Origin of the sequence: Cognatishimia activa, assembly GCF_001458335.1 — a bacterium.
GTDB lineage: Bacteria > Pseudomonadota > Alphaproteobacteria > Rhodobacterales > Rhodobacteraceae > Cognatishimia > Cognatishimia activa.
Window position 1 is genome coordinate 1 of sequence record NZ_CYTO01000002.1, and the last position, 57,671, is coordinate 57,671.

Genomic DNA, 57,671 nt, shown 5'->3' on the forward strand with positions numbered 1-57,671 from the left:
CAGAACAGGGTCAGCCCAATTACGCATGCTTACCGCCCGAAGTGCCGAATGGCCATGTCTGCTTTGGGCTGCCTGCCGTCATCTGTGATGGCGTCAGCTCATAAGAATCTGGCAAAGTCTGGCGCTGCATCGCCGCAAGGCAGCTTTGAGCCCATGACGGTCATCGTGATTTCTCGCTGCGATTGCCCGAAAATTTGTGCCGCGCGGCGATGTGAATAGGAGCCGTTAATGCGCTGCGTCGCAAGCCGAGGGCGTCAATTCACAGATCGCGGGACAAGTTTGCTATCGCTGCGCCTGCAGCAATGTCCACTCCCTCAGAGCGGTTGAGCTGTGTCTAGAACTCCTCGTCGTTCTGATATTTGGAACAGAATTCGTATATGTAGAAAATGTTGACAGACCACCAGCGTTCCGGTAATATGAATGCCATTCTAAATAGTGGAACAGAGACATGGACAAGACCGTTGCCAAAGCCTTTGCCCTCCTTGAGGAACTTGCTCAAAGTGACCGGCCTCTCGGGGTATCAGAACTGTCCGAAAGACTTGGTCTTGGGAAAAGCAACGTTCACAGGCTGCTGCAGACTCTGATTTCACTGAAGTACGCTCGCCAAACCCCGGATTCGTCTTATGTAGCCTCTCTTCGGATGTGGGAGATGGGTCACCAAATTTTCTCAAACTTTTCATTCCGCGACATTGTGAAGCCCTACATGCGGCGACTTGCGGAGCTGACCAACGAAACCGTTCATCTTTCTGAAATGGATGGGTTTGAAGTCGTCTATGTTGACAAGATCGAGAGCAAGGAACCGGTTCGAACCTATACTCAGCTGGGCGGGCGAGCGCCTGCCTACTGCGTTGCAACCGGAAAAATTCAGATGGCATATCTGCCTCAGGAGGATATCCGCCGCTGTTATGAAACGGTCAATCAATTCACGCCGCACACAATAACGGATGTCGAGGCATTCTGCCGCCAAGCCGCGGAAAACCGAGAGCGTGGTTATGCCGTAAACCGGGGCGAATGGCGATCAGACGTCATCGGGTTGGCCGCACCCATTGCTGACAGCTCTGGTGATGTTGTTGCGGCAATTGGTTTGTCAGCACCGGCCAGCCGAGTCGATGTCAAGAAAATGGAACGTTACGCAGAAACCGTCACCGGTTTTGCTCGCGACATTTCACAGGAACTAGGGTGCCCTCGGTCATTTTTTTTGACTCAGCAGGCTCACAATGAAACCGGCGGCGCAAGTCAGAGCCTATAGCTCCTGGCCTCCAAATCTCTGAAAGGAAATCGAATGAGTTCGCTTAGTGGAATAAGAATTATTGAATTCTGCGAAATCGCTGCAGGCCCGTATTGCGGCATGCTTTTGGCGGATATGGGTGCCGACGTGATCAAAGTTGAGCGTGCTTCTGGAGACGCCATGCGCACCTGGCCGCCAGTGAATGATGGCTACAGCGAGAACTTTGCGTCAATCAACCGTGGCAAACGATCAGTCGTGCTGGATCTGAAATCTCCTGAAGGTGTTGCAAATGCACGCCGCCTTATCCTGAGCGCCGATGCTGTCATCGAGAACTTCCGACCGGGTGTGATGAAGCGCAACGGCCTGGATTACCAGAGCTTGAGCGCAGAAAAACCCGATCTGATTTATTGTTCCATTTCGGCCTTCGGGCAAAGCGGCCCAAGAACCAGCGAAGGTGGTTTTGACCTGACAATGCAGGCTATGTCGGGCGTCATGAGTATCACTGGTGAGCCTGGAAGTGCCCCTGTGAAATGTGGCGTTCCATTGTGTGATTTTGTGTCTGGTCTCTACGGTGCCATGGGCGTCGTGTCTGCCTTGGTTCAGAAAAACAACACCGGGAAAGGCCAGCATATCGATGTGTCGATGCTTGGAGCGACACTGGGTGTTGCCGCATTGCAGACCAGCGAATATTTCGGAACAGGAAAAGCGCCTCAGAAACTGGGGTCTGCCCACCCTCGAAACGCTCCTTATCAGGCATTCAAGGCCAAAGATGACTACTTTGGCATGGCGGCTGGCAACAACAGCTTGTGGCACCACGTCTGCGATGTCGTCGGAAAGCCCGATCTCAAAGATGTAGAGCGTTTTTCAACGCCCACTTTGCGTGCTGCCAATCAGGTCGAGTTAAAAGGCATGCTTGAAGAAGTTTTTGCGACGCAACCGGTCTCTCACTGGCTCGACGCCTTCGCCGAAAAAGGCGTGCCTTGCAGCCCAATCAACAGTTTCGCTGATGCACTGAAGGACAAGCAGGTTGAACACATGGGATGGGTGCAGCCAATCACGTTGCCCAATGGCGTCGAGACCCAAACATTTGGGCCGGTTCTTAGGATCAACGATGAGTGCCAGCCAATTCCGAGTGGCCCACCTGCTCTTGGAGAGCACACCGAGGCTGTTTTGGCCAGTTTAGCCGGCGATGCCGTTAAGGCGTAAGGAGGAGGCCCTGTAATGTCATCAGATGAAACAGACCTGATCTGCACCCGAGATGGCGACGTGCTTACCCTGACTTTGAACCGTGGTTCTAAAGCCAATTCTTTAGCGCCTGCATTGGTTGAAGATTTGATCAATGCACTGGAACAAGCTGGTGATGTTCGGATGGCGATCATTCAAGGCGACGGCAAACACTTCTGCGCCGGCTTTGATCTGTCGGATATTGCCGAATTATCTGACGGCGATCTGCTGTGGCGCTTTGTCCGGATTGAACTGTTGTTGCAGAAGATCCATCTGAGCCCATTCCCAATTGTCGCCCTGGCACATGGACAGATCGTAGGCGCTGGCGCGGACCTCTTTGCAGCCTGCTGGCGCCGCGTCGCGGCGCCGGGCTCCAAGCTCAAGATGCCGGGTTGGAATTTCGAACTGGCCCTTGGAACGGGGCGGTTGGCGGCCCTCATTGGGCAAGATGCCGCGCGGGATATGCTGATCGACACCAAAACCATCTCAGCCGAGCAAGCGCTGGAGCTGGGTCTGGCCACCGATCTTGTAGAGAAGGTGGACTGGAGTGATTTTGCCTCAGATCTCGCCGCCCGCGCAGGGGCTATCCCACAGAATGCAACGTCAAGAATGATGGGGCTGACCCGCGCTTCCGACAGCGCTGAATATGATCTGGCAGCCTTGGTTCGGTCCGCCGCTCGGCCGGGCTTGAAGGCTCGAATTGAGAATTATCGGAGCCGCGTTATGCGCTCCCAAAAAGGAGCTTCGACTAACTAACTAAACCAACAGAATCGTGTAAATGGAGGAGACCAACATGAAGAAGTTTAGCAATACTGCACTGGCTGGCCTAATGGCCGCAATTGTGGGCACGGCATCATATGCCGGATCCCATATTCCGGAAAAGCCTGCGGGCTTTGGCAATCGCCCGTTGACCATGATCGTGCCTTACGGCGCGGGTGGCGGTTCAGACCAACTCTCTCGTGCCATGGCCAAGGCAATTGAGGAAGAAACCGGCCTTAGTTTTCAGGTTGTGAACAAGCCAGGTGGCGGTGGCACGGCAGCTATCCCTGATTTCATGATTTCGCCTCCTGACGGATTCACCGTTATGGAGCACATCGACACAGCGGTTGCCGCCTACGCTAAAGGAGATATCCGGGAAAATCCTGCAAAGGACTGGATCCCGATCTGTATTGCGCAGATCACCTTTTCGCAGATTTACATCCGTCCTGATGAAACCCGTTACACGGACTGGGAAAGCCTTGTCGCCTACATTGACGAGCATCCGGACGAGTTGTCGATCGGCATTCTTGGCAAGGTCGGGTCAATGGAACTGGTGACCATGCAACAGATCTCTGACGCGCTGGGACTGAAAGTCCGTCAGGTTACCTATGACAAGCCAGCCGAGACTTACGGTTCACTGATCGGCGGACATGTCGATATTCTCTTTGAGCAGCCTGGCGACGTAAGAAGCTTCCTTGATGGCGGTCAAATGAAACCGATCCTGACGTTCCTGAATGAACGCCCAGGTGTTTTTGCTGACGTGCCAACACACCGCGAAGTCGGCGCGGACTTTGAAGCTCTGACGCGTTTCCGTGGCTTCTTTGTCAAGAAAGGTGTGGCGCCGGATCGCGTCGAGTACTTGGAAGCCGCTTGTGCAGCAGGGTTTGAAAACCCAGGTTTCGCGGAGTTCAACGAGGCCAAGTACATGAACTTGGTTCAAAGCTTCCGGGATCGTGATGGAGCTGTCGAGCTCATCAGCGACACGATCGACGTCTATCGTGACGTCTATGAACAACTAGGCATCGGCAAATAACGCCTGTCGTGACGGGGGCGGTCAGTTGACTGCTCCCGTTTCGGAAATCGGGACTACCCATGTGATTGCGGAGGAGGAATCATGTCAAAGTCAGCATCTACAAGGGGGTCGTCAGCAGACACCACCCTGTTCATCCGCCCGGTCCTAGAGTGGGTGTTCTGGATTGCGCTGGTCGGGCTCTACGTCCAGCAAACATCCTATTTCGACGAGACTCTTCAGAACTATAGACTAGGTGCAACAGGTTGGCCTCGTGCCTTGTGCCTCGTCGCGGTGGTTGGCGCTACCGGACAGCTCATAACCAGATTGTTGGAAATTCATCGTGGCTCTCCGGAGGAGCTTGGCCTCAATGAGGAACCGGTCGAGCGAAACTGGCGACAAATGGCTCTACATCTTTCCATTTTCGGCTTCCCGTTTTGCTTTCTCTATGTAGTGCCTGCGATTGGCTTTTACGTGGCCGCCCCACTGTTTGTTTTGGGATTGCTGCTGCTCTTAGGTGTACGGAAACCGCTGACGATTGCGTTGGTTGTGGCCATTGTCTTCGGCCTCTTCCTCGTTGCTTTTACTCGGTTTTTCTACGTTGCGCTCCCGGTCGGCAGCATACCCTTCTTCTATGATGTGAATGTCGCCGTAATCGAATTCACCAGATATGGAAAGTAGATCCAATGGACCTATTTATTCAAGGCACGCTGAGCCTTTTCAGCGACAGCACTTCGATCATGATTTTCTTTCTCGGCCTCTTCGGAGGGATGCTTTTCGGAGCGATCCCGGGAGTAAACATGCTAACGCTCGGCGCAGTTTTGCTGCCGTTTACGATCACGATGGATCCGAAAAACGCGGTGATGCTGTTTTCTGTGATCTACTGCGCGGGTGTGTTTGGTGGCGCGATCACAGCCATCCTCTTTAACATTCCCGGCGCGCCGGAAAACGCGCCAACCTGTCTCGATGGTTATCCTATGACCTTGAAAGGTGAGGCAGGCAAAGCAATTGGCGCTGCTGTCAGTTGTTCTGCCCTGGGCGGCACAATCTCTACAATCGTTATGATGTCTGCAACAGGAATTGTGGCCAGCTTCGCCGTTCGCGCCTTTGGCCCACCAGAAATATTTGCGCTCATTTTATTCGGGCTTGCGGTGTCAGCCTCGATTGGTGCGTCAACACTTTGGAAGGGGTGGCTATCTGTACTCGTAGGTTTGATGATCGCGACGATCGGCTCTGACCCAGTCGGCGGCATTCCTCGGTTTAGCCAAGGATCGTTTCTTGGCCTAGAATACCAGTCATACTACATGTCAGCCGGCATTCACTTCATTCCGATGATCCTTGGGTTCTTTGCGGTTTCCGAAGTGTTGGCACAGGCTGTCAACATTGCGAAAGGCACACGTAGTCGCCCTCAGGCTTCTATCGAGTTCCCGACGATCGCTGAGTTCATAGCTGTAAGGTGGACAATTGTAAGATCCATTTTCGTTGGCTTCTTTTCCGGTATCCTACCGGGAATTGGCGCAACACTTGCCGCGTTCCTTGGCTATAGTCAGGCAGAGCGTTGGTCCAAAAACCGCGATAACTTCGGCAAAGGCGAGCTCGAAGGCGTTGTGGCTTGCGAAACAGCAAACAATGCCGCAACGGGTGCAGCGATGATCCCGCTTTTGGCGTTGGGTCTGCCTGGTGGCGCATTGACTGCGATGATTATGGGTATTTTCCAAATCCACGGTATGGAACCTGGTCCACTGATCTTTATCAATTCCGGGGATCTGGTTTGGATCACCTTCGCCGCAATGTTCTGGGCTAACCTTCTGATCATTTTCCTCGGCTGGGTACAGACGAAAACTGTGGTTCACATCTTGCGCGTTCCATTTCGCTGGCTCGCACCTGGCATTCTTATCCTGGCGATCGTAGGTGCATTTGCTTTGCGCAACCTGTTCATTGATGTCTGGATCATGTTCATCGCTGGCATCGCAGGCTACCTGCTTCGCTCAACCGGATACTCCGCAGCAGGCGTCGTACTTGGCTTGATCCTTGGCAAACTGGGTGAAGCAGCATTTGCCAAATCAATGCAGCTCATGGATTACAATCTGCTGGGTTTCCTGCAAAGGCCGATCTCTGCAGTTCTGATTATTGTGGCTGCGGTCATCATTATCACGAGCATCATCAGTGAGGTTCGGGGCGGGCATCTGAAAAGAGCCCTGATCGACTAAAACGGCAACCCTTTTGTGAAGCGACGCCGTCCCCTAGCCTTTGGCGTCGCATCATACTTCGGGTGACACTTCTCCCAATCACCCGAACGATCCTTCCGGGCGGTCTTGCGCCCGGAAGCCGCCCCAAAGCTTCAGATGGAGGTTTCCTGCATGGATATTCTTGTTTCAGTATTCGAGGTTGCACACCCATTCTCAACTCAGCTTCTTCTCTCAGAAGGCGAGGAGCTAGCGGTCCCGACGGCGGCCGAATTGGCGGAAAATGACGGGCCAGCACGAATGTTCGACATTGCCAAAGCGTTTTCCAATCCTGTCGAAGGTGCCGATTTAAGTTTGAAACCACAACCGATTGAAGAGGATCTGTTGCGGGGATGCGGTGCTGAGAGCATTTTCCAAGCGATTACGATCACGGCGTCTCAAGCTGCCGTACAAAAAAACTCAGAGGTAGTCGAATATGGCGCATAAACAACCCATTCTAGACACGTCACCGAAGGTATCCGACGAGATCCGCCAGACGACCTGTTACATGTGCGCCTGCCGTTGTGGGATCAACGTGCATCTACGTGATGGTAAGGTGAACTACATCGAGGGGAACCGGGACCATCCCATCAACAAGGGCGTGATTTGCGGCAAGGGTGCATCGGGCATCATGCAGCACTATTCGCCTGCACGGTTGCGCGCGCCGATGAAACGGGTCGGGCCTCGGGGCTCTGGCCAGTTTGAAGAGATTTCCTGGGACGAGGCGCTGGAACTGGCGACCGAATGGCTCGGCAACGTGCGCAAGACTGATCCCAAGAAGCTGGCGTTCTTTACTGGCCGCGACCAAAGCCAGTCTCTGACAGGGCTCTGGGCGATGAAGTACGGGACACCGAACTTTGCCGCGCATGGCGGGTTCTGCTCAGTCAATATGGCCGCTGGCGGGTTGTACACCTTTGGCGGTGGCTTCTGGGAATTTGGTGACCCGGATTGGGACTACACGAAGTACTTTATGCTTTTCGGTGTAGCCGAGGATCACGCCTCAAACCCGATCAAAAAGGGCATTGGCAAGATCAAGAAACGCGGCGCAAAGTTTGTGTCGGTGAACCCGGTACGCACTGGCTACAACGCTGTGGCGGACGAGTGGGTTGGCATTCGCCCGGGTACGGACGCTCTGTTTGTCGGCGCTCTGATCCACGAGTTGTTCCGCGCGCAACAAATCGACCTAGATTACCTGATCCGCTACACGAATTCGCCCTGGCTGGTCATCCAGGACCCCGGCGCCGCCGATCATGGGTTGTTCGCCCGGGACGCAGACGGCAATCCGCTGGTCTGGTCGAACGAGGCTGGCGATTTTGGCAGCGGCAAGGTCAGCGACCTGTCCGCATCCCTCACTGGGACGCGCACGCTGCCGGACGGACGCACGGGACGGACCGTGTTCGAGCTGATGGCGGAACGTTATCTTGATGATGAATATGCCCCCGAAGCTGTGGAAGAGCGTACCGGGGTTCCGGCCACTCAGATCCGCAAGATCGCGGCCGAACTGGCCCATGTCGCCTTCAAGGAAGAGGTCATCATCGAGCGTGAGTGGACCGACGCTTGGGGACGAAAGCACGACAAGCTAATCGGTCGCCCGATCTCGATGCACGCGATGCGCGGGATCTCGGCCCATTCGAACGGGTTCCAGACCTGCCGGATGATACATATTCTGCAGATCCTTCTGGGTTCGATCGATTGCCCCGGTGGCTTCCGCTACAAACCGCCGTACCCCAAGCAGACCCCGCCCAACCTGATACCACATGGCGCAGCGGGCGACATCAAACCTGAGATGCCTCTTGGTGGTCCACATCTGGGCTTCCCTCACGGGCCGCATCATTTGCTGCTCGACGAAGATGGCGGGCCGAACCGACTGGACAAAGGCTTTAGCTGGGACGCGCCGATGTCGGCGCACGGGCTGATGCACATGGTCATCAACAACGCGGCGAACAAAGATCCTTACGGCATCGATGTGCTGTTCATGTACATGGCCAATATGGCCTGGAACAGCTCTATGAACACGCCGGGAACCATCGACGCGCTGACCAAAACCGATGAAAACGGCGACTATGTGATCCCCAAGATCATCTATTCGGACGCCTATTATTCCGAAACGGTTCCCTTTGCGGATCTGATCCTGCCAGACACGACCTATCTGGAGCGGTACGACTGTATCTCGCTGCTGGATCGCCCGATTTCAGAACCAGAGATCCTGGCGGATTCCATCCGTTATCCGGTGGTGGAACCCGATCGCGACGTGCGTGGATTCCAGACAGTGCTGATCGATCTTGGCGCTCGCTTGGGCCTGCCTGGGTTTGTCGATGATGCGGGCGCTCCGCTGTATCCCGGAGGATATCCAGACTACATCGTCAACCACGAGCGCAAACCGGGTATCGGCCCGTTGGCTGGATTCCGCGGCAAGGATGGCAGTGAATATGGCGTGGGTGAGAAGAACCCCGACCAATTGAAACAGTACATTGAGAACGGGTCTTTCTGGCAGCAAAAACTCGACCCGGAACACGCCTATTTCCGCCACGCCAACCGGGGCTATCTGGATTGGGGGATTGAAAAGGGTATTCGCTTGACCCCTGATGCCACGATTTTCCAGCTTTATTCAGAGCCGGTGCAACGGTTCCGACTGGCCGCAGAAGGGCACGGAGACCGTCAGCCGCCTGAACGGGCGCGAGACCGGATCCAGACGTATTTTGACCCGCTGCCGTTCTGGTATGAACCGATGGAAGAGAGCATGGTCGATACCGACAAGTTCTCGCTGCATGCGATCACGCAGAGGCCCATGCATATGTACCACTCGTGGGGTTCGCAGAACGCGTGGCTGCGCCAGATCACGGCGCAGAACCGGCTGTATATTCACACCTCAGTGGGCAAGCAGATTGGAGCCAAGGATGACGACTGGGTCTGGCTTAGCTCACATCAGGGGCGTGTCAAATGTCAGGTCAAGCTGATGGACGGCGTAAACCCGCACACGGTCTGGACTTGGAACGCGATTGGCAAACGTCGCGGCGCGTGGGGACTGAGCGATGACGCTCCTGAAAGCAATCAAGGCTTCTTGTTGAACCACCTGATCTCGGAGCTGCTGCCGTCGGGCGGCGGTGGCTACCGATACTCCAACTCGGACCCGATCACCGGACAGGCCGCTTGGTTTGACCTACGCGTATCGATCGAAAAGGCGGATGGCGACGAGAAAACTGAACCGTTTTTTGAACCGTTGGGCACCGGCAATCAGAAACCCTCGCCCTTGAAAGTCGCTTTCGGCGCTGAGTTCCGGAGGAAAGCTCGATGACCTGCCTACCTAAAAAGACCGACAAAAAACTTGGTCTAGTGATTGATCTAGATATCTGTGTTGGGTGCCAGGCCTGCGCGACCAGCTGCAAAGAATGGAACACCAGCGGATACAGCGCGCCATTGTCGGATCATGACCCGTATGGCGCTGACCCTTCGGGCGCTTGGCTGAACCGGATCCACTCTTTCGAGGCGACCTCAGCCGAAGGCCTGGCCAAAACGGTTCACTTCCCGCGGTCTTGCCTGCATTGCGAAGAGCCCGATTGCGTGACCGTCTGCCCGACCGGCGCGTCCTACAAACGCGAGGAAGACGGGATCGTCCTGGTGAACCCGGACACGTGTATTGGGTGCAAGCTGTGCTCTTGGGCGTGTCCTTATGGCGCACGTGAATACGATTATGATGATGGGGTGATGAAGAAATGCACCCTATGCGTGGACCGGATTTACAACGAAAACATCCCCGAAGAGGACCGCGTCCCTTCCTGCGTCCGCGCCTGCCCAACCGGCGCTCGAGCATTCGGAGACCTTGGAGATCCAAACAGCGAGGTCTCTCAATCCGTGGCCGAGCGGGACGGTTTCAACCTGCTAGATGAATTCGGCTACAAACCTGTCAACAAATATCTACCCCCGCGCATCAACAGTGTTCAGGCCGCCCCGGCGGTTGAAGAGCCCGCCGCCCCGGATGGGTCGCGGCTCGAGAAATTGTTTGCATGGGCTGACAAAGCCCTGTCGCGGTAGGAGGTCCCAAGATGCATCCAGCATATTCCGTTATCGTTTTCACCACGTCCTCTGGCGCAGGTTACGGCCTGCTGTTCTGGCTGTCATTGGCCCACATGGCTGGGCGGTTGCCGGGTGGGGTCATGGCCTTTGTTGCCATCACTTTGGCCTTGGCGCTGATCACAGCGGGGCTCGTGTCATCAACCCTCCACCTAGGCCATCCAGAGCGGGCCATTGGGGCGTTTTCGCAATGGCGCTCTTCCTGGCTGTCGCGCGAGGGCGTGGCCGCTGTCGCGACCTACATTCCTGCCGGGCTTTTGGGGTTGATTTGGCTGGTCGGAGCCGAGGTCGGGTTTACCAATATTTTAGCCATGCTGTCAGCCATAGGGGCGGTTGCGACCGTCTATTGTACAGGCATGATCTATGGCTCTCTGCGGACCATTCGTCAGTGGAACAAGGGGCTCACACCAGTGGTTTATCTGGCTTTGGCGGGGGCGACCGGCTCGCTGTTGCTTGCGCTATTGATGTCGTTCTTTGGCGCAGCCGCTGCTTGGCTCGGGGCTCTCACTTTGGTGTCTTTAGTGGTCGCCGGTGCGATAAAGCTCGCTTATTGGCGTCAGATTGACGCCGACCCAGGGCAATACACCGCCGAAATGGCGACGGGACTTGGGGGGCAGGGTGGCTCTGTCGTGCCGTTGGACCCGCCCCATACGAAGCCAAACTTTGTGATGCGCGAAATGGGCTATCAGGTCGCGCGCAAACATGCAGCGCGTTTGCGCCGTCTGTCGATAATCACCCTTTTTGTAGTCCCAATCGGTGCTGTGACGATGGTCATCCTGGCTCCAGGAGCAGCGTCCATGCTGTATCTCATCGCAACTCTAGCCGCAGCATGGGGTGTGGCCACCGAACGCTGGCTTTTCTTTGCTGACGCCGACCATGTCAGCCAGCTATTTTACGGCGCGACCCGGGCGTAAAGGCAATTAGAAGTCATGGAAGCCTTTGGCCTAACGACCGAAATGGTAATTGTGTTGGCGGTCCTTGCTTTGACCGTTGGGCTGTTCGTGACAGAAATCGTGCGGGTCGATGTCGCGGCCATCGGCATCATGGTGCTATTGGGTTGTATTGCGTCGCTGCCAGGGTTGGAAAGCGTCGTGGATGTCTCCACGCTGTTTTACGGCTTTGGGAGCAACGCGGTGATTTCTATCATCGCTGTGATGATCATCGGCGCGGGTCTGGACAAAACCGGTGTTATGTCGGCGGTTTCGGTTTGGATCACGCGGGTTGGTGGTTCCACGGAATCCCGCATTGTTGTGCTGATTTCGTCAGTCGTGGGAGTCATTTCGTCCTTCATGCAAAATGTCGGAGCGGCAGCCCTTTTCCTTCCTGTTGTCTCAAGGATTTCGGTCCGAACTGGCCTGCCTATGTCGCGGCTGTTGATGCCGATGGGCTTTTGCGCAATTTTGGGTGGCACCATGACAATGGTGGGCTCGTCCCCGCTTATCCTGCTCAACGACCTGATCCTTAGTGTCAATAATTCCCTGCCGGCGGACCAGCAGATGAACGCATTCGGGTTGTTCGATGCAACACCGATTGGCGTCGCTCTGGTCATTACTGGAATCTTGTATTTTGTTGTTCTCGGGCGATTTGTGCTTCCCACCGTCTCGACCAAGGTCGGGGCCAAGTCACAGAGTCTGCTGGATTACTTTAATAAGGTCTACAATCTCGACGGAGAGATTCACGAAATCGACATTCGTGACGGAACGGCTTTGGCGGGAAAGTCGATTGATGAGCTAGAGACCGCTTACAAGATCCTCATTGTCGCAACGCACTACAACAAAAAGACCTTCATGGCGCCGCCACGCGATGTTCTGATTGAAACGCCAGCGCGCCTTGCTGTGATCGGAGCACGCCACGATGTCGAAGCATTCCGCGCTGACTTTGGGCTGGTCGAATTGCCCGAGTTGGAGAAGTTCTCGGAATCTCTCGGTGCATCGAAAGGCGGCATTGCCGAAGTCGTCATTCCACCAAATTCGTCGTTGATCGGAAAGACCGGCCGCGAAATCGTGATGCGTAGGGTCTATGGTTTGTCGCCGCTTGTGCTCTACCGGGCCGGTGACGTGTTCACCCGCGGCAAGGAAAATATGCTGGGCAATATGCCCTATCAGGCGGGTGACACACTGGTTTGCCACACATCGTGGGAGTCGCTGGCGCGGCTTGAGAAAGACCGGGATTTTGTTGTCGTGACAACCGACTACCCCAAAGAAGAGCTGCGCCCCCAGAAAGTCACCCATGCCATGGTGTTCTTTCTTATAGCGCTGGCGCTTATCCTCGGGACAGATCTGCGATTGTCGCTATGTCTGCTGGTCGGGGCACTGGGCATGATTGGCAGCCGCGTTCTGAGCATTCAGGAAGCTTATGACGCGGTGGGCTGGAATACTGTGTTCCTGCTGGCCAGCCTGATCCCCCTGGGTCAGGCGGTTCAGAATACCGGCACAGCACAGTGGATTGCCGATCTCGTGCTCGGAGTTCTCGATGGTATGCCGATCTGGACGATCCAGTCCGCGGTCGCTGTTCTCGCCACTATGTTCACGCTGGTGATGTCGAACGTGGGCGCTACAGTTCTTTTGGTTCCACTAGCGGTGAATATCGCTCTGGGCGTTGGGGCTGATCCGGCACTTTTTGCTCTGACCGTTGCGATTTCCACATCCAATTCATTCCTGATCCCGACACATCAGGTCAATGCGCTGACAATGGGACCCGGGGGGTATTCCGTTGCAGATTTCATGCGGGCGGGCAGCGTGATGACGGTGCTGTTTCTCGTCGTGTCGATCACGATGTTGAACTGGGTTTTCTAGCGGTCTTGGCTGACTGAATTCAGCACCTACCAGGCGAAGACCAGAACCACACAAATAAATAGGGCGATCAGTGCCCTGTATTCTGGAAAGGAATTCTAAGATGACTGCACAGGATGACATTGCCCAGGTCGCTGCAATCGTAGCCCGGGCGCGCGCCGCCCAGAAAGCTTTCGAGGCCGATGCCGATCAAGCCCGCTATGACCGCGCGGCCGATGCTGCTGCTTGGGCGATCATGGAGCCGTCGCGCAACAAGGCCTTGGCCGAGCTTGCGGTCGAGACGACCGGGCTGGGCAATGTGCCTGACAAGATCATCAAGAACCGTCGCAAGACACTTGGCCTGATGCGCGACATCAAGGGTGTTAAAACGCATGGCGTGATCAGCGATGATCCAACCACCGGCATCACTGAAATCGCCCGGCCGATCGGGGTGATTGGTGCCGTGGTGCCTTCGACCAACCCGGCGGCGACGCCTGCCAACAACATTATCAACGCCCTGAAATGCGGCAACGCGGTTGTGGTTGCTCCGTCCCCCAAGGGGGTAGCAAGCTGCGAGCTGCTTTTGTCCTATATTCATGCGGAGTTCGACAAGCTGGGGGTGGATCATGATTTGGTCCAGATGATCCCCGCGCCAGGCTCTAAGGCCAAGACGCAGGCGATGATGGAGTTAAGCGACCGTGTGATCTGCACCGGCAGCCAGAACAACGTCCACCGTGCGCAAACTTGTGGTACGCCTGCTGTGGCGGTTGGTGCGGGCAATGTCACCGTAATCGTAGACGAAACCGCCGACCTGACCGGCGCAGCCGAGAAAATCACCGCGTCCAAGACCTTTGATAACGCGACCTCCTGTTCTTCTGAGAATTCGATCATCGTCGTTGATGCGATCTATGACGCGTTTATCGCCGCATTGGCCCAAGAAGGTGGCGCGCTGGTAAAGGACGAAGCACAAATCGTCGCCAAGCTTTGGCCCGACGGTCATCTGAACCGCGAGGTCATCGCGCAGGATGCTGACAAGATGATCGAGGCGCTGGGGCTTTCCGGTCAAGTGCCGGAAGACACCAAATTCCTTGCCGTCGAAACCCAAGGGATCGGCGCTGACCATCCTTTGTCGGGTGAAAAGCTTAGCCGTGTTGCTGCCCTTTATCGTGCGAAGGATTACGACGACGCGCAAGCCATCGCGACCCGAATTCTGAACTATCAGGGGGCCGGGCACTCTATCGGCATTCATACCGCAGACGATGGGCGCGCCGTGGCGCTGGGCGCATCGCTGCCGACCTGCCGTGTCATCGTAAATCAGGCGCACACCTTTGCCACCGGCGGGTCCTTTAACAACGGTATGCCTTTCTCGCTTTCCATGGGATGCGGCAGCTGGGGAAGGAACGCGATCGACGACAACCTGCATTGGAAGCACTTCATCCAAAGCACCAAGATCGTTCGCGAAATCCCACCCGTCGAGCCAGCGCTCGACGATATTTTTGCAGATTACTGGAAGGAGACAGACCAATGAAAATGAACGATCTTACACCTCCCGAAGGCACCGTTCGCGACTGGTTGGATGACCGGGCTAGTGCTGTTGGGGATCGCGATGCGTACGTGTTCTTCGACGGAGAGCCCGCGCTGACTTGGTCGGATTTACAAAGCAAAGCAATGCAGTTGGCACAGCAGCTTACAGCGCAAGGCGTGGAAAAGGGGGCCAGTGTTGCAATCCTCCAACCAAACGGGCGGAATGCGATCGAGTGCCTTTACGGTGTGCTATATGGCGGATTTCGCGCGACGGTGATCAACCTTGTCGCGGGCGATGAGGCGATTGGCTACGCTCTTGACCATTGTGAGGCGAAAACCGCTCTTGTAGGTGACGCACAGGCAGATATGTTCGAAAGAGTGCGTCCAGCCGGCATATCTAGGTTCTCTGCTTCACACCTTGCCGAAGCCACTGCGCTGCACGCGCTTTCTCCCGATGATGACGCGCTTCTGATGTACACGTCCGGAACGACGGGGCGACCCAAGGGTGTCGTCCACAGCCATGCGAGCTTGCTGGCTGGCGGTTGGACTCCAACCCTGGCCCATAAATTATCGCCAGAAGATCGCGGTCTGTGTGTCCTTCCGATCTATCACATCAACGGGCTGTGTGTGACCGTGCTCAGCACGCTGATTTCTGGCGGGTCGCTGGCCGTTGTAGAAAAATTCTCGGCAAGAAGATTCTGGGGCCAGTGCGAAAGCGCGAATGTAACCTGGTTTTCGGTCGTCCCAACGATCATTTCCCACTTGCTGCATTCGGACATCGAACCAACGGCCGAAACCAAAGCTCGATTGCGCTTCGGTCGTTCAGCCTCATCTCCGCTCGCGCCGGATCTACAGACCGCATTCGAAACACGTTTCGAAGTCCCAATTGTTGAAACAATGGGTTTGACGGAAACGGCAGCACAAATGCTATCCAACCCGTTGCCACCGGGCGTGCGCAAAATCGGGTCGCCGGGCAAGGCATGTGGGAATGAAACCTGTATACTGTCGGCCGATCTCAAACCCTTGCCACCCAATACCAGGGGTGAAATTGCAGTTCGCGGCCCAAATGTAATGCGCGAATACCTGAAAAACGAAGAAGCCACGCGAGAGGCAATCACATCAGATGGCTGGCTGCGGACCGGTGACCTTGGGTATGTCGACGAAGACGGGTATTTCTTTGTGACAGGCCGCCTGAAAGAGCTTATCATCAAAGGTGGTGAAAACATCGCCCCTCGTGAAATCGACGAGGCACTCTATTCGCATCCTGATGTCATTGAAGCAGCTGCGTTTTCGGTTCCGTGCAAGTCCTATGGAGAACGCGTCGAGGCTGCTGTTAAGCTACGTGACGGGTCCAGCTTGTCGTCAGAACGTCTCGCCGAAATCTGTACTGAGAGGCTCGGATCATTTAAATCACCGGATAAGGTGCATATTCTGGATGACCTTCCAAAAGGCCCTTCTGGAAAGATCCAAAGGATCAAAATTCAAGACCTGATCAAGTGAAAATTTCCCGTGACGGTTATGAAAAAAAGTCGTGCTGGTATCATCGCTGATCAGATTGAGAAGCGGAATTTTGATGGAACCTATGTCACCGGAGATCGCCTTGACGAAGTCCGCGTTGCCGAGCATTTCGGAGTCTCCAGGACTCCGTTGAGTGCGGCATTGCAAGTGCTTGCGCGCTCTGGGTTGGTGGCATTGATCGCCTCGGCGAGGAGCTTTTGTTCGTCAGCCCGGTCCGGTAGAACTCATGGAAATGATTGAAGTCATGGCAGAAGTCGAAGCTGTGTGTGGAGGTCTTTCTGCGATGCGCATTTCTGACGAAGCTCTGGAAGATCTGCATGATGCAAATGACAAGTGCCAGGAAGCCATTGAGGCACAAGACCCCGATTCCTACTACAGCGAGAACGAACGATTCCACAAAACCATTTATCGGGAGTCGGGCAACGGAATCCTGGAGGCTGAGACCAGAATACCGTACCGGCGCCTCCAGCCATTCCGACGTCAACAGCTGAGATTTAGAGGTCGCATGGCGCAATACATGAACGAACACAAAACCATCCTGGAGGCCCTCGAACGAGGAGATTCCGAGGCTGCGGCTAACGTTCTACGTGGGCATGTGGCGATTCAGGGAGAAAAGCTCCACAGCCTGATGAGAACCCTCAAGAACATTGCTGAATGAAGGTTTGATTGTTGCAGATACAGAAAAGTCGGCTTGGTCTCGCGTCTGAGTTGTCGGATCAAGCAGCAGCGAAAACACAGAATCGGATTGGACAAAATCTACATCCGTGAATGACCGGATTGGCAACTAGCGCTTCAACGCAGCGATGAACGTGCCGCACATGCAAGCAAATGCTGCGTCTGCAATAGCGGCATGAGCAAAAGGCCGGCTTGTCCGCATTGCAGTCATCCGTTCAGCCCTAAACGCTGCGCCCGGTTCGAACGGTAGCTTTCGGGAAGGCGGATTGTTGAATTTTGCTAAGCTCGAATGTCCGATTGGGGCCGTTCGCCAAACTTTGCAAAGTCCGCTTACCTGCGCTTCGCTGCCGTCGGGGCGGGACGCAGCATCACATCAGGCAGCATGAAACCGCTGAGTGTCTGCTTTCGGGAAACTGACCTTCAAATCTCGCAGATGCAGCGCTGAGCGCGAAGCACGCCATGTGACGGACCGCTTTGGGCTGAGAGCGGCAAACTCCATGGTTTCGGCTGCCATTTCGTATTCGATCAGCATTGCCGCGTTGGCCATGTAGTTGTCACACCACGCGTCCACAGCGTCCAGATAGGCGATATCTTCGACAGCTTTGACCGCCTCCTGTGCGGTGAATTCCTGTGCTGCGAAAGGTGTGGCCGCGATGGTCAGGGCGATTGCGAGTTGTTTAATCATTGCTGTGTCTCTCGTTACATTTCGATCCGAGATTTCTATTAGCGGATTGCGACGGATTTTCCACAGGTTTACCAGAATCGCAGTCTATGAAACGGCTGTCGAAGCTGTGTTCGCAAGTGTTTGTTTTTAAGAGAGGATATTGGAGGCGAGTACCACGGCCATCCGTTGTCATCTTTATTGATCTTAAAGACTTTCTTCGGTTTTGTGACGATTTACCTTTCATCTCTACTCCTCTCAAGTTATCTTTCGAACTGTATAATAGGGGGGTAAATAGGAGTGAATTTTGCCGCGACGTACTCTCAAAGAACTGACTGCCTTTCAAGTCGATAAGCTGAACAAGCCGGGATACCACAGAGTTGGTGGTGTCAGTGGATTGTGCTTGCAAGTAAAGGCCTCAGGCTCTCGTTCTTGGGTACTTCGCATGACATTTGGCGGTAAGCGTCGCGACTTGGGGCTTGGTAGTTACCCCTCTGTGACTTTGAGCATGGCCCGCGAGCGGGCAAGGATTTCACTTGATCGTGCGTGGGCGGGTTTTGATCCGGTCGAGGAGAGGCGGTCGCAGCGTGTACAGGCAAAACCGCCAACCGAAGAAAAAGCTGCAAAGACATTCAAACAATGCGTTTTGGAGTTCTGCCAAGACAAAATTGTGCATCAGAAAAACGCCTACCGTGCACGGCAGCAATTTGAAAACTCTTTGGAAGCTTATGCGTTTCCAATAATGGGCGATTTGCCTGTCAACAAGATTGAACTGGATCACATCCTTCAAATTCTGCGCCCAATCTGGAAAGAAAAGCCAGATACAGCGTCAAGGGTGCGTAGCAGAGTGGAGCGCGTTTTGAATTGGGCCACCGTCAGCGGTCATCGGGCAGGCGAGAATCCAGCTAGATGGCGGGGCCACTTGGATCAGATTCTGGCTCCTCCGAGCAAGCTCCATAAGCAAGCTCACCACCCAGCTTTGCCTGTAAAAGATATTCCAGATTTCATGCGGTCGCTAAAAAAGCGAAAAGTATCCAACTCTGCGCTTGCTCTCGAATTTCTTATTCTTACGGCTAGCCGTTCTGGTGAAGTGCGAAACGCAGAGTGGGAAGAAATCGACTTTGAGCAACAGGTTTGGAACGTACCTGCTGGACGGACGAAAACTGGGAAGAGCCATCGTGTCCCGCTGTCGAAGCAGACTTTTATGGTTTTGGATGCCACGCCGCGTATTGCTGGTGGAAAACTTATCTGGAGTGGAGTTTCTGGCAAGCCAATGAGTGACATGACTATCGCGTCGATTGTTAAAAAGATGAATGCTGCAGAAGAGGCTGCTGAGGGTGACGGTTGGAGGGATGCCGAGTCAAACCGTGTTGCAACGCCGCACGGATTTCGTTCGACCTTTCGCGATTGGGCCGCTGAGGAAACTGAATGGCCCCGAGAAATGGCTGAAATCGCACTTGCACATAATATGGGCTCGGCAGTTGAACGTGCCTATCGCCGCTCAGACATGCTTGAAAGGCGCAGGGAAATGATGCAAGACTGGGCTGATTTTGTTCATAGAAAACAGAATAATAGCTCTCGGATGGTATAGACGATTGACAATTTGAGTTTAAAAATATAGCGCTACAGTAAGGCCGCTAAACTGTTTTGGGGTATAGCGGGGCACCATGTGTCTAATATCGAGAGAAGCATAGGCTTGATACGCCGATGACCACCGGGCCTTTGACAAGGCTGCGACTGACCCAAAACTAGTTCGCGAACCGCGTAGACGTCCCACACAGTTAATCACTGCTGGGAATCCGTGGATCATACAAATCAACCACACGTCTCAGCACCTGAATCAAAATTGAAGGTGTAACTATGAATACTTTCGACCAAACAGTCGGGGCAGGCGCACCGTTGTCACAAATTGACTATGCGACGTTGCCTGATCAAGCCTTATTAAATGCAAAGCAAGTGCGAGCATTATGCTCAATGTCCCCTGCGGTTCTCGACCGCAGAATCGCACAGGATCGCTTCCCATCTCCATGTTTCCATGGCCGCAATCGTGTCTGGCCGTGGGCCAAGATTCGCTTTTGGTTAGAGCTGGCAGCACAACAAGAAACCCCACTGGAAAACTAAAGCGAGCGGCCCGTGCGCCTTTCATGGTTCGTTCGGGCCAATTCGGCTTCACATTACTGCCTGACGCCATCTTTTCAGAACGATTGGATTGGAGCGGAATTGCAGGAATTAGAACGTAAGGAACATAATTTGGATCATCAGGCTCCACTTTCACAGGAAGACTTCAACCTTCTTTCATCGGCTACGTATGGAATCGTACACCATGCCGGACAACCTAAAAGCCGCGCTGAAAGCCACTTCATGATCTCGACTTTGGGCATCGTAGTAATGAAACTCGCAATGGAGATTAATTGCCGCCGCGTTGTTGGTAACTGGCGTATACGCAACAATTTGAGCGGAGGAACTTATGGTATTGGCAGTTTGAAATCGTCCATCGGGAATACAGAGGACGATGATTTTCATACTTGGATTGAAACTGAAACGCATTGCATCGATTTAATGTCGCCGATGTACCCTGATGTGTTTGCGGGCACCGAGCACTCGTCAAAGGTCCCCAGCGCAATGGTTCAAATCCCAAAGGAAATGGACGCCAAGACAATTAAACAATTCGAGCAGGGCGCCGTTTTATTCACAGAGCCCGATCCAAGCTTAACCAAATCTCTAATCGCTCAGTTCGCGGAAAACGATGAATTAGATGATCTGGCTCAGGCCCTGCTGCACTGGTGGCCAAAGTTGAAACAAGATAGCGGATCACAGCTGCGTTTCGTTCATAAGGATGGTCGGGGATTGTTAATTAAGCCAGCGGACTACGAGGCGTCACAATCTTGGGTAAACGAAACAGTTACAGCATAAGTATCTAAATTAAGCACCAAGAGGGTTTATAATCACAGTCCTTTTGGTGAAAATTAACTTTCAGGTAGGTGACCCGCCCCCATGACCGGGAGAGGGTGACACAACGGTTCCCTCGCCACCGGTTCAGATGGAATCCCCGAACACTTTTCGAAACTACATACTCGGAGATCGCCAGATATATTTAACTGATGGTCTCGCGGGCCCTGCTTCGTGCGCGCGCGAAATTTGGTTTAATTAATTGAAAAATATGAAAAAATGCTGATTTGTACTTGAGCGGAAACCGGTGTGTGCTAAACTGACAGTGCCTACAAGAGATTTGTCCCAAGAGCGTAACGACAAGCGCAGGGCCGGTGAGAGGCCGGTAGTAGGACGGCGGGGCCGAGACGGTTGGGAGGCCCCTTAAAGAAACGTATGACCCACGGACCGTAGTCACCCACTCAACACCTTGTTGCAAGTGCAACAGGGTTGTTCAGCTCGGAGATGACTATGGCTGATTGCTATCAAATTAATCCATGTGTTGCATATGCAAACGCTAAGTTCGAAAATGCAAAACTTGCCCACGTGGCGCACACAAATTTACCCTCACATAGTAGGTACACATCGAAGACTAACCCGAAGTTCATTTTTCAGTTCATGAGTAGTCAGCTGGAGGTGCCGTGTCATGCCGGTTAGTTTAATGCCAGACCCGCTGAAGGCTGTTGAATTTGCCAATTGGCTCAATCCTAGTGCTCCGCTTTATTTGGAGCGTATGAACAGCCAGGGCAGTGCCTATCCCAAACATGAGTTGTTCAAAGGGAATGACGGGGTGTCTGCGATCCGCTTCGTCCAAAGCTTTAATGATGACCTCCAGCGCAACAATATCTATTTTGTTTCAAATGCTGAGTTCCTCGATGGCAAACGGAGCAAAGAAAACATAAGCGCGGTGCGATTTCTACATGTCGATCTTGATAGCAAGGACTATCCGGGCACCGAGGTTGAGCAAGAAGACAGAATCCTGTCGATGTTGTTGGATGAGCCAAAGCGCCCCCGAGGGGTTCCTCATCCGACTGCTATTTGGTTCACAGGCGGTGGCTTCCAGGCAGTTTGGCGATTGAATGAGCCAATGGAGCCTTACCAAGCAGAGGATTTGAATTACTCCCTTTTGTTAGCTTTTCAAGGTGGCGCTGGGACACATGATGTTAGTCGTTTGCTGCGCCTGCCATGGACCACAAACTGGCTAAACGACAAAAAGCGTGCGGATGGTCGGGTTCCGAAGCTAGCCCATCCATTGCACCCAGTGAATCTCAAAGAGTCACCCGTTTCGTTTTCGGACGACGAATTTAAAATGCGCCGTGTTAAACACATTTCACAACAAAATACGGCGGCTTTAGAAGCAACTAAGAGTTTGCCAGAATTTGATAAAATCCCGCTGCCTGATGACATTAATTCGATAATTCCACCGGACCATAAATGGGCTGAAGTCATCATGACCGGTAATAACCCAGATGGCGGTAACTACCAATCCCGTTCTGAGTTGGTAATTGCAGCAACAATTTGGATGCTTGGTAACGATGTGGCTCCGGGGCATGTTTTAGCGATCTTAACCGATCCCGCCTTTGGTATCAGCGCCCACGTATTGGAAAACTCAAATCCAGAGAAATATGGCTATCGTCAAATTGAACGCGCTTATGCTTTGCTTGAATTACAACGCGAGGGCTGGCCCGTCAAATCCGATCAGGGCAGCCCAATTTCAAACGCGCCAGACAATATCCGTTTTGCATTTGTACAGTATGGTATCGCTGCCCGTCGCAACTTGTTTAACCAAACAGACGAAGTGACTGGCTATCAACTCGACGGACGTGATCTGAACGATATTGTCGAGATATTATGCAGCACGTTCGCACGGGAGAAGGGCTTTACTGCCACTCCTGCGGCAATACGTAGAGAACTTCTATCGCTAGCACATGAGAATAAATACCACCCGGTTATAAACTATTTCAACGAGCTAGTTTGGGATGGCACACCGCGCATTGATGACTGGTTGGTCCGCTATTGCGGCGCAGAAAACTCAGAGCTTAATCGGGAGTTTGGAAGTAAATTTTTTATCGCCGGTGTTCGTCGTATCAAGCAACCGGGGGTGAAGTTTGACACAATGTTGGTTTTTGAAGGTGCTCAAGGTGCTGGTAAGTCACAAATTGCTGCATTGCTTGCGGTTCAAAGCGAGTGGTTTTGTGCAAGTTTGGACTTGCGGAGCGATGACAAAACTAAGGCAGAATTGTTGTCTCGTGCTTGGATCGTTGAGTGTCAAGAAATGGATGGTTTGAACATGACAACCAGCCAGAATCTTAAAAAGTTTTTGAGCACGTCCGCTGATGCTTATCGACCCGCCTATGCTCGGAATGCCGTATCGTTCAAACGCCATTGTGTAATTATCGGTACGACCAACGAGGAGTCTTATCTGAGAGACCTAACGGGCAACCGGCGCATTTGGCCTGTACGACTTGGTGAGATCGACCTGGCTGGATTTGCATCTGACGTTGATCAGCTTTGGGCAGAAGCCGTGGTTCGAGAGCAGAAAGGTGAGTCTATTTCGCTGTCTGAGCATTTATGGGATAGCGCAGGGGTGCTCCAAAATAAACGTATGGTTGAGGATCAGATTGCAGAGGTTCTAAGCGACCATTTCGCAGAACGTACCGGTTCAGTTTCGATGGATAGCATTAAACTGTTACTCAATCTCCCAACCGCGAAAGTATCATCAAATATCGCTAGTCGCATTCACGCTGCGATGACAGCCTTGGGGTGGCAAGCGCAAAGCTTTCGACTTCACGATCTTTCTGGTGCTGACAAGCGCACAAGAAATGGTTTTACGAATGGAGACTCAGCTGAGAAAAAATCTGAAATTCGGGCTATCCGACTACCAAGCGGGGTAGTTATCCTAGAGCAGCCTATTGGTTCTTATCAGCAGGGTCAAATCACCCCGCAGGACATACCATTCTAGGTACATTGGGGTACGGGAAACGTATTTTGTAACCCGCACCCTTTGTAAAACTTCCTGCCTAGTGGCTTGCTTGCTTGGTACGCACAGCCTTTTCTTTTTACCTATAAATACAGTTATAAGTTACAAATCTCTGGTGGGCTTGGTTAATCTTGCGATATGAAAAATAGAGCGAGTTACTGGAAGACTTCGCCTGAAGTGGCGTCCAGATCTAGCGATGGGTAATAGTCACACCGCCGCAGTACATATAGTAGACGGGGCACGTTTCAAACTTGCGCGATCTGACCCAACCGCCGTTTTTCGATGAAGTCAGTTTCAGTGCATATCCCGTCGTCCATTAGTCTAGTTGCCGCTTGCATGAATGTGTCGCGGTACTGTTCAAGATCTTCAAAGAGGGCCAAAAATCGTTCTGTGTTCGAGGCGGTTCAGGAGAGCCTACAAAATCATTTGGTTCTAACAACTCAAAGGGCTCTGACAAGTTGAGTTCGGCTGCTTCGGACCAGTCCAATCGTCATCGATGAGTACCGCTGGCCCGCGGAATGTGCATCAGCTCGGCTTCCTTTGATTAAATTGATGTCGAGTTGATCTTTGTTCAATGATGTTTTCGCGATGTCGAGACTCATGCCTTGGCCGCCAGACTTCTTAGAATATGGGTGCGGGTGGTGTTACTTGCTATCCGTGCCCAACAACGCAATCATTTTGCCAGTGCAGGCGGGGCATAATTACCCCTATTTTGCTGCTGTTCAACCACGGTTACAGTTACAGGTAATAATTTTTGGCCTACGTTCGATACAGTTTTAAGCCGCGCTGGGCGATGTTGGGTATTAGGTTGGCCAACACAATAGTATGCATCATGGGTGACGCCAGCGGATGCTTGCGGACATGTGGCGGTGCCTTTTGGGTTTACCCCCGCACATCCAAGGTCAGTGTCTGCCAACTACCGCTCTCGGGGAAATACTCAGTCGTGCCGGTGAATGTACCTCGTATTATCGCGCCAAACCCATTCTGGGCATCGAAATGGCCGACAACCTGATAGATGCAATTGCCTAAGTGTCTTGTTCCAATTCCATATCTCCCGGGAAATTCAGCCGTTGATGGTGAGCGCAGCGATCTTCGCACGTCGCTTTGGATCATGACGTAGGCTCGGGAGATTTTCTGATCGGTGCATTCGGCAAGCCGATTGGCTTCGGCGTCAGATATGTGGGTGTTGGGATCCACAGTTTGCGTGACCTCCGTTCCGCGAAAAATCGCGCCGGTTGCAGCGTCCAAATATTGGCGGTTCGCAACAGTCGATCCCCCGCAATACATGAAATAGATTGGCCTTGAGCCAAAAGACGTTGATCTTACCCAGCCGCCATTTTCGATAAATTCCGCGTCGGTGCAGGTGCGATTGTCGACAAGTGTTATCGCTGCGCGCGTAAATGCTGTGCGATGTTGGTCGAGATCGTCGGAACTGGCGATCAAACGCTCCGCTTTCTTCACAGCAAGGGCCTCAGCCGCTCGCAACTCTGCTGCTTCCGCTTTTGCACGTCGCGCGGCTTCCTGCTGTTGCGCTTCCGCTTCTGCCTCGCGCCGTGCGATCTCGTCCTCAAATTCGCTTGGCCGAAGTTCGCGCAGCTCCTCCATCCAGCGGTTTTCGTCTACAGATGCCAGTTCTGCCAAGAACGCATCAGGATCAGTTTGCCGTAGCAACGTCCAGCGGGCTTCTCGCTGCTCGTCAAAAACCACCGCGCCTTGTGCTAAGAAAAAACAAGCTACCATCAGAAACAGAAGGGCTTTGCCGCGATGGCGAAAGTGTGGGAATCCTCTGCCTGTAATCAGAGTGAAGGTGAAAACACCCAGTAATGCCGTTGCAATGAGGATTTGCGCACTGACATTCATCTGCTGGAGCAGATACAGGACAAAACCAAAGGCGATGAGTTCCAAAATCAATATCTGGGAACGCACAAATGCACCGAATACGGTTGTTCCCTGTTTCTTCAAATCTGCGTTGCTCATAATGGCTCCTCAACTAACGAAATCGGCCACCAGAGTTACCTCTGGCAGCCGGGGAGTTAGTAAGTCGCCGCAAGACGACCGCGCTGGCCTTTAGGCCGGAGCCCTGGACATACGCCAGTGCCTCCCCGACCATAGGGTTCGAGGAGGTGTCATTACGGTCGACACCGACCGCTTGCGGTGAGGTTACTACGCCCCGAGATTGGCTCTGTTTGCCAATCCTGAGCGCAACCTAGCCCGGATACTGGGAGATCGAAAGCGTTTAAAGCTACCATGTGTGTTTTCGAAGCTGTTGATTTGACGGGCAGATTCTGTGAAAATGGGGGTAGACAGGCCGAAAATTTTGAACCCCAAATCCTGTTCATTGCATCCGAATGACATTCACAAACGGATCGACCCGAACGGGAGGTTGTGTGATTGAATACAATGGCGATTTGAGCACTTTTGGTGAAAAGAGCGCAATTATTGAAGTTTAGCGGCGCAAAGGCCGTATTGAAGGCGAAAAATGACAAACGAAGAAGAACAACAATTCCTTTCCAGCCTAGAGAAAAAGCTATGGAACGCCGCCGATAAGCTCCGCTCCACCTTGGATGCTGCACAGTACAAGCACACCGTTCTAGGCCTCGTTTTTCTCAAATACGTCTCGGATTCCTTCAAAATTCGCCAAGATGAGCTGATCGCGCAATTTACTGACGCTGAGAATGACTATTACCTAGATCCAGCGGATTATGGTGGAGCTGACTCCGACGAATACGCAACGGAGATTGCAGGAGAGCTCGAACAGCGCGACTACTATGCGGAAGTGAACGTTTTCTGGGTTCCCGCTGCCGCCCGGTGGAAATTCCTACAGGACAACAATAAAGCCGTCATTGGTGGTGCGGAACTTACGCTCCCTGATGGCAATACGAAAAAGTTTAGCTCTGTTGGCCATCTCATCGACAACGCCCTGGAGAAGATCGAAGCGGACACCCCAAAGCTTAAAGGCGTTCTCAATAAGCTCTACACCCGCCTGCAAATCGACCAAGTCAAGCTGGGCGAACTGATCGACCTTGTCGCGACAATCCCCTTCAAACACGCCAGCTTGAATTCGCAGGATATTCTCGGCCATGTCTACGAATATATGCTGGGGCAATTCGCCTTGGCAGAAGGCAAGAAAGGCGGACAGTTCTATACGCCTAAATCCATCGTTACCCTGATCGTGCAAATGTTAGAGCCCTTCAAAGGCCGTGTTTACGATCCCGCCATGGGGTCGGGCGGTTTCTTCGTTCAGTCAGAGCATTTCATTAATGCCCACAAAGGCCGCATTGGTGATGTTTCGATTTACGGGCAGGAATATAACCACACCACATGGCAACTCGCTGCGATGAACATGGCCATTCGCGGGATTGATTTTAACTTCGGTAAAGAACCCGCCAGCACATACACCAACAACCAACACCCCGATCTGCGCGCTGATTACGTTATGGCCAATCCGCCCTTCAACATGAAGGAATGGGACACAGGCGTCAGCGAGAATGACCCGCGTTGGAAATACGGGACGCCGCCCTCAGGCAATGCCAACTTCGCTTGGCTGCAACATATGCTCTACCACCTCGCGCCTAATGGTTCGATGGGCTTGTTGCTGGCCAATGGCTCGATGAGCTCTAACACCAATAATGAAGGGGCCATTCGCAAAAAGCTGATCGAAGAAGACCTGGTCGAATGCATGGTCGCCCTGCCGGGGCAGCTGTTCACCAACACGCAAATTCCAGCCTGCATATGGTTCCTGACCAAGAACAAAGGCACACGCACGACAGCCGCTGGCCGCAAACTGCGGGATCGCAAGGGCGAGGTTCTGTTTATTGATGCGCGAAACCTAGGCTACATGAAAGACCGCGTTCTGCGGGATTTTTCCACGGATGACCTAAGCCAAGTAACCGACGCCTTTCACTATTGGCAAATGGGCGAAGGCTACACTGATGTCGCAGGCCTTGTGAAATCAGTTGAGCTGGCGGAAATCCAAAAACACGATCACGTCCTCACCCCCGGTCGCTATGTCGGCGCGGCAGGCGTTGAAGAAGACAGCGAACCCTTTGCCGAGAAAATGGCGCGGCTGACCGCACAGTTAAAAGGGCAGCTTGAGGAAAGCGACCGCCTGGAAGCGGAGATCAAACAGAATTTGGCGGGGTTGGGTTATGAGTGCTGATTGGCCAGTAAGATCTCTATCAGAAATTGTCGATTTCCAAACTGGTCGGCTAGATTCAAACGCGGCAGAAGAACATGGTAAATACCCCTTTTTTACGTGCTCTCCGACGACTTTAGCTATCAATACATTTGCCTTTGACGATGAAGCTGTCTTATTGGCGGGCAACAACGCAAATGGTGTATTTCCGATCAAGTATTACCAAGGCAAGTTCAATGCATACCAGAGAACGTATGTTCTTACGCCAAAAGATAAAACTAAAGTAAGTGTTCGGTGGCTCTATTTTAGAATTAAACATGTCACCTCTGAGCTTCAACAAATGTCTGTAGGAACAGCTACAAAATTTCTGACAAAGAAAATTTTAGACGCGTACGAGGTGCAGCTTCCATCTTTTCAAGAGCAAGAAAAGTGCGCGCATATCCTTTGGTCGCTGCAGGATAAGATTGAACTCAACCGCCAAACCAACCAAACGTTGGAGGAGATGGCGCAGGCGGTGTTTAAGAGCTGGTTTGTGGATTTTGAACCCACCCGTGCGAAGATCAAAGCCCGCGAGAACGGCCAAGACCCCACCCGCGCCGCCATGGCCGCCATCGCAGGCAAAACTGTCGACCAACTCGACACGCTCTCTCCCGAACAGATCAATTCCCTAACCACAACCGCCGATCTTTTCCCTGATACTCTCGTTGCGGCCGAACTTGGCGAAATACCGGAAGGGTGGCAGTTGAGTGAGATTGGCAACGAAGTCTCGATTGCTGGCGGTGGGACGCCGAGCACCAAGAACGAGGAGTTTTGGGAGGGGGGGCATATTCATTGGACATCTCCCAAGGACATGTCGAATCTTACAGACAAGATTTTGTTAGAGACAGCACGGAAAATCACACAGGCAGGACTTGACAAAATCAGCTCGGGATTATTACCAGCAGACACAGTGCTAATGTCTTCTCGCGCTCCTGTTGGCTATCTGGCAATTTCTAAAATTCCTGTCGCGATCAATCAAGGCTACATCGCGATGACTTGTGAAGGGGCCTTGTCACCTGAATTTGTTGTCCAATGGGCCGAGTCTATAATGGACGATATTAAGCAACGTGCCAGCGGCACCACATTTGCTGAAATCAGCAAGAAGAACTTTAAAATCATCCCAGTGATTGTGCCTGATGCTGACTTGATTAGCGAGTACACGCAGGTAGTCAGATATTTCTACAATCAGATCACCGAAAATTTGCGTGAAACGAAAACGCTGTCTGAAATACGCGATACCTTGCTGCCAAGACTGCTTTCCGGTGAAATTACTTTGAGTGAGGCAGTTTGAGACTATGAGCGATACAGCTTTTATTTTGCAAAATTGCACCAAGGCAATTGGAGGGGCTGAAAACGCAATCCACCTGCTGGAGCAAAAGAGCCGCCTCGAGCAAGCAGTGGGTTCCAATGATCCCGCGCTGACTTTGGATACTGCGAAATCTCTACTAGAGAGCATTTTCAAAACGATTTTGACAGATAGGCAGGCTGAACCAAATTTTTCAGGTACGTTTTCCGCTCTCTATAGTGAAGTGCGTAAAGAAATCACCCTGAACAATGAGGGTGCCGCCAACGAAATCCTCAAGAGGCTCACCAGCTCTATTGTTCACAATGTAGGTGAATTGAGGAACGCTTACGGGGCGGCATCGCACGGGGATGATGGGTACTATGAGAACCCAATACAAATGCCGGAAGCTGAAATGATCGCCCATATTGTTGATGGAATGGGAGGATTCTTGTTCCGGAAACATAAGAACCTTAACGATCCTGAAGTGGCGCATAGAATCTTCTACACCGACTACGCTGTCTTTAACGATTGGTTAGATAGTCAAAACGATCCGATAGAAATTCCCGTGAACCGGGCTGAAGATATACCATTTAGTGTTTTCCTCTTTACCTATGATGTCGATACCTATCGAGCAATGTTGTTGCAGTATGTGCAAACTGAAGAAGAAGACGCTGGCGTAGAAATGGCTTTGGTGGCGGAACAGGAGTCAGAGATTAACGATGCCGAGCTACCGGTAGAGGAATTAGCCGCCGAACCCGTAGTGGATCCAGTTTCGGATATCGCCGCAGCATTGGTCATAAATGAAGAGGTTGGGAATGCGATTTCAGATGATGACAGGATCAAAATTGCTGAGTTCGCTCAAGATTATGCTGTGAACCGAGCGGGGGTAGATTGGCAGAGCCGGGATTCATTGATCGCGAAGTTTAGAATTCAGCTGAAACGCACGCTCATAAAAAAAGCATTTACTGAACATTATATCGATGAAGCAATCGACATAATCATCGGAAAAGCCAGAAAACATTTTCCGAGTGAGGGGGCGTATTAGTGATAACTGAAGATCAACTAGAACAGCTTTGCCTCGATTGGTTCCAATCCATTGGATACGACTATATCTGTGGGTACGACATTGCCCCAGACGGACCTACTCCAGAGCGCACTGACTATCGACAGATAGTCCTGCATGATCGATTGTTGAACCGTCTTGAGGTCATCAATCCGCAAATTCCGCCGGAGACATTGGAGCAAGTCGTGCTACAGGTTGAAAAACCTGAAACGCCGATTTTGATCAAGAACAACAAGGCATTTCATCAGTCGCTGCTCGAAGGGGTAAAGGTCACCTTTAAGGACGCTTCCGGTGACGAGAAAACCGACTATGTGCGTTTGATCGATTTTGACAGGGTGGGGAACAATCAGTTCCTTGTGGTCAATCAGTATACGATCGTGGGCACGAAGGGGAACCGCCGCCCGGATGTGATCGTGTTTATCAATGGTTTGCCGATCTCAGTGTTGGAGTTGAAAAATCCTGCTGACAGCAACGCAGATATTTGGTCTGCATACCAACAACTGAGGACCTACAAAGAAGAAATCCCTGATCTATTCACCTTTAACGAGGCTTTGGTGATTAGCGATGGTTTGCATGCACGTGTTGGGTCGTTGACGGCGAACAAAGAGCGTTTCATGGCGTGGCGCACGGTCGCCCATGAAAAAGATAGACCACCGTTTGAATATGCGTTGGAAACGCTTTTGAAAGGGTTTTTCCAACCTGAATTGCTGCTGGATTACATTCGCCACTTTGTTCTGTTTGAGCAAGACAATGGCGTTACGATCAAGAAAATCGCCGGATATCATCAGTTCCACGCCGTCCGCGCGGCGGTTGATGCCACTGTTTCGGCAACCAAGGCTCAGGGCGAAATGGCTGGTAAGGCCGGGGTGGTTTGGCACACTCAGGGATCGGGTAAATCGATTTCTATGGTGTGCTACGCGGGGAAGCTGCTGGCGCAGCCGAGCATGAATAACCCGACGATTGTCGTGGTGACAGATCGCAATGATCTGGACGGACAGCTTCATGATACTTTTGGCATGGCGGCCGAGACGCTGAAGCAATCTCCCGTGCAAGCTGGTGACCGCGATGAGTTACGAGAAATGCTTGCTTCGCGCCAGTCTGGGGGGATCATTTTTACGACCGTTCAAAAGTTTGCGTTGGAAAACAGCGAAACAGCGCACCCGATATTAAGCGAGCGAAAGAACATTGTCATAGTGAGTGATGAAGCTCACCGTAGTCAATACGGAGATAAAGCCAAGTTTAACCCTAAGACAGGCAAGTATACGTTTGGATATTCGAAGTATATGCGAGACGCATTGCCGAGGGCTTCTTTCATTGGGTTTACAGGGACGCCGATTGACACAGGGGACAAAGACACGCGTGCAGTCTTTGGCGATTATGTCTCCGTTTATGATATTCAGGATGCTGTCGATGATGGCGCAACAGTTCCTATCTTCTATGAATCACGTTTGGCCAAGTTGAATATTAATGAGGCGGAGATTGAGGCACTTAACGATGACGTGGACGAGGTCATCGAAGATGAGGAAGACGTTTCGACGCGTGAAAAGACAAAATCACAGTGGTCTGCTCTGGAAAAACTTGTTGGTAGCGAACCAAGAGTTGCGGAAGTCGGAAAAGACCTAGTCCAACATTTCGAAGAACGCATAGCGAGCATGCCCGGAAAAGGCATGATTGTTTGTATGAGCCGCGAAATTTGCGTGGAGATGTACGATGAAATCGTTGCCCTTAAGCCAGATTGGCATGATGAGGATCCGACAAGGGGAGCCATCAAAATTGTAATGACAGGTTCCGCATCCGACAAAGACAAGCTGCGCCCACATATTTACAGCAAAGAAACAAAGAAGCTGTTTGAGAAACGCTTTAAGGATGTGAATGACCCCCTGCAGCTAGTGATCGTGCGGGATATGTGGTTAACAGGCTTTGACGCGCCAAACTGTCATACGATGTATATTGATAAGCCGATGAAGGGGCATAATTTGATGCAAGCTATTGCTCGCGTCAATCGAGTGTTCAAAGACAAACCCGGCGGGCTCGTAGTCGACTATATTGGCATTGCCAACGAACTAAAGCAGGCTTTGAAAACCTATACTGGGTCAAACGGTAAAGGCAGGCCTACCCATGACACGCACGAAGCCTGTTCTGTTTTGTTAGAGAAGATGGATGTTGTTCGAGGCATTTTGCACGGCTTTGACTACAGCGGGTTTGAACACAACGCCTTGCAATTACTACCCGGAGCGATGAACCATATTTTGGGTGCGCAGGGAGACAATGAGAAACTTGATGGCAAGAAGCGTTTTCTCGATGTCATGGCGGCTATCAGCAAGGCATATACACTGTGTAGTACTATGGATGAGGTTGCCCCGCTCAAGAAGGAGATAGCTTTCCTTGGCGCGGTTAAGAATGCGATTACCAAATTTACGACGGTCGACAAGCGCCGAACAGATGAAGAGAAAAATTCTGCGCTGAAGCAGATAATTGACAACGCAATTGTAGCTGACGGTGTCGATGATGTTTTTAATTTGGTCGGGTTAGATAAGCCAAATATTGGACTGTTGTCTCCTGAGTTCATGGAAGATGTGGCGAATCTTGAGGAAAAGAATCTAGCCATCGACTTGCTGGAGCGTTTGCTGCGAGATGAAGTAAAGGCACGTATGAAAACCGATGTTGTGTCAGAGAAAAAATACTCTGACAGAATTCTGGAAACGCTTCGCAAGTATCACAACCGCGCAATTGAAACGGCCCAAGTGATCGAAGAGTTGATCCAGATGGCGAAAGACATGGCTGCGGATGCCGAATTAGCAGAAAAATCTGGTCTAAACTCTGATGAGGTGGCCTTTTACAGGGCGCTGATTCAAAATGAATCCGCTGTGAAGGAACTTGGAGACAATAGTCTTCGAGAACTGGCAAAGCATGTCACCGCACAACTGAAGAAAAGCACGACGGTAGATTGGCAAGTTAGAGACAGCGTAAGGGCGAAACTTCGAAATCTTGTTCGCCGAGCATTAAGAAAGTGGCGATATCCGCCTGACCGGGCAGATGAAGCAGTTGAGTTGTGTTTGAAGCAGGCAGAGGCATTGAGCGAAAGCTGGAGTAATTGAACGACTTCAGGCCGGTGCCGGTAGAGTCGCGGTGTAAATGTCTAAATACTGCAGCGACGACTTTGACGATTGTACCATTGATTGTTAAGAAATAGCCTCTGCCCCAAACCGGCAAGTCTCAGTAGCGCTTTCGGACTTCGGGAAATTCCTGTTGCTCCTTGTGGGACGAACGGTCCATCACTTTGCGCGCCAGATCGGAGGTCGCTAGCTTCGGCACCATTGTGACAGTTCCACATCAGGACTTAATCGCTCGCCAGCACCCCGCTCATTGCTATTTCCTCTTTAATAACATGAGTAGATTTTCAACTGAGCTGACAGACTTGTTGCTACTTAGTTGTTGAATGGCCGTGTTGCGAAAAAAAGATTCAGCTAGGATTCGATCACAACAACAGTTGGGGGCAATAGGGGTTCTGATCCCTATGCGCCGTTTAACTTGTTGATTTTATTCAGAAAGTGGAGGCGAGTACCGGAATCGAACCGGTGTACACGGATTTGCAATCCGCTGCGTCACCACTCCGCCAACTCGCCGCCGTGGTGGTGAAAGCGGCAATATCGCATCTAATTTGTGCCCGCAAGAGAGAACCGACTGAAATCTTGGCCTTTTCATTGCCGTTCCACTTTTATTGTGGCAAGACAGATTTAGCAGGATCTGAACGAATGAGTTTAGTTATGTCTGATTACGCTTCTCGCCGCACAGCTATGGTGGACACGCAGGTCCGCCCTTCTGACGTGACCAAGTTTCCAATTATCTCCGCAATGCTCTCAGTGCCGCGCGAATCCTTCGTGCCGCTGGACCTTCGCGACGCAGCATATATGGGAGAGAATATAGATTTGGGCGAGGGGCGCGTGGTGCTGGAGCCGCGGACGCTCGCCAAGATGCTGGATGCGTTGGATATTCAAAGGGGCGCATTGGTTCTGGATGTGGGCTGCGGACTTGGATATTCCTCGGCGGTTTTGGCAGAGATGTCTGAAGCGGTGATTGCGGTAGAAGAAGACCCGCAGCTGGCTTCCGAGGCGCAATCTGTTTTGAACGAATTGAACATTGACAATGTCTATGTGCATGAGGGGCCGCTTGCAGCGGGAGCCGTGGAACATGGACCTTATGACGTCATTCTCGTGCAAGGCGGCGTGGAAAATGTGCCGGAAATTTTGACGGACCAATTGAAATTGGGCGGAAGGATCGCATGTTTGTTCATGGACGGAAATCTGGGTGATGTACGCATTGGTCTAAAGACCGAGACGGGTGTCACATGGCGATCGGTTTTCAATGCCGGCGCGCCGGTTTTAGCAGGATTTACACGCGACCACGCGTTTCAACTATAAAACATGCGGTGAAAACACCGCTTTTTGGATGCAAGGGATATAACGATGGGCATTAAACGGGCGGTTCTTACGGCTGTGGTTGCACTTTCGACGAGCGGTTTCATGGCGCAGGCTGAAACACTCGCAGATGCCATGGCTGGAGCCTACGGGCATAGCGGCTTGATAGATCAGAACCGTGCCTTGTTGCGCGCTGCCGACGAGGACGTGGCACAGGCCACAGCAGCCTTGCGGCCGATTTTGAATTGGACCGCGGGCGTTGCCAACAACTTTACGATTGATCCATCAAATTCCTCAACGACGTCAGCTAATGTCGGTTTAGATCTAAGCTGGGTCTTGATCGACAATGGGTCCAGAAAACTCAACAAAGCGCGCCTTGAGCAGACGGTGCTTGCGACACGCCAAGGTCTTGTTTCCGTTGAGCAAAGGGTTCTGTTGTCTGCGGTACAAGCTTTTATGAACGTGCGTCGGGATGCACGCATCGTTTCTCTGCGCCAAAACAACTTGCGTGTTATCACTCGAGAGCTGCGTGCTGCCGAGGATCGGTTTGAAGTTGGTGAAGTGACACGCACAGATGTCGCATTGGCGCAGGCGCGTCTCGCCGGGGCTCGTGCCGAACTCGCGGTCGCGCAGGGCAATTTGATGGCGTCTCAGGCTTCCTATGAAGCAGCGGTCGGGCGGAAGCCTCATGCGCTGTCGCAACCTACGCGTCTGCCACGAGCAGCGAGATCACTGGATGCAGCGCAGGCCATCGCTGTTCGTACCCATCCTGATATGATTGCAGCCCAGTTCCGTGTTGCCGCAGCCGATATCGGAGCAAATGCAGCAGATACTGCGTTGCGCCCTGACGTGAACCTAAATGTCGGGCTGACCCAGTCGCATACATTTGATACAGACGCGAACTCTTTGGGTGGACGCGTCAGCATCACCACAGGCGGCCCAATCTATCAAGGCGGCAGGATTGCGTCCTTGTCTCGCCAAGCGATTGCACGGCGGGATGCCGAGAAAGCCAGCCTGCACGCCACACGCCACAATATTCGCCTCGCCGTAGGTAACGCGTGGTCGCAGTTACTTGCTGCGCGCGCCCAGCGAGAAGCAAGCCGACGTCAGATTGAAGCGGCACAAGTGGCATTTGACGGTGTGCGCGAGGAAGCTAGCCTTGGTTCACGTACAACACTTGACGTTCTCAACGCGGAACAAGAGCTGCTGGACGCAAAAGCGAATGAGATCACGGCTCAAAGTGCCGAGTTCACAGCTGCCTATTCTTTGCTTTCGTCAATGGGCCTACTGACCGTCGACAACTTGAACCTCGCAGTCGAGAAATACGATCCAGAAGCCTATTACAATCAGGTCAAAAATGCTCCTGCCATGAAGAGCAAACAGGGCCAACAGCTCGACAAAATCCTGCGGCGGATTGAAAATCAATAACAATTCACCGTTTCGGTTGTGTGCTACGCCCTTCGCCGCTAAACTTATCGGCGAGGTAGAGTGGTAATCAACAATGTCCGATCCTGTTAAAAATGCTGAAATCGAGGATGTTTTGTCCTCGATTCGTCGTTTGGTTTCTGAAAACCATTCTGAGCCCGCCCAGCCGAAAGCGGATCCGGTTGCTGACGCCACCGATAAAGCTGACCAAAAGCAAGAAAAACGGGCTGCGTCTGAACGTCTTGTACTGACACCTTCTTTGCGAATTGAAGATGTCGAAAAACAAGGACCCCAAACAACGTCTCCTGTTGCCAACACTGCGTTTGCTCAAAGCGTGCAGGAAGACATCATGCCGCTGCGAGAGACGCTGCCAAGCTTTTTGCAAAAGAGCTCCACTGTAGAGCACTCTGATGAGAATTCTGAGGCCGAAGAATTTGAGGCCGTTGACGAAGCCCCGGTAGAGCTCGATGCGGTCGAAGATCCGTCTTTGTCGACGATTGAGAACACGCTGCAGTTCCCGGTACCAGAAGAACTGACCTTTGAGACTGCGCGTTCGGAGCCATCGCAAGAAACGAGTGATTCACCTTCAATCGCCAAGGAAGAACCGCGCCCTTGGGAAATTCAGGGTGAGCGCTTGTCAGAGTGGCATAGCGTTCGCGGTGAAAGTAGTGAAGCCTTTGACCCAGATGGGCCGGAAGACGGTGATAATGCGGGTACTCCGGTCGCTGCATTGAACTGGGAAGATCATGAAGTGACCGACGAGGTCGCGCCTTCTAAGCCGGTCTCTGAACCTGTTGACCCAATCGCCGATCATATTGCTGAGAAAGTTGTCGAAGAGGTCTCTGTTGCTGCTGATGCCGCAGATGAGACAATTGAAGCCCAGCAATATGATGCGGTCTTAGATGAAGAGATGCTGCGAGAGCTTGTGGGTGAGATTGTGCGTCAAGAGCTGCAAGGTCCTTTAGGAGAGCGGATTACGCGCAATGTGCGCAAACTCGTGCGTCGTGAAATCAATCGCGCTTTGACGGCGCGCAGTTTTAACGACGGCTAAGGCGGGGCAGGGTGAACACGCCTGCACATCTCCTTATCGGTTGGGCTGCATTTGCCCGCAACAAACCCAATACAATTGTCGCGGCCGCGTTGGTTGGCGGCTTGCTGCCGGATCTATCGCTCTATGTGATGGCAAGCACGTCTCTGTTCATTCTGGATATTCCGCCGTCAGTGGTGTTTGGGCAGCTCTATTTTTCCGACCTTTGGCAAACGATCTTTTCGGTTGATAACTCTTTCTTTGTTTGGGGCGCTTTGCTAGCGCTCGCGATCTGGAAAAAGAAAGAGTGGGGCATCGCCCTTTGCGGTGCGGCACTGCTGCATCTATTAGGGGATTTGCCGCTGCATCATGATGATGGGCGCGCGCATTTTTGGCCTTTGACCAATTGGATTTTTGAAAGTCCTCTGAGTTATTGGGACACGCGCCATCACGCGGGCATCATTGGCCCGCTTGAGTTCTTATTATGCTTGGGCTGCGCGATAGCCATCCTGTGGCAGAGACTTGTGCAGCGCAAAGCGGTCCTTGTTGTGGTCCTGTTGATTATGGAAGGGGTTGCGATCTTGCCCGGTTTCTTTGGGATGTTCGCATAAAAAAACGCGCGCCGTAGAAGCGCGCGTTTTTTGCTAAATGGCAGCAAATAGTGGCTTACGCCGCTTCGCTTTCTTGCGCAGCGTTGCGACGTTCGCTTTCCTCACGGGAAAGCGCAACAGAGGTACGAACACCTTTGCCGACGAAGTCCATCAGACCGGATACAACCCGCTCGTTTGGGTCGATTCCCGCGCAAGACAACACTTCGCGCCCATCGCGAGAGCGTGCCCAACGGGCGATTTGATCTGGGCCATTGCCGTACTTCTTGTCGTCAGCAATCGCATCGTCCAACGCGGCTAGGACCACCGCAGCAAATAGTTTGCGAGCGCGGTTGCCCTGTTCGTTATTAAAAGCCGTGCCATCAACGAAATCTTTCATCTCGTCGTCCTTTTATTGCTCTTGTGTTTTTGGCGTGAGGGGGCTTATGACCTATTTTTTTCGATTCGGGTACCCTGTTTTCGCATAGCTTTTATGCAAACAGCGCATAACTTGCATCAAAATAGGTCGTCTTGTCTCCTATCAACAGGCGATATATAGGTCTGCAAACACTCCGATCAACCTTATTGTCATGGTTTTGTCACAATGCCAAAAATCAACGGAAACGAAATTCGCCCCGGCAACGTGCTGGAACATAACGACGGTCTGTGGGCCGCGGTAAAGGTCGACCACGTGAAGCCCGGCAAGGGCGGCGCCTTTGCTCAGGTCGAGATGAAGAACCTGCGTAACGGCTCTAAACTGAACGAACGATTCCGTTCTGCAGACAAAGTCGAGCGCGTGCGCCTTGAACAAAAAGACATGCAGTTCCTCTATGAAGATGACGGCATGCTGATCTTCATGGACACCGAGACTTATGACCAGGTTCAGGTGGCGGCAGATCTCTTGGGTGACCGCCGTCCATTCCTGCAAGATGGCATGACCATCGTTGTGGAATTCTACGATGCTGAAGCCCTGAATGCATCTGTGCCTCAGAAGGTCACTTGCAAAATTGTCGAGACAGAGCCTGTTGTAAAGGGCCAGACGGCTGCGAACTCTTTCAAGCCAGCGATCTTGGATAATGGTGTGAAGGTGATGGTGCCGCCTTTTGTGGGCCAAGATGAGATGATCATCGTGGACACAATTGCAATGGAGTATTCTGAGCGGGCGTGAGCCTTCTCTAATACTCTTGCGTTAAGCCGTTCCGTTTGGAGCGGCTTTTCTTTTTGGGTGGGCCGGTTAGGATCAGACTTGCATCACCACAGGTAGAGGGATTTGGGATGTTTCGATTTGTACGCTTTCTGGTGACCCATGGGATCGCTCTGGCAATTGGCTTTGGCCTCGGCATCTACTTCCTTCCGATCCTGACGGCCCCTGCTGATCCTGATGCCGCGACGCTTGAGCAACAAGCGGAGGCCGCCACGTTCACTGGTACATTTACCCGAGATCTGGATGGGTCTGATTTCCTGCATTGGGGCGAGGGCATGATTAGCCTGACCCCGACGATGATTGTCCATGAAGGCGCGTTGGCGCCGGGGCCGGATTACAAGCTCTATCTCACCCAAAGCTTCGTGGAAAATGAAGCACAGTTCAACGCGGTCAAAGCAGAGGCCGCTTTGGTGGGCGATGTGAAGACCTTTGGCGGTATTCTGCTCGACATCCCCTCAGGGATCGATATCCACGCCTATGACACTGTGGTGATCTGGTGCGAGAGTTTTGGTGAGTTCATTACCGCGGCCAAGTACCAATAACGTTATTTGGTTTCACCGTTCCAAGTGATCGTTGCGGCGCCAGCCTTTAGCTCTCCACCGGCTCGGTCAAAACGCAAATAGGCGAGCGCCTGATTGCCCGAGCGGCTGTGCAGCGTGCCCGCCGGCTTACCATCGGCGGTGATTGGCGTGCCGGGCTCGGCGTCGCCGGTAACATGCACGCGCACCAAGCCCTTACGCAGCTCTGTTTTGTGTTTCATACGGGCGGTGACCTCTTGGCCGACATAACAGCCTTTTTTGAAATCCACGCCTTTTAAGCGCTCAAAGCCCATTTCTAGTATGAAGCTGTTATCATCGAGCTCTGCACCGGTTTCTGGCACCAGCGCAGCGATCCTTAGCGCTGTCCAATCAGTTGTGTCGTCTGACTGCGGTGTTTCGCGATAGGCGCGCCACCCAAGGGTTTCTGAACGGGGATCTGCAAATCCATCTGACGGTGTTTCACCAAGCCCGCGATGCACATGTAAGTCCAGCACGTCGATTTGTACGTCGGCGCGCAGCTTATACATGGTCAGGCGCATCTTTAGCATCTCGATTTGATCTGCTGAGGCGTCCAGCAATACGCCGTTGTCATGTTTGCTCAGGAAAAAGTCCGCCATGAATTTGCCTTGGGGCGTCAGGAGCGCTGCATAGACAAGTCCTTTGTCAATGCCATCGACATTGTTGGTGACCAGCCCTTGTAAGAAACCATGGGCGTCGTTTCCGGTGATGATGAGAAGGCCGCGCGCGTCGCTCATGGCTTAATCCTGTTGTTTTCTGAGAACTTAATATAGACAGTCGCAAGCGGTGCAACAGGGGGAAGCGATGCGCGCGCCAATTTCCGTCGTCATACCGACGTTGAATTCTGAGGATGAGCTGTCAGACACATTGATTGCGCTCATGGAAGGCCTGCCTTTGGGGATGATCCGAGAGGTCATTATCAGCGATGGCGGATCAAAAGATGCCACCCAAAGGATTGCTGAAGATGCAGGAGCGACGTTTCTGCAGGGAGAGGCGATCCGTGGCTCTCAGCTGCGACGAGGCGCTGAAGTCGCCAAGGGCAAATGGTTGTTGTTCCTGTTGCCGGGGACTGTGCTTGCACCGGGATGGTCAAAGAGCGTTGAGCTGCATCTAAAGGACAATGAGCCGGGCTATGGTCGTCTGAGCTTTGTGAATGGTGGTTTCGCAGGGAGCCTTGTGTCCGCATGGGCCAATATGCGTTCCCGGCTCTTCGGTTTGCCCTTTGGTGATCAAAGCCTGTTGGTGCCTGCTTCGCTATACAATCAGATCGGCGGTCACCACGACATGAATTCCATGGAAGACGTCGCAATTGCGCGGGCCTTGAAGGGCCGACTAAGGCCGCTGGGTTATACTGCTCAAGTCAGCGCGGTGCATTACAAACGCGATGGCTGGTTCCGTCGCGGGCGGCGCAGCCTATGGTCCTTGTTACGCTTTTTGGTTGGACCAAATCGCGCGAAATCGAACGCAAAACTTCAGCGCTAATTCAAAGCCTTGGTAGGCGTCCAAAGAGCTTGGCCCAAAAGCCTTTCTCTGCTTTTGGCTGCGAGATAGCGGGCAGAGTTGCCGTTTTCGCCGCTTCTTCTGCGGTCGGGCCATCGCTTGCAAATTGCAGGTTATATAACTCGGCGTAAGTTCCTTCTTTCGCCAGAAGCTCATCATGTGTGCCTTGTTCGACCACACGGCCTTTGTCCATCACAACGATCTTATCCGCATCGCGCACGGTGGACAGACGGTGGGCAATCACCAGTGTTGTATGGTCTTTAGAGAGTTTATCCAGCGCTTCTTGGACCAGAACTTCTGATTGGGCATCAAGCGCAGACGTCGCCTCATCTAGCAAGAGAATAGGCGTGTTTCGCAGCAGCGCCCGCGCAATCACAACCCGTTGGCGTTGACCACCCGAAAGACCGCTGCCCCGTGGGCCCACATGGGTATCGAGCCCATCGGGCATTTTCTTCACGAAATCACTGACATGGGCCGCGTCTAATGCAGACATGAGGTTTTTTTCGGTGACGTTATCGCGCCCCAACAGAACGTTCTCCCGCAAGGTCTCGTCAAACAACATGGCGTCCTGAGAGACGACCGAAAACTGGTCGCGTAGATCTTCCAGTGCGAGGTCTTTGATGGCCGTGTCGCCGATCGTGACCGTACCAGATTGAGGATCGACCAACCGTGTAAGCACGTTGAAAATCGTGGATTTGCCCGCGCCTGATGCGCCGACGATGGCCGTGGTCTGACCTGCTTTGGCCGTGAAGCTCGTGCCATTTAGGACGGCCGTCTCGCCGTAGGACAGGGCAACATCCTTGAGTTCGATGTCACCTGTGTCTTTGGGGGCAGGCTTGGGGGTCGGTGGAGATACGAGTTTTGGTTTGGCTTCCAGAAGCTCTTTTAATCTCTCAATACTTGCTGCGGCCACTTGCCATTGACCGCTAACAGCGCCCAGGCGACGTAATGGCTCAAAGGCGAAACCCAAAGCGGTGAAGAAGGTCATAAACTGACCGATCGTTTTTTCACCCGAGATGATCTCTCCACCGCCGTAGATTAGGACGCCTAGGAACCCAAGGCCTGCCATAATGTCGATTAGGCCGGGAATCGCAGCGGTGCCTGCCGCTGCACGCACTTCGGTGCGGACCAGCGTTTGGGTGAGGTCGCCATATTGCTTTGATTGGTAATCTTCCAAGCGATTTAGTTTCACAGCAACGATGCCATGAAAAATCTCGTCCAGCCGGGTCGCGAGGCGCGCGCCTAAATCACGCGCTTCGCGAGCGCGGCTGCGTACGAAACGCTGTACGATTAAGGACGGAAGAACCAAGATTGGCGTGCCAATGCAGGCCACAAGCGTCCATTTCCAATCAACACTAATTGCGACAATCATCAGGACAACGAGGGAGATTACATCGCGTCCCGCGCCAGTGATGATGATGTTCCAGACGCTGTTGATCGACATAACGTCGGCTTGCAATCGCTGGATCAGATAGCCAGGCGGATGTGTTTGGTGGAAACTATTGTCTTGTCGCATTAAGCGATCTAGCAACTGCGTCCTAAGGTCCGCGGCGGTTTTTTGTGAGATATATGTAAGCAGCACGCGCTGCGCCATCGCAGCAACGGCTCGGCTCACAAAGACAAGCATGATAACGACACCGACCCACCACAAGGCGTCCGAATTGCCTTCAACAAACACCCCATCAAACATCGGCTGCATCATGTAGCTGAGCGCGCCCAGCATAGAGCCTTCGATGCTCATAAAGACAAAGGCTGCAATCAGAAAACCGATGTATTTCGATAAGAAATTCCGCCAAAGCCAGGCGATCAGCTTTTGGCTGTCCTCAGGGTTCGGGTTTTCAGTGGAAGGTGTTTCTTGTGACACGGCGGAATAAGAATCCTCTTTGTTGCCCGTGCTGGACATTATGTGACTCTATTCGGTCAGCGATCCGACTTCAAATGCGTTTTCGCGAGGATTTTGCAGGGCTTAATCCAGATCTTTCAAGACTTCAGGTAGTTTCTCAGCCAAAATATCAAGCTCAAGATCTGGACCGCAGCTGACACGGATGCATCGGTTTTGCGGCGCAACAAAAGGCATTCGAATAAAGACGCCTTTGTTCGCAAGCCCTTCTAGGATCGCTTTGGCAAAGGCAGCGTCCCGGCCCGTATCGAGCGCCACAAAATTGGTTGCAGATGGGATTGCGGTCATTCCGTTTTGCGCCGCGATGTCAGCGATGCGTTGCCGTGCTTTGGCGACCCTTTCGCGGGTCAATTCAAGCCAATCTTGATCCCCCAATGCGGCCAATGCCGCCGCTTGGCTCGCGCGGTTCATACCAAAGTGATTGCGGATCTTGTCAAAGCTCTTAATTAGCTCCGCCGCGCCCAACGCATAGCCGACCCGCGCACCCGCAAGACCATAGCCCTTTGATAAGGTGCGCATGCGGATCACTTTTGGATGTTCGACTGGGTATTGGGCAGCAGTGCCATCTGGCGCGAGCTCGACATAGGCTTCATCCAATATCAAAAGGCAGCCGTCAGGGATGTGCTCGAGTTGAGCAGCGATGTCGTCGCCATTATGCCAAGTGCCCATGGGATTATCTGGATTGGCGAAGTAAATCAGCTTTGCATCCGTCTCTTTCGCTTTCGCAATCAACGCTTGTAGGTCTTCGTGATCATCACGATAGGGCACCGTTTCAACAACGCCGCCAAAGCCAGCAACGTGATAGTTGAACGTCGGGTAGGCGCCAGCAGAGGATACAACCGTATCGCCCGGCTCAATAAGCAAGCGCGTCAGGTATCCCAGCAATCCATCGATGCCTTCGCCGACCACCACATTCGCCATTTGAACGCCCATCGCTTCAGCAATTGCTTTGCGAAGGTCATAGCTTTCTGGATCACCGTACATCCATGATTCAGCCGCAGCGGCCTGCATTGCTTGAACAGCCTTCGGGCTCGGGCCAAATCCGTTCTCATTCGCACCGATCCGAGCATCAAACTTGATACCAGTTTCGCGCTCTTGCGTTTCCGGACCAACAAACGGAGTGGAACTTGGCAGGTTTTGAACCAGATGGGTGTAGCGTGGTTTTGACATTGGCAAATTTTGTCGGAATGGACGGGGCGGCGCAAGCGGAATTGGAGCCAATTGGCAGGTGAAATGAGAATTTTGCTGACAGGAATATCAGCGCCGGTTATGTGTTTCATATTTTAGTATTAGGAGCCAATTTATGGCGCGTTTACTGGTGGTTATGGGGGTGTTTCTGACTCTCATTGCGATACTTTTTTATACGTCTCCTTCGCTTAAGCCATGGTCGCCGATTGAGATTGAAACGGAAGCGTTCTCGCAAGTCATTCTTTACCCCGATGAAGAGGCCAAAGACGTTCAGCTTGCGCTGGTCTACCCCAATGGTGAGATGGCAAATCCTTATGATGAAGGCCTTGCGCACTACTTAGAGCATCTGGTGGCGTTGCGCTTCTTAGAGAACTTCAAAACCGAAACATTTCGCCATGGGAATGCGTGGACGAACTCTTACGCGACTGCATATTTTGGAAGCTCAAAAAAAGAACGGCTTACGCCCTTTCTTCAAAAACTTGCTGAGACCGCTGCACCTCTTGAAACAGATCCCGTGTTCGCCGCGGAAGAGCGTGACATCGTGATGCGTGAATACGAGCAGGGCAATGCGCATACGAAAACCGCTCAGCTTTATGTTGGTTTGGTTGTTGATTTACTCGAAGATGCGCCCTTGTCGCGTTCGGTGATCGGAACGCCTGAAGCAATCAACTCCTACGATTTAAATGTCGCGAAGAGATTGCATGCCCGATCACATCGTTTGGCGGATGCGACACTGCTTGTTCATGGAAACTTGGGAAAACGAGAGCTTGAAAAAGTTCTGTCCGCGGTCAGCTATTCACAGCCTTCAACACTCAAGCCTCTTCCGACGCCAAAAGGCCTGCCGGTCACAACCGAACGTCTGACGGCGGCGAAAACAGTCTCTGAAATATCTACGGATCTAGTTTGGCGCAAATTGGTACGCGTTTCAGGCTGTGAAAATCCCGTGGTTTGCAATGCAAAAATTACGACGCTGGAGCGGGTCTTGGACTCTGCAGCGCGCGGCGGAATTGCTGGACCTTTAAGGTATGACGCGTTCTACGCGCGCAATTTCCGCTTTGATATTTTCAATCCGGAAACAGGTGTTATCGAAATCCAGTTTTCTGCTGTGGCGGACAAAGGGGTTTCCCATAAAGACTTATTGGCTGAGTTCGAGCGGGTTCTTCAAGACAAACTGACGTCGACAATCCCGACATCGACCTATGATCGTATCAGGACACGCTTGCTTGACGATTGGGATACGGATGATCCGGATCCGGAAGAAGAATTCGATATGGCTATCGGATGGTTGGGCGATGGTTTGCAGCCGGTAACAGGGCGAGAGCGTAAGTCAGCCTTTGAATCGTTAACAAAAGAAGAGTTAGAGAAATTTTCTGGCGAATTGGCCGCCCCAGGGCGTGTCGTGATCCGGTTCGTTTATTAATTGAGGGAATATATGAAACATTTCATTTGTGGGTGTGCGGTGGTTTTATTGGCGGCTTGCCAGGCTGACCCAGAGAAGAGGGTTGCGGTCGAAACCAGTGCAGCAGGCTATGAGTTTGCGCACCTGCCGATCTTTGAAAAAGACGTGACCGATGTCACGCTCCAGATTGCGTGGCCGACGGATTTCGCATGGCGCTCTGATGTGAATCCGTTTGTGCCCTATGTCGCATCCCAAGCGATCCTTAGCGAAGGCGCTGCTGGGCTGAATGCACAAGAGCTCATGGAAGCTTTTAATGACAAAAACGCGTTTGGCCGCCTTCATATCCAGACCGACCATGTGATTGGCGAGCTGTCGTTTCCGATTGAGCATTTGGACTTTGTCCAATCGGTGGCCAAGGAGGTGCTTGTTGATCCAAAATACACAGAGAACTGGCTAGAGCGCGTAAAAGATCAGGTGGGCAGCAACAATCGGAATGCGGCCAAAAAAGAGCAGTGGAATCTATGGTCTGCCGTTCGGATCGCGGTACTGGGAGATAGCCCGCTTTATAATGCACTTACCTTGCCAGAACCGGATTTAGCGTCTGAAGTGGGCCGCGAAGACGTGCTCGACTGGCACAAAACCTACCTGACCAAAGCACCGGTTGCGATCTCTATCGCCGGGCGCATCAGCGCTGAAGAAGCTGGCGACTTGATCGACGGGCTATTGGTCGACTTGCCCGATGCGCCTGATCTTCAGTCCACGGACACAGAAGTTAATTTCGCGCCGCTTAACGTTTATTTCGAATGGCCCGATGCGGAAAAAACGCAAGTTGGGATGTTGAGCGCGCTCCCTGCGCTGACGGAGCGCAAGGATCATCTGGATCTCATCGCTCTGAACACGCTTTCGCGTGCACAGGGTCCAATGATGGAAGCGATCCGCACTGAATTGCGTGCGGCTTACGGCGTGTTTGCCGGTGCCCAAAACTATCATCGTGACGGACGGTTTGCCTATATCTACGCAGAAGTGGAGGGCGACAAGCTCGCTCAATCAATTGACGTCATGCGCAGCACTTATGAAGACTTCAGAACAGCAGAGACCATCGAAGCTGTCAGCGAAGTGAGCAGCGATATCGCGGCGCGGGTTAAGGAACGTTCTGAGTTCGTCGATGTGGCCGCCCAGACCATGCTTCAGTCCATGTTGGATGGGTTTGATCCTAATCGCGTGGAAACCCTTGCCGATGAATTCGCTGGGGCGACCGAAGCGGCGGTGCGTGAACAATTGCAGACCGGTTTCGCGGCAGGGGACGACTTGATAGTGATTGCAATTGGCCCGGATCGCTCGGCGTGGCCGGGGGCGTGTGTCATCACTTCGTTAGAAGAGGTGCTGTCCTGTCCGCGTTGAACCACCGCGTCTAAAAACAAAAACGCCCGCCAAATTGGCGGGCGTTTTTTTGGTTCGCTTTGCGCCTAGCTGATTTCAGCAACCCGCCCGAGCGCGGCCTTCAGCTTGGCCTCTTCCTCCTCGCGTGCGGCGAGGGTGGCTTTGGCCTCGGTCACAACCTCTTCCGGGGCGGAGGCCACGAATTTCGGGTTGTTCAAACGGCCACGCAGACCGCCCAGTTCCTTCGCCAGTTTGCCAAGATTCTTTTCAAGGCGGGCTTTCTCGGCTGCGACATCGATCACGCCCGCCAGAGGCAGGCCGAATGTTGCGCCGTCTACAGCGACGGTCGCGCAGCCTTTCGGGAACGCGTCGACCTTCTCTAGGCTTTCCAGACGCGCCAGTTTGAAGATCAAAGCTTGGTTCGCGCTGAAGGCCGCATCATTCAGATCAGTGATCTGGGTGGCAACCATCGGAATCTTGGCGCCGGCCGGGACGTTCATCTGTGCACGGGTCGACCGCACGGCTTCGATGGTCTGGATGACCCAGTTCATCTCGCGGTCGGCATCCGCATTCACCAGCTCTGCGCCATAGGTTGGCCAAGCTTCATGGACTAGCATCCCATCGCGCGTTGCGGTTTGCCCCCAAAGCTCTTCAGTAATGAAGGGCATGATTGGGTGCAGCAGGATCATACATTGATCGAGCACCCAACCCATAGTCGCGCGGGTTTCGGCCTTGATGGCTTCATCTTCCGAGGACAGGAGCGGCTTTGCAAATTCCACATACCAGTCGCAGACCTTGCCCCAAGTGAAGGCATAAAGCGCGTTTGCGGCGTCATTGAAGCGGAAGCTATCCAACGCTGCATCCACGGTTTCGCGGGTCTGAGCAACTTCGCCGATGATCCATTGGTTCACGGTTGCGGTCGCGTTTGGCACCTCGCGAGACGGCGCACCGTTCGCGTAAACGTCATTCATCTCGGCAAAGCGCACGGCGTTCCAGATTTTGGTGCCGAAGTTGCGGTAGCCTTCGATGCGTTTCATGTCGAGTTTCAGCACGCCGCCCAAAGCCGCCATTGCGGCTGAGCTGAAGCGTAGCGCGTCGGCACCGTATTCGTCGATGATGTCCAGCGGGTCCATGACGTTGCCGGTGGACTTTGACATCTTCTTGCCTTTGGCGTCGCGGACGAGGCCGTGCAGATAGACGGTGTCAAACGGGATCTGATCCACGACCGCCAGCTGCATCATCATCATGCGAGCTACCCAGAAGAAGAGGATGTCCTGACCGGTGATCAGCGTGGAAGTTGGGAAATACTTTTGCATTTCCTCGGTGTCTTCAGGCCAGCCGAGAGTGCCGATGGGCCAGAGGCCGGAGGAGAACCAAGTGTCGAGGACGTCTGGATCGCGGTAGAGACCTAGGCGCGTATCGTCACTCTTTGCTTCGAACAGACTTGCGACTTCTTCGAAGTCCCCTGTGTAGAATTGCTCGCCCGAAGCAATATCAAAGTTATTGCCATCTGAACCTGCATAGTATGCGAGGGCTTTTTCTGACACTTCTTCAAAGCTTGAACCGCAGAACGCAACAGGATCGCCAGAGTAATCAAGCTCGACCGCCTTCAAGCCGCCTTTGTCCTTGTCAGACACCCGCTTAAGTTCTGGACCGTACCAAACTGGAATCTGGTGCCCCCACCAAAGCTGACGAGAGATACACCATGGCTCGATGTTCTCCAGCCAGTGGTAATAGGTTTTCTCGCCGCTTTCCGGCAGGATTTTCACATCGCCATTGCGCACTGCGTCCAGCGCCGGACCAACGATCTTGTCGGTTTCCACGAACCACTGGTCCGTCAGCATTGGCTCGATCACCACTTTGGAGCGGTCGCCGAACGGCTGCATGATCGGTTTGTTTTCAACGAACGGCACGGTTTCGGTCACTTCAGACTCGTTGCCGTCTTCATCTTTAACCGTTTTGGTCTCAGAGATCATCACCGCGAGGCCTTCGGATGTGATCTGATCGACCACAAGTTTCCGCGCTTCAAAGCGATCAAGGCCGCGAATGTCGTCCGGCACGAGGTTGATGGCGTCCACTTCGTTTTCAGTGAACTCCGCGCCTTTGGCATGGGCCTGCGCTTTGCCAGCTTCTTCTGCGTATGGCGCGCCATCGGCACGCATCGCGCCTTTGGTGTCCATCAGGCGGTACATCGGAATGCCGCCACGCTTTGCGACTTGATAGTCGTTAAAGTCATGCGCGCCGGTGATCTTCACTGCACCAGAGCCAAAGTCCTTGTCTGGGTATTCATCGGTGATGATCGGGATCAGACGACGGTGCTCTTTCGGACCAACTGGGATTTCACAAAGCTTACCAACGATGGGCGCGTAACGTTCATCAGACGGGTGAACCGCAACAGCGCCATCACCCAGCATGGTTTCTGGGCGGGTGGTTGCGATAGAAATGTAGTCGCGTTCCTCCTCAAGGATCACGTTCCCGTCTTCGTCTTTTTCGATGTAGGTGTAGGGCACACCATCCGCGAGCGGGTATTTGAAGTGCCACATGTGGCCGGGGGTTTCGATGTTTTCCACTTCGAGGTCAGAAATCGCGGTTTCAAAATGTGGGTCCCAGTTCACCAGACGCTTGCCGCGATAGATGAGGCCCTTGTTGTACATCTCAACAAAAACTTTGATGACCGCATCGTGGAAATTGCCGCCTGCTTCATCTTCAGGTGCACCCGGCGCACCAGACATGGTGAAGGCCGTGCGAGAGAAATCAGCAGACGCGCCAAGGCGTTTCAGCTGGTTGATGATGGTACCGCCGGATTTGCCTTTCCACTCCCAGACTTTCTCTAGGAAAGCGTCACGGCCCAGTTCGGCGCGGGATGGCTGTTGGGTCTTAGCCAGCTCGCGCTCGACAACCATCTGCGTTGCGATGCCCGCGTGGTCGGTGCCCGGCTGCCACAGCGTGTCAAACCCCTGCATCCGCTTCCAGCGCATCAGGATGTCTTGCAGCGTGTTGTTAAACGCGTGGCCAATGTGCAAAACACCGGTGACGTTTGGCGGCGGGATCATGATGCAATAGGTGGAGGCACCTGGCTTTGCGTTTGCCCCTGCGGTAAAGCAACCAGCCTGTTCCCAAGCGTCAAAGAGGCGGCTTTCGGCCTCGGCTGCGTTGAATGTCTTTTCCATCGCCATCTGCGTCATCCTGCGTGCGGTCAAATCGAGTTCCAGCGAGGTTTATCGAATGGGGACGGGGAGGGAAAGATGGTGTTTGTGACTTATCGATATTGCTGTCCACTAAAGGCAGGTTCTGTGGCGACCTTGGAGCCTCCGGCGGGAGTATTTTCGCAAAGGTGAATAAAGGGGTCAGACAATCGGGACCAGCGGTACACCGCAAGCGGTCAGGGTTGCGAGCAGGGCAATGAGAACAATGATGCGCGGCATGGAAATCCTTAATTTGTTGTCGGCCGCATCAAGACGACATCGCTCAGAAAAAGCAAGGAAAAGTGGCGGGCCCGCAATCGCAACCGTGGGGTTATCTCATTCCCGAGGACCTGTATGTACAGGTGGGCGCCAGGTAAGTAGACCAGGATCTAAACAGAGCCAGCTCCCTCGGAATTGCTTAAGGCCACCGGAATGCAACCGTATCACGAGAAGGGCAGAACCCGCCACGCTCCTAATTAGGCGCGCAGCGGGTCCAGCGCAAGGGCGCTAAGGCAGCCTTAGTGCGTTTGAGGTGTGGGGGTTTCCCCTGAAAGATGTGATTTCAAGCTGTTTTCAAAATAAAGTTCCCAACCGCGTGTGCACACATCGAGACATTCCATTTTTTCGTTAAGCCCCTCATGGGTAAGGGAAACTTCGCTTCCAGTCGGCGTCGGAGTGATGTCCCAAATCAGGCGACTGTTGTGCCACTCGGTCGTGTCGTCAACGTTCTCAATGATCATATTGGCATCGGTACACCGCCAAACGAGCTGGTTTTCGGAAGCGCAAGATGCTTCAAATTCAAACCTGACATGACTTTTGTTGAAGCGAATGGTGAACCCATTCTCTTCCAGCTCAACGCGGTCGCTCCACCAAAGGTGCATTTCGTTCAAGATTGCGTTTTGGGCGGCCTCAGCGGTTGCCGGGGTTGTTATTGTCGCCGTGTAATCCTTTGGGACCGAGGCCTCATAGAGCGTATTCAAGAAACCGTGCCAGCCCTTATCAAGTGCAAGGATGAGGCCAAAGCCATCCGCCGTTTGCGGCAGACCAGTGTGACGCAGAGTGAGCGTGGTGCCGGACTGCGCATCTGCCAAATGCCATTCCACCCGTGACATATGCCCGTTCGCAGGACCAACGGTGAAATCCCAAGCCATGAAATCGGTCGGCGACATTTCTAATACTTTGCCCCAGCACAATACCTCGCCACTATCGCGTTCAGCTAGCTCGAACTCTTCACCCGGTGCGAGGTCCTTGCTCGGCGCGTTGAACCATTTTGCGATCAAGTCTGCTTTGGTCAGAAATTCCCAAACATGGCTCTTTGGCGCGGTGAGGTGAATGGTTTTTTCGATTTTGATTTCAGTCATTTGAAGGGCTTTCGTTTTGAGAATCGGAGGTTTCAATTGCGGCTTTCAATGCATCCAAACGTGCATCCCAGAAGGTTTCGAAAAAGCTGAGCCAATCAAAGGCAGGGCGGATCGCATCTGGGTTCAGTTGGTTTACCCGCTCGCGTCCTTTGGCAGTGACAGTGATCAGCTGACCTTCCTCCAATATGGTCAGGTGTTTTTTCACTGCGCCACGCGTCATGTCGAATTGCTGCGCGACCTCGGCGATTGTGAGGTCGTCCTGCGAAAGCAATTTCAAAATGTCTCGCCGCGTTGGATCGGCAAGAGCGCGGAAGGTGGGTTGAAGGTCAAAGCTCATCATCGGAACCTAATTGTGATACCATTTGGTGTTATATTGATGATACCTTTTGGTGTTACGTCAAGATTCAATTTCGCGCTTGCGTTTTGTTCATGAAATGTTCACTCTCAGTGCTATGGATCAAGATCTGCAACCCGGACAACTATTGGCGCGCGGTGTCTCTCGGCACTTGCGCAGTCATGGGTTTGTTTCTGTTGAGGAATTTGTGCCGGAGCGGGGCAAGCGCGTGGATGTTATGGCGCTGGGTCCCAAAGGTGAAATCTGGGTGATCGAATGTAAATCAAGCCGTGCGGATTTTCAGTCTGACAACAAATGGGAAGGCTATTTGGAGTGGTGCGATCGCTATTTCTGGGCGGTCGATACTGAGTTTCCCACGGACCTATTGCCAGATGAGACCGGGCTGATCATCGCTGATTCTTATGATGCTGAGATCATTCGTATGGGACCAGAAGACAAGCTGGCAGCAGCGCGGCGCAAAAAGATCATCCAGAAACTCGCGATGGATGCTGCAAGGCGATTGCAACGCTACCGAGATCCAAAGATGGCTGCGTTGCCCGACGAGGCCAGCTTACTTTGACATGTTCCGCGCAGTTGCCGCGGCAGCGCGAATTTCTTCGGCAATCTCTTCCGCTTCATCAGGATCAAAATCCATGGGAATTTCAAGCTCGCCCGCGTCGATGAAAATGCGCACAAACCCCTTATCGGTTGGCCCGATTTGCAAATTGGCTTCGATTTCGCGTTCGGTGTTGATGCCCATTGGTCTGTCTCCTTGCGTGAAATGGGCCTAGCGGTATATGCTTGTTTTGGCAAGATATAGCTCTGCTTGAGGTAAGCCCCTCAAATCGGAAAATTTCGCGATTTAGGTGCTTGCAATTGCTTGGGGGGGGCTGTAAATCGCGCTGCAGTGCCGCCTTAGCTCAGTAGGTTAGAGCGCCTGATTGTGGATCAGGAGGTCCCCCGTTCGAGCCGGGGAGGTGGTACCACCCTTCCTTTATATGTCAGATCCTTTCCTAGCAGCGCTTTGACTTGCCTCGTCTATCCGAACGCTGCAATTTTGCGCTATGCTGTGTTGCCTTAAGGGAAAAATATGCCTGAATTCGTAATTCCTGCACCGAGCGTTGCGACGATTCCGACCTCTAATGGCGGCAATTTCCCGGTTCGTCGGGTCTATTGCATTGGGCGCAACTACGCGGCCCATGCGGTTGAGATGGGGCACGATCCGAGTCGCGAGCCGCCGTTCTTTTTTCAGAAAAATCCTGACAATTTAGATCCGAGCGGGCGGTTTCCTTTTCCAAAACACAGCAATGATGTGCACCATGAGGTCGAAATGCTCATCGCGCTGAAATCTGGCGGCAATGAAATTACCGTTGATGATGCGCTAGATCATGTCTGGGGCTACGCGCCATCTTTGGATATGACACGTCGCGATTTGCAGAGCGTCGCCAAAAAGGCTGGGCGACCCTGGGAGATCGGCAAAGCTTTTGAGCGTTCTGCTCCGGTGGGGGTTTTGCAGTCCGCGTCAGAGGTGGGGCACCTGAGCGAAGGGTCGATTGATTTGCATGTAAACGGCGAGCTGCGCCAAGCCGGCAATCTGAACCAGATGATCTGGAAAACGCCGGAAATGATCGCGTATCTTTCACGGTATTTCGAATTGGCCGCTGGCGACGTGATCATGAGCGGCACCCCTTCTGGCGTCGGTCCTGTTCAACCAGGAGACAAGCTGGAAGCCCGGATTAAGGGCCTTCAGCCCTTGCAGGTGACCGTCACCTAAGGCTCACTCGATCTCAATTGTCTGCTTCAATTGCCCGGTCAAAGCGTCAAAAATCAGGATCTGATTGTCGGCGGTAACCACAGCATACCAAGTGTCGCCCTTCGTGAAGGCAGTGGCCTTGGAGCCATCGGGTAGGTCGACGCTTTCCGGCATCTCAGGGCCGTTCCCATAGAAACGGGTGACAAGCAGGCCGACGACCACTACAAGCCCGCCAATCATCACCACCGTCAAAACAGTGATCAGGTGGCGTAGAAACCGCAGATTGGCCGGTTCCACCGGTTCAGGAGTGTCTTGCATGCCCATGACTCGTGTCGCCTTTGTGATTGCCGAGAACCCGCCTAAGCGCCTTGATAAGGCACTGGCGCGGGATGTGCCAGAAGAAGCCTCATTGTCACGCACCCGATTGGCGAAACTGCTGGAAGGTGGGCATGTGAGTGTTGGTGGTGCCGTGGTGACAGACCCAAAAGCCAAAGTTGCAGAAGGCGCTGAGGTTGTCATTGAGGTGCCTGTGGCGGACGAAAGCCATATTGGGCCGGAAGACATACCGCTTGATGTAATCTTTGAAGACGCCGACCTGATTGTGATCAACAAACCGGCGGGCATGGTGGGGCACCCCGCGCCGGGCACGCCCAATGGCCCACTCGTGAATGCTTTGCTGCATCATTGCGGGGATAGCCTTTCTGGTGTTGGCGGCTCAAAGCGTCCCGGAATTGTGCATCGCATCGATAAGGAAACGTCAGGCCTCTTGGTTGTCGCAAAAAGCGACCGGGCTCACCACGGTTTAGCAGCGCAGTTTGAGAAACATACGGTCGAGCGCTATTACAATGCGGTTGTCTATGGTGTTCCCGATTCCGGTGAACCACGCCTGCGTGGTGTGCGCGGTGTGAGTTTTGAACCCGGCAATATCATGAAGATCACCACCCATCTCGCGCGCCACAAAACTGATCGTCAACGACAGGCGGTGTTGTTCGAAAGGGGCCGCACGCGGTGACACGCGCGCGGATTGTGGAGCGGTTTGGGAACCCCGAAGTGGGCTCCTTGGTAGAATGCTGGCTTGAGACGGGGCGTACGCACCAGATTAGGGTACACATGACACATGCGGGGCATAGTTTGATTGGCGATCCGACCTATGGCGGACGGCGAAAACTCTCTGAAAAAGCGCTTTCAATTGCAGGAATTAACGCAGCAAAGAGCTTCCCGCGTCAGGCTCTGCATGCGGCTGTTTTGGGGTTTGAACATCCGGTGAGCGGCGAGAATCTGCGGTTTGAAGCGCCGATACCCGACGATATGGCGGCGTTGATCTCTGCGTTGCGCAACAAATAAGTAAATTATTACAATGTTTTAATAGGTTCTTCGGGCTTCTGTGAATTTTTGCGTAAGTGATATGCATTTATGCATGCTTATTATTGTTTCCGTGCATCCGCGAATATGTCACATTCTGCACAACCCGGTGAGCGCACAGCTCTGTGACTAGCAAGTCATCGCCAATACGTTCACGGTTATTCAAGAAATTTGGACTAGCCCGCTTGAAAGCCCGTTAGCGCCAACCTATCTGAATGTTAAGCCTTTAAACATTCCTCATAAGAGGGGAAAGGGACACGACATGGGAAACTACGCAAATCTACCGGCCCCAACGCCGGAAGGCGGTTTGAACCGCTATATGCAAGAGATCAGAAAATTTCCTCTGCTAGAGCCAGAGGAAGAATACATGCTGGCGAAAGCTTGGGTGGAGAAAGAAGACACCGAAGCGGCGCATAAAATGGTGACGTCTCACCTGCGACTCGCCGCGAAAATCGCGATGGGCTATCGCGGCTATGGCTTGCCTCAGGCCGAAGTGATTTCTGAAGCAAACGTTGGTCTCATGCAGGCGGTGAAACGCTTTGACCCTGAAAAAGGCTTCCGTCTAGCGACCTATGCGATGTGGTGGATCCGTGCGTCCATCCAGGAATACGTCCTGCGCAGTTGGTCCATGGTGAAACTGGGTACAACCTCTGCTCAGAAGAAGCTGTTCTTCAACCTGCGTAAAGCAAAGGCACGCATCGGTGCTCTGGAAGAGGGCGACATGCGTCCGGAGAACGTGCAGCGGATCGCACATGATTTGGGTGTGACTGAGGCCGAGGTCATCTCGATGAACCGCCGTTTGTCTGGTGGTGACGCTTCTTTGAATGCGCAAGTTGGCTCTGATGGTGAAGGCACCATGCAGTGGCAGGACTGGCTGGAAGATGAAGATGCCGATCAGGCTGCGGATTACGAAGCCAAAGACGAGTTGGAAGCGCGTCGCGAGTTGCTCGCAGAAGCCATGGATGTGCTGAATGACCGTGAAAAAGACATTCTGGTTCAGCGTCGTCTGCAGGATACTGCAGTGACATTGGAAGAGCTGTCTGGCCAGTACGATGTCAGCCGCGAACGGATTCGTCAGATCGAAGTTCGTGCCTTTGAAAAGCTGCAGCTGCGCATGCGTAATCTGGCGAGCGAAAAGGGCATGCTGGCCCAAGCCTAAGATCTCGGGGACACGACCTCCTGAAATCATACCCAATGACTTTCCCTGAGCGGAACAACCCTTCCAGAATTGGAGGGGTTGTTTTGTTTCTGGTGTAGGTATTCGGGGTTGAAAATGACCGACCTTCCGCGAATGATAGCGCAAACAAAAACCTTTCGGAGGAAGGCGTTATGAAACCAGTGCGTTGGGGAATTTTAGGGGCGGCAAAGTTTGCGCGTCAATTCATGGGGCCAGCCATTCATGCGGCACATGGGGCGGAGCTGGTGGCACTTGCGACATCTTCCGAGGAGAAGGCCGCTGACTTTAAGGCATTCTGCCCGACCCTAAAAGTCCATACAGATTATGAAGCCTTGTTGGCTGATCCAAGCATTGACGCCATCTACATCCCACTGCCAAACCATATGCATGTTGACTGGACGATTAAGGCGCTTGAAGCAGGCAAGCACGTACTCTGCGAAAAGCCGATCGCGTTACAAGATAGCGACTTTGACCGGCTGATCACGGCGCGAGACGCAAGCGGTAAACTTGCAGCCGAAGCGTTTATGATTGTGCATCACCCGCAATGGCAGCATGCGCGCGAATTGGTCCAGAGCGGCGAGATCGGTGCGTTGCGCCACATCAGCGGGCGTTTTTCTTTTGATAACCGTGAAGACACAACGAATATCCGCAACCGCCCGGAAACTGGCGGCGGGGGGCTGCGCGATATTGGGGTTTATGTCATGGGATCAACCCGGTTTGTCACCGGGCTCGAAGGCAGCGATGTTTCCGCGCGGGTGCGTTGGGAAAACGGGGTAGACGTGTTTGCGGATATTTCCGCGAAATTCGGGGATGCGACTTATTCGGCGTATGTCAGTACGCGGATGCAGCCTGCCCAAGAAATGGTTTTTCATGGGGAAAAAGGCCTAATCCGTATGCTCACACCGTTTAACGCGCGGGTGTTCGGCGAGGCGGTGGTGGAATTTCACAGGACTGGGCATGTGGGCGGGGGCAGCGTGCACGCGCAGCGGTTCCCGATGGATGATCACTATAAGTCGCAAGTGGAAGCGTTCGGTCGCACAGTTCGGGACGGCGCAGATTATCCATGCCCACTGGAGTTCTCACGCGGCACGAAAGTCATGATGGATGGTGTTTTTGAGGTCGCGACCGATCTTGGGTAGGGGTAGGGGGAGGGGCGCTGCCCCTCTTGGCTTTCAGCCAATTCACCCCGGAGTATTTTTGCAAAGGTGAATGAGGCGGTCAGCCTTCCATGGCTTCCAGCTCGTCAATCATTGATGAGATCATTGAGAGGCCCTTGTCCCAGAATTTAGGGTCCGACGCGTCCAAACCAAATGGCGCAAGAAGTTCCTTATGGTGCTTGGAGCCACCCGCTTTCAACATGTCGAAATACTTCTCCTGGAAGCCCTCATCGCCTTCTGCGTAAACCGCATAGAGTGCGTTTACCAAACCGTCGCCAAACGCATAGGCATAAACATAGAAGGGCGAATGCACGAAGTGCGGGATATAGGCCCAGAAGGTTTCATAACCTTCCATGAACTCAAATGCTGGCCCAAGGCTTTCAGCCTGTACTGACATCCAGAGCGCGTTGATATCTTCGGGGGTGAGTTCGCTTTCGCGCCGTGCGGCGTGGAGTTTGCACTCAAAGTCATAAAACGCGATCTGACGGACCACCGTGTTGATCATGTCTTCGACCTTGCCCGCCAGCAGGACTTTGCGCTGCTCTTGGGTTTCGGCAGCGTCTAGCATTTTGCGGAAAGTGAGCATTTCGCCGAAGACCGATGCGGTTTCAGCCAATGTGAGCGGCGTGGAAGAGAGCATTTCGCCTTGTTCTGCCGCTAGG

General features: G+C 53.0%; 46 protein-coding genes, 2 tRNA genes and 2 pseudogenes (1 of these 50 running past the window's edge). 37 read left to right on the forward strand and 13 right to left on the reverse strand.

Translation table 11 applies throughout. From position 1 onward, the window contains the following. Positions 1 to 448: 448 nt before the first annotated feature. The 14 genes and pseudogenes from TA5113_RS00155 to TA5113_RS00220 all read left to right on the forward strand — a co-directional run bounded on the left by TA5113_RS00155 (position 449) and on the right by TA5113_RS00220 (position 16,987). The gene (locus TA5113_RS00155) at positions 449 to 1,249 is read left to right on the forward strand and encodes an IclR family transcriptional regulator (RefSeq protein WP_058313259.1); all 801 of its coding nucleotides are present in this window, start codon (positions 449 to 451) and stop codon (positions 1,247 to 1,249) included. Between the two features lie 33 nt (positions 1,250 to 1,282). Then, positions 1,283 to 2,434 carry a CaiB/BaiF CoA transferase family protein gene (locus TA5113_RS00160; protein WP_058313260.1) on the forward strand — a complete coding sequence of 384 codons (1,152 nt, stop codon included), beginning with the start codon at positions 1,283 to 1,285 and terminating at the stop codon, positions 2,432 to 2,434. Between the two features lie 15 nt (positions 2,435 to 2,449). Further along, positions 2,450 to 3,208: an enoyl-CoA hydratase/isomerase family protein gene (locus tag TA5113_RS00165; protein WP_058313261.1), complete on the forward strand. Its 759-nt coding sequence runs from the start codon at positions 2,450 to 2,452 to the stop codon at positions 3,206 to 3,208. A 37-nt stretch (positions 3,209 to 3,245) separates the two neighbouring features. Beyond that, positions 3,246 to 4,244 carry a tripartite tricarboxylate transporter substrate binding protein gene (locus TA5113_RS00170; protein WP_245627092.1) on the forward strand — a complete coding sequence of 333 codons (999 nt, stop codon included), beginning with the start codon at positions 3,246 to 3,248 and terminating at the stop codon, positions 4,242 to 4,244. Between the two features lie 81 nt (positions 4,245 to 4,325). After that, entirely contained in the window at positions 4,326 to 4,901 is a 576-nt protein-coding gene (locus tag TA5113_RS00175) for a tripartite tricarboxylate transporter TctB family protein (RefSeq protein WP_058313263.1), read from the forward strand. A gap of 5 nt (positions 4,902 to 4,906) precedes the next feature. After that, positions 4,907 to 6,430, forward strand: coding sequence for a tripartite tricarboxylate transporter permease (locus TA5113_RS00180; protein ID WP_058313264.1), 1,524 nt, complete (start codon positions 4,907 to 4,909; stop codon positions 6,428 to 6,430). 150 nt (positions 6,431 to 6,580) lie between these two features. Further along, complete coding sequence (locus TA5113_RS00185) at positions 6,581 to 6,892, forward strand: hypothetical protein (protein WP_058316554.1); 312 nt, start codon at positions 6,581 to 6,583, stop codon at positions 6,890 to 6,892. Beyond that, entirely contained in the window at positions 6,882 to 9,740 is a 2,859-nt protein-coding gene (locus TA5113_RS00190; RefSeq protein WP_058316555.1) for a molybdopterin oxidoreductase family protein, read from the forward strand. The genes TA5113_RS00185 and TA5113_RS00190 overlap by 11 nt, the downstream gene beginning before the upstream one ends. Then, positions 9,737 to 10,477, forward strand: a complete 741-nt coding sequence (locus TA5113_RS00195) for a 4Fe-4S dicluster domain-containing protein (protein ID WP_058313267.1) — start codon at positions 9,737 to 9,739, stop codon at positions 10,475 to 10,477. The genes TA5113_RS00190 and TA5113_RS00195 overlap by 4 nt, the downstream gene beginning before the upstream one ends. Before the next feature lie 11 nt (positions 10,478 to 10,488). Then, positions 10,489 to 11,430: a dimethyl sulfoxide reductase anchor subunit family protein gene (locus tag TA5113_RS00200; RefSeq protein WP_058313268.1), complete on the forward strand. Its 942-nt coding sequence runs from the start codon at positions 10,489 to 10,491 to the stop codon at positions 11,428 to 11,430. Positions 11,431 to 11,445: 15 nt separating this feature from the next. Then, a complete protein-coding gene (locus tag TA5113_RS00205) occupies positions 11,446 to 13,311 on the forward strand; it encodes an SLC13 family permease (protein WP_058316556.1) in 1,866 nt (621 codons plus the stop codon). 100 nt (positions 13,312 to 13,411) lie between these two features. Beyond that, positions 13,412 to 14,815: an acylating sulfoacetaldehyde dehydrogenase gene (gene sauS, locus TA5113_RS00210; protein WP_058313270.1), complete on the forward strand. Its 1,404-nt coding sequence runs from the start codon at positions 13,412 to 13,414 to the stop codon at positions 14,813 to 14,815. Then, positions 14,812 to 16,311 carry an AMP-binding protein gene (locus tag TA5113_RS00215; RefSeq protein WP_058316557.1) on the forward strand — a complete coding sequence of 500 codons (1,500 nt, stop codon included), beginning with the start codon at positions 14,812 to 14,814 and terminating at the stop codon, positions 16,309 to 16,311. The genes sauS and TA5113_RS00215 overlap by 4 nt, the downstream gene beginning before the upstream one ends. A gap of 18 nt (positions 16,312 to 16,329) precedes the next feature. Then, positions 16,330 to 16,987 (forward strand): annotated as a pseudogene (locus TA5113_RS00220) (GntR family transcriptional regulator). A 390-nt stretch (positions 16,988 to 17,377) separates the two neighbouring features. Here TA5113_RS00220 and TA5113_RS00225 read toward each other — a convergent pair. Then, positions 17,378 to 17,689, reverse strand: coding sequence for a hypothetical protein (locus tag TA5113_RS00225; RefSeq protein WP_058313272.1), 312 nt, complete (start codon positions 17,687 to 17,689; stop codon positions 17,378 to 17,380). Between the two features lie 283 nt (positions 17,690 to 17,972). Here TA5113_RS00225 and TA5113_RS00230 point away from each other — a divergent pair, with 283 nt between their 5' ends. From TA5113_RS00230 to TA5113_RS00245, 4 genes are all read left to right on the forward strand, one after another. Beyond that, positions 17,973 to 19,256, forward strand: coding sequence for a tyrosine-type recombinase/integrase (locus TA5113_RS00230; protein WP_058313273.1), 1,284 nt, complete (start codon positions 17,973 to 17,975; stop codon positions 19,254 to 19,256). Between the two features lie 269 nt (positions 19,257 to 19,525). Further along, complete coding sequence (locus TA5113_RS00235) at positions 19,526 to 19,786, forward strand: helix-turn-helix transcriptional regulator (RefSeq protein ID WP_058313274.1); 261 nt, start codon at positions 19,526 to 19,528, stop codon at positions 19,784 to 19,786. A gap of 99 nt (positions 19,787 to 19,885) precedes the next feature. After that, positions 19,886 to 20,578: a DUF2026 family protein gene (locus TA5113_RS00240; RefSeq protein WP_058313275.1), complete on the forward strand. Its 693-nt coding sequence runs from the start codon at positions 19,886 to 19,888 to the stop codon at positions 20,576 to 20,578. A 676-nt stretch (positions 20,579 to 21,254) separates the two neighbouring features. Beyond that, positions 21,255 to 23,555: a virulence-associated E family protein gene (locus tag TA5113_RS00245; protein WP_058316559.1), complete on the forward strand. Its 2,301-nt coding sequence runs from the start codon at positions 21,255 to 21,257 to the stop codon at positions 23,553 to 23,555. 900 nt (positions 23,556 to 24,455) lie between these two features. Here the strand turns inward: TA5113_RS00245 and TA5113_RS00250 are convergent. Next, on the reverse strand, positions 24,456 to 25,550 hold the full coding sequence (locus TA5113_RS00250; protein WP_058313277.1) for a hypothetical protein: 1,095 nt from the start codon (positions 25,548 to 25,550) through the stop codon (positions 24,456 to 24,458). A 502-nt stretch (positions 25,551 to 26,052) separates the two neighbouring features. On the opposite strand from TA5113_RS00250, the gene TA5113_RS00255 reads away from it, so the two are divergent. The 4 genes from TA5113_RS00255 to TA5113_RS00270 are packed head-to-tail and all read left to right on the forward strand — an operon-like array spanning position 26,053 to position 33,193. Further along, positions 26,053 to 27,732 carry a class I SAM-dependent DNA methyltransferase gene (locus TA5113_RS00255; protein WP_058316560.1) on the forward strand — a complete coding sequence of 560 codons (1,680 nt, stop codon included), beginning with the start codon at positions 26,053 to 26,055 and terminating at the stop codon, positions 27,730 to 27,732. Then, a complete protein-coding gene (locus TA5113_RS00260; RefSeq protein WP_058313279.1) occupies positions 27,722 to 29,038 on the forward strand; it encodes a restriction endonuclease subunit S in 1,317 nt (438 codons plus the stop codon). The genes TA5113_RS00255 and TA5113_RS00260 overlap by 11 nt, the downstream gene beginning before the upstream one ends. A 4-nt stretch (positions 29,039 to 29,042) precedes the next feature. Beyond that, complete coding sequence (locus tag TA5113_RS00265; RefSeq protein WP_058313280.1) at positions 29,043 to 30,077, forward strand: abortive infection family protein; 1,035 nt, start codon at positions 29,043 to 29,045, stop codon at positions 30,075 to 30,077. Further along, positions 30,077 to 33,193, forward strand: a complete 3,117-nt coding sequence (locus TA5113_RS00270) for a type I restriction endonuclease subunit R (RefSeq protein ID WP_058313281.1) — start codon at positions 30,077 to 30,079, stop codon at positions 33,191 to 33,193. The genes TA5113_RS00265 and TA5113_RS00270 overlap by 1 nt, the downstream gene beginning before the upstream one ends. A gap of 454 nt (positions 33,194 to 33,647) precedes the next feature. On the opposite strand, the gene TA5113_RS00275 is transcribed toward TA5113_RS00270, so the two are convergent. Next, positions 33,648 to 33,721, reverse strand: a tRNA-Cys gene (locus TA5113_RS00275). A gap of 141 nt (positions 33,722 to 33,862) precedes the next feature. Here TA5113_RS00275 and TA5113_RS00280 point away from each other — a divergent pair. The 4 genes from TA5113_RS00280 (at position 33,863) to TA5113_RS00295 (ending at position 37,576) form a co-directional block, all read left to right on the forward strand. Continuing rightward, entirely contained in the window at positions 33,863 to 34,516 is a 654-nt protein-coding gene (locus tag TA5113_RS00280; RefSeq protein ID WP_058313282.1) for a protein-L-isoaspartate O-methyltransferase family protein, read from the forward strand. Positions 34,517 to 34,561: 45 nt separating this feature from the next. Continuing rightward, positions 34,562 to 35,941, forward strand: coding sequence for a TolC family outer membrane protein (locus TA5113_RS00285; RefSeq protein WP_058313283.1), 1,380 nt, complete (start codon positions 34,562 to 34,564; stop codon positions 35,939 to 35,941). 73 nt (positions 35,942 to 36,014) lie between these two features. Continuing rightward, the gene (locus TA5113_RS00290; protein WP_058313284.1) at positions 36,015 to 36,989 is read left to right on the forward strand and encodes a hypothetical protein; all 975 of its coding nucleotides are present in this window, start codon (positions 36,015 to 36,017) and stop codon (positions 36,987 to 36,989) included. A gap of 11 nt (positions 36,990 to 37,000) precedes the next feature. Then, positions 37,001 to 37,576, forward strand: a complete 576-nt coding sequence (locus TA5113_RS00295) for a hypothetical protein (protein ID WP_058313285.1) — start codon at positions 37,001 to 37,003, stop codon at positions 37,574 to 37,576. A gap of 55 nt (positions 37,577 to 37,631) precedes the next feature. On the opposite strand, the gene TA5113_RS00300 is transcribed toward TA5113_RS00295, so the two are convergent. Beyond that, complete coding sequence (locus TA5113_RS00300; protein WP_058313286.1) at positions 37,632 to 37,952, reverse strand: DUF6280 family protein; 321 nt, start codon at positions 37,950 to 37,952, stop codon at positions 37,632 to 37,634. 204 nt (positions 37,953 to 38,156) lie between these two features. Here TA5113_RS00300 and efp point away from each other — a divergent pair, with 204 nt between their 5' ends. Next, a complete protein-coding gene (gene efp / locus TA5113_RS00305; RefSeq protein ID WP_058313287.1) occupies positions 38,157 to 38,720 on the forward strand; it encodes an elongation factor P in 564 nt (187 codons plus the stop codon). 107 nt (positions 38,721 to 38,827) lie between these two features. Next, positions 38,828 to 39,298: a DM13 domain-containing protein gene (locus TA5113_RS00310; RefSeq protein WP_058313288.1), complete on the forward strand. Its 471-nt coding sequence runs from the start codon at positions 38,828 to 38,830 to the stop codon at positions 39,296 to 39,298. A gap of 2 nt (positions 39,299 to 39,300) precedes the next feature. Here TA5113_RS00310 and ygfZ read toward each other — a convergent pair whose 3' ends face one another. After that, the gene (ygfZ, locus tag TA5113_RS00315) at positions 39,301 to 40,050 is read right to left on the reverse strand and encodes a CAF17-like 4Fe-4S cluster assembly/insertion protein YgfZ (protein WP_058313289.1); all 750 of its coding nucleotides are present in this window, start codon (positions 40,048 to 40,050) and stop codon (positions 39,301 to 39,303) included. Positions 40,051 to 40,117: 67 nt separating this feature from the next. Between ygfZ and TA5113_RS00320 the strand changes: the two genes are divergently transcribed. Next, complete coding sequence (locus TA5113_RS00320; RefSeq protein WP_058313320.1) at positions 40,118 to 40,795, forward strand: glycosyltransferase; 678 nt, start codon at positions 40,118 to 40,120, stop codon at positions 40,793 to 40,795. Between the two features lies 1 nt (position 40,796). Here TA5113_RS00320 and TA5113_RS00325 read toward each other — a convergent pair whose 3' ends face one another. Together TA5113_RS00325 and TA5113_RS00330 are read right to left on the reverse strand one after the other, a co-directional pair. After that, on the reverse strand, positions 40,797 to 42,716 hold the full coding sequence (locus tag TA5113_RS00325; protein WP_082625753.1) for an ABC transporter ATP-binding protein: 1,920 nt from the start codon (positions 42,714 to 42,716) through the stop codon (positions 40,797 to 40,799). Positions 42,717 to 42,779: 63 nt separating this feature from the next. Then, complete coding sequence (locus TA5113_RS00330) at positions 42,780 to 43,883, reverse strand: pyridoxal phosphate-dependent aminotransferase (RefSeq protein ID WP_058313290.1); 1,104 nt, start codon at positions 43,881 to 43,883, stop codon at positions 42,780 to 42,782. A 133-nt stretch (positions 43,884 to 44,016) separates the two neighbouring features. Here TA5113_RS00330 and TA5113_RS00335 point away from each other — a divergent pair, with 133 nt between their 5' ends. Beyond that, positions 44,017 to 45,321 (forward strand): peptidase M16 family protein, encoded by a 1,305-nt coding sequence (locus TA5113_RS00335; protein WP_058313291.1) that lies wholly within the window; start codon positions 44,017 to 44,019, stop codon positions 45,319 to 45,321. Positions 45,322 to 45,333: 12 nt separating this feature from the next. Beyond that, positions 45,334 to 46,701, forward strand: a complete 1,368-nt coding sequence (locus TA5113_RS00340) for a M16 family metallopeptidase (RefSeq protein ID WP_058313292.1) — start codon at positions 45,334 to 45,336, stop codon at positions 46,699 to 46,701. A gap of 65 nt (positions 46,702 to 46,766) precedes the next feature. On the opposite strand, the gene TA5113_RS00345 is transcribed toward TA5113_RS00340, so the two are convergent. The 3 genes from TA5113_RS00345 to TA5113_RS00355 all read right to left on the reverse strand — a co-directional run bounded on the left by TA5113_RS00345 (position 46,767) and on the right by TA5113_RS00355 (position 51,563). Beyond that, positions 46,767 to 49,856: a valine--tRNA ligase gene (locus tag TA5113_RS00345; RefSeq protein ID WP_058316561.1), complete on the reverse strand. Its 3,090-nt coding sequence runs from the start codon at positions 49,854 to 49,856 to the stop codon at positions 46,767 to 46,769. Between the two features lie 527 nt (positions 49,857 to 50,383). Next, positions 50,384 to 51,226, reverse strand: a complete 843-nt coding sequence (locus TA5113_RS00350; protein ID WP_058313293.1) for an SRPBCC family protein — start codon at positions 51,224 to 51,226, stop codon at positions 50,384 to 50,386. Then, positions 51,219 to 51,563 carry an ArsR/SmtB family transcription factor gene (locus TA5113_RS00355; RefSeq protein WP_058313322.1) on the reverse strand — a complete coding sequence of 115 codons (345 nt, stop codon included), beginning with the start codon at positions 51,561 to 51,563 and terminating at the stop codon, positions 51,219 to 51,221. Before TA5113_RS00355 ends, TA5113_RS00350 begins: the two co-directional genes overlap by 8 nt. Before the next feature lie 115 nt (positions 51,564 to 51,678). On the opposite strand from TA5113_RS00355, the gene TA5113_RS00360 reads away from it, so the two are divergent. Beyond that, a complete protein-coding gene (locus tag TA5113_RS00360; protein ID WP_058313294.1) occupies positions 51,679 to 52,140 on the forward strand; it encodes an MmcB family DNA repair protein in 462 nt (153 codons plus the stop codon). On the opposite strand, the gene TA5113_RS00365 is transcribed toward TA5113_RS00360, so the two are convergent. Next, positions 52,132 to 52,320, reverse strand: coding sequence for a DUF6324 family protein (locus TA5113_RS00365; RefSeq protein ID WP_058313295.1), 189 nt, complete (start codon positions 52,318 to 52,320; stop codon positions 52,132 to 52,134). The genes TA5113_RS00360 and TA5113_RS00365 overlap by 9 nt on opposite strands. 149 nt (positions 52,321 to 52,469) lie before the next feature. Here TA5113_RS00365 and TA5113_RS00370 point away from each other — a divergent pair. Continuing rightward, positions 52,470 to 52,546, forward strand: a tRNA-His gene (locus TA5113_RS00370). Positions 52,547 to 52,650: 104 nt separating this feature from the next. Further along, entirely contained in the window at positions 52,651 to 53,334 is a 684-nt protein-coding gene (locus tag TA5113_RS00375) for a fumarylacetoacetate hydrolase family protein (protein ID WP_058313296.1), read from the forward strand. A gap of 3 nt (positions 53,335 to 53,337) precedes the next feature. On the opposite strand, the gene TA5113_RS00380 is transcribed toward TA5113_RS00375, so the two are convergent. After that, positions 53,338 to 53,637 (reverse strand): DUF6476 family protein, encoded by a 300-nt coding sequence (locus TA5113_RS00380; RefSeq protein WP_306337713.1) that lies wholly within the window; start codon positions 53,635 to 53,637, stop codon positions 53,338 to 53,340. Between TA5113_RS00380 and TA5113_RS00385 the strand changes: the two are divergent. The 3 genes and pseudogenes from TA5113_RS00385 (at position 53,630) to TA5113_RS00395 (ending at position 56,991) form a co-directional block, all read left to right on the forward strand. Next, positions 53,630 to 54,657, forward strand: a pseudogene (locus tag TA5113_RS00385) (RluA family pseudouridine synthase). The gene TA5113_RS00380 and the pseudogene TA5113_RS00385 overlap by 8 nt on opposite strands. A 280-nt stretch (positions 54,658 to 54,937) precedes the next feature. Continuing rightward, complete coding sequence (gene rpoH / locus TA5113_RS00390) at positions 54,938 to 55,834, forward strand: RNA polymerase sigma factor RpoH (RefSeq protein WP_058313298.1); 897 nt, start codon at positions 54,938 to 54,940, stop codon at positions 55,832 to 55,834. Positions 55,835 to 56,004: 170 nt separating this feature from the next. After that, complete coding sequence (locus TA5113_RS00395) at positions 56,005 to 56,991, forward strand: Gfo/Idh/MocA family protein (protein WP_058316562.1); 987 nt, start codon at positions 56,005 to 56,007, stop codon at positions 56,989 to 56,991. Between the two features lie 79 nt (positions 56,992 to 57,070). Here the strand turns inward: TA5113_RS00395 and TA5113_RS00400 are convergent, their stop codons facing one another. Further along, positions 57,071 to 57,671, reverse strand: the 3' portion of a protein-coding gene (locus TA5113_RS00400; RefSeq protein ID WP_058313300.1) for a M3 family oligoendopeptidase. Its footprint extends 1,220 nt past the window's final position; the window shows 601 of its 1,821 coding nt (coding positions 1,221-1,821); the start codon falls outside the window, past its right edge — the gene reads right to left on this strand; its stop codon occupies positions 57,071 to 57,073.

What these genes read in the sequence shown, in the direction of transcription:
- TA5113_RS00155 (WP_058313259.1), top strand. Translation starts at nt 449, where the DNA reads ATGGACAAGACCGTTGCCAAAGCCTTTGCCCTCCTTGAGGAACTTGCT.
- TA5113_RS00160 (WP_058313260.1), top strand. Translation starts at nt 1,283, where the DNA reads ATGAGTTCGCTTAGTGGAATAAGAATTATTGAATTCTGCGAAATCGCT.
- TA5113_RS00165 (WP_058313261.1), top strand. Translation starts at nt 2,450, where the DNA reads ATGTCATCAGATGAAACAGACCTGATCTGCACCCGAGATGGCGACGTG.
- TA5113_RS00170 (WP_245627092.1), top strand. Translation starts at nt 3,246, where the DNA reads ATGAAGAAGTTTAGCAATACTGCACTGGCTGGCCTAATGGCCGCAATT.
- TA5113_RS00175 (WP_058313263.1), top strand. Translation starts at nt 4,326, where the DNA reads ATGTCAAAGTCAGCATCTACAAGGGGGTCGTCAGCAGACACCACCCTG.
- TA5113_RS00180 (WP_058313264.1), top strand. Translation starts at nt 4,907, where the DNA reads ATGGACCTATTTATTCAAGGCACGCTGAGCCTTTTCAGCGACAGCACT.
- TA5113_RS00185 (WP_058316554.1), top strand. Translation starts at nt 6,581, where the DNA reads ATGGATATTCTTGTTTCAGTATTCGAGGTTGCACACCCATTCTCAACT.
- TA5113_RS00190 (WP_058316555.1), top strand. Translation starts at nt 6,882, where the DNA reads ATGGCGCATAAACAACCCATTCTAGACACGTCACCGAAGGTATCCGAC.
- TA5113_RS00195 (WP_058313267.1), top strand. Translation starts at nt 9,737, where the DNA reads ATGACCTGCCTACCTAAAAAGACCGACAAAAAACTTGGTCTAGTGATT.
- TA5113_RS00200 (WP_058313268.1), top strand. Translation starts at nt 10,489, where the DNA reads ATGCATCCAGCATATTCCGTTATCGTTTTCACCACGTCCTCTGGCGCA.
- TA5113_RS00205 (WP_058316556.1), top strand. Translation starts at nt 11,446, where the DNA reads ATGGAAGCCTTTGGCCTAACGACCGAAATGGTAATTGTGTTGGCGGTC.
- sauS (WP_058313270.1), top strand. Translation starts at nt 13,412, where the DNA reads ATGACTGCACAGGATGACATTGCCCAGGTCGCTGCAATCGTAGCCCGG.
- TA5113_RS00215 (WP_058316557.1), top strand. Translation starts at nt 14,812, where the DNA reads ATGAAAATGAACGATCTTACACCTCCCGAAGGCACCGTTCGCGACTGG.
- TA5113_RS00225 (WP_058313272.1), bottom strand. Translation starts at nt 17,689, where the DNA reads ATGATTAAACAACTCGCAATCGCCCTGACCATCGCGGCCACACCTTTC.
- TA5113_RS00235 (WP_058313274.1), top strand. Translation starts at nt 19,526, where the DNA reads ATGAATACTTTCGACCAAACAGTCGGGGCAGGCGCACCGTTGTCACAA.
- TA5113_RS00245 (WP_058316559.1), top strand. Translation starts at nt 21,255, where the DNA reads ATGCCAGACCCGCTGAAGGCTGTTGAATTTGCCAATTGGCTCAATCCT.
- TA5113_RS00250 (WP_058313277.1), bottom strand. Translation starts at nt 25,550, where the DNA reads ATGAGCAACGCAGATTTGAAGAAACAGGGAACAACCGTATTCGGTGCA.
- TA5113_RS00255 (WP_058316560.1), top strand. Translation starts at nt 26,053, where the DNA reads ATGACAAACGAAGAAGAACAACAATTCCTTTCCAGCCTAGAGAAAAAG.
- TA5113_RS00260 (WP_058313279.1), top strand. Translation starts at nt 27,722, where the DNA reads ATGAGTGCTGATTGGCCAGTAAGATCTCTATCAGAAATTGTCGATTTC.
- TA5113_RS00265 (WP_058313280.1), top strand. Translation starts at nt 29,043, where the DNA reads ATGAGCGATACAGCTTTTATTTTGCAAAATTGCACCAAGGCAATTGGA.
- TA5113_RS00280 (WP_058313282.1), top strand. Translation starts at nt 33,863, where the DNA reads ATGTCTGATTACGCTTCTCGCCGCACAGCTATGGTGGACACGCAGGTC.
- TA5113_RS00285 (WP_058313283.1), top strand. Translation starts at nt 34,562, where the DNA reads ATGGGCATTAAACGGGCGGTTCTTACGGCTGTGGTTGCACTTTCGACG.
- TA5113_RS00290 (WP_058313284.1), top strand. Translation starts at nt 36,015, where the DNA reads ATGTCCGATCCTGTTAAAAATGCTGAAATCGAGGATGTTTTGTCCTCG.
- TA5113_RS00300 (WP_058313286.1), bottom strand. Translation starts at nt 37,952, where the DNA reads ATGAAAGATTTCGTTGATGGCACGGCTTTTAATAACGAACAGGGCAAC.
- efp (WP_058313287.1), top strand. Translation starts at nt 38,157, where the DNA reads ATGCCAAAAATCAACGGAAACGAAATTCGCCCCGGCAACGTGCTGGAA.
- TA5113_RS00310 (WP_058313288.1), top strand. Translation starts at nt 38,828, where the DNA reads ATGTTTCGATTTGTACGCTTTCTGGTGACCCATGGGATCGCTCTGGCA.
- ygfZ (WP_058313289.1), bottom strand. Translation starts at nt 40,050, where the DNA reads ATGAGCGACGCGCGCGGCCTTCTCATCATCACCGGAAACGACGCCCAT.
- TA5113_RS00320 (WP_058313320.1), top strand. Translation starts at nt 40,118, where the DNA reads ATGCGCGCGCCAATTTCCGTCGTCATACCGACGTTGAATTCTGAGGAT.
- TA5113_RS00325 (WP_082625753.1), bottom strand. Translation starts at nt 42,716, where the DNA reads ATGTCCAGCACGGGCAACAAAGAGGATTCTTATTCCGCCGTGTCACAA.
- TA5113_RS00330 (WP_058313290.1), bottom strand. Translation starts at nt 43,883, where the DNA reads ATGTCAAAACCACGCTACACCCATCTGGTTCAAAACCTGCCAAGTTCC.
- TA5113_RS00335 (WP_058313291.1), top strand. Translation starts at nt 44,017, where the DNA reads ATGGCGCGTTTACTGGTGGTTATGGGGGTGTTTCTGACTCTCATTGCG.
- TA5113_RS00340 (WP_058313292.1), top strand. Translation starts at nt 45,334, where the DNA reads ATGAAACATTTCATTTGTGGGTGTGCGGTGGTTTTATTGGCGGCTTGC.
- TA5113_RS00345 (WP_058316561.1), bottom strand. Translation starts at nt 49,856, where the DNA reads ATGGCGATGGAAAAGACATTCAACGCAGCCGAGGCCGAAAGCCGCCTC.
- TA5113_RS00350 (WP_058313293.1), bottom strand. Translation starts at nt 51,226, where the DNA reads ATGACTGAAATCAAAATCGAAAAAACCATTCACCTCACCGCGCCAAAG.
- TA5113_RS00355 (WP_058313322.1), bottom strand. Translation starts at nt 51,563, where the DNA reads ATGAGCTTTGACCTTCAACCCACCTTCCGCGCTCTTGCCGATCCAACG.
- TA5113_RS00360 (WP_058313294.1), top strand. Translation starts at nt 51,679, where the DNA reads ATGGATCAAGATCTGCAACCCGGACAACTATTGGCGCGCGGTGTCTCT.
- TA5113_RS00365 (WP_058313295.1), bottom strand. Translation starts at nt 52,320, where the DNA reads ATGGGCATCAACACCGAACGCGAAATCGAAGCCAATTTGCAAATCGGG.
- TA5113_RS00375 (WP_058313296.1), top strand. Translation starts at nt 52,651, where the DNA reads ATGCCTGAATTCGTAATTCCTGCACCGAGCGTTGCGACGATTCCGACC.
- TA5113_RS00380 (WP_306337713.1), bottom strand. Translation starts at nt 53,637, where the DNA reads ATGGGCATGCAAGACACTCCTGAACCGGTGGAACCGGCCAATCTGCGG.
- rpoH (WP_058313298.1), top strand. Translation starts at nt 54,938, where the DNA reads ATGGGAAACTACGCAAATCTACCGGCCCCAACGCCGGAAGGCGGTTTG.
- TA5113_RS00395 (WP_058316562.1), top strand. Translation starts at nt 56,005, where the DNA reads ATGAAACCAGTGCGTTGGGGAATTTTAGGGGCGGCAAAGTTTGCGCGT.